General features: G+C 65.0%; 58 protein-coding genes and 1 tRNA gene (2 of these 59 running past the window's edge). 19 read left to right on the top strand and 40 right to left on the bottom strand.

Translation table 11 applies throughout. The features are described from left to right. The 3 genes from QMK34_RS13330 to QMK34_RS13320 all read left to right on the top strand — a co-directional run. Positions 1–1326: the 3' portion of a glycosyl hydrolase family 18 protein gene (locus tag QMK34_RS13330; RefSeq protein ID WP_326414188.1), read on the top strand. It extends 930 nt beyond the left edge of the window; only the last 1326 of its 2256 coding nucleotides appear in the window; the start codon falls outside the window, past its left edge; the stop codon is at positions 1324–1326. A 214-nt stretch (positions 1327–1540) separates the two neighbouring features. Beyond that, positions 1541–2719 carry an alginate lyase family protein gene (locus QMK34_RS13325; protein ID WP_326414187.1) on the top strand — a complete coding sequence of 393 codons (1179 nt, stop codon included), beginning with the start codon at positions 1541–1543 and terminating at the stop codon, positions 2717–2719. A 173-nt stretch (positions 2720–2892) separates the two neighbouring features. After that, a tRNA-Pro gene (locus QMK34_RS13320) sits at positions 2893–2966 on the top strand. Between the two features lie 122 nt (positions 2967–3088). On the opposite strand, the gene QMK34_RS13315 is transcribed toward QMK34_RS13320, so the two are convergent. The 12 genes from QMK34_RS13315 to QMK34_RS13260 form a co-directional block, all read right to left on the bottom strand. Next, a complete protein-coding gene (locus tag QMK34_RS13315; RefSeq protein WP_326414186.1) occupies positions 3089–4504 on the bottom strand; it encodes a tyrosine-type recombinase/integrase in 1416 nt (471 codons plus the stop codon). An 11-nt stretch (positions 4505–4515) separates the two neighbouring features. Beyond that, positions 4516–5487, bottom strand: a complete 972-nt coding sequence (locus tag QMK34_RS13310; protein WP_326414185.1) for a hypothetical protein — start codon at positions 5485–5487, stop codon at positions 4516–4518. After that, positions 5487–5723: a hypothetical protein gene (locus QMK34_RS13305; RefSeq protein ID WP_326414184.1), complete on the bottom strand. Its 237-nt coding sequence runs from the start codon at positions 5721–5723 to the stop codon at positions 5487–5489. Before QMK34_RS13305 ends, QMK34_RS13310 begins: the two co-directional genes overlap by 1 nt. A gap of 73 nt (positions 5724–5796) precedes the next feature. After that, positions 5797–7392, bottom strand: coding sequence for a DNA cytosine methyltransferase (locus QMK34_RS13300; RefSeq protein WP_326414183.1), 1596 nt, complete (start codon positions 7390–7392; stop codon positions 5797–5799). Between the two features lie 68 nt (positions 7393–7460). Beyond that, on the bottom strand, positions 7461–7583 hold the full coding sequence (locus tag QMK34_RS13295) for a hypothetical protein (protein ID WP_326414182.1): 123 nt from the start codon (positions 7581–7583) through the stop codon (positions 7461–7463). After that, positions 7576–8070, bottom strand: coding sequence for a hypothetical protein (locus tag QMK34_RS13290; protein ID WP_326414181.1), 495 nt, complete (start codon positions 8068–8070; stop codon positions 7576–7578). The genes QMK34_RS13295 and QMK34_RS13290 overlap by 8 nt, the downstream gene beginning before the upstream one ends. 2 nt (positions 8071–8072) lie before the next feature. Next, positions 8073–8366, bottom strand: a complete 294-nt coding sequence (locus QMK34_RS13285) for a hypothetical protein (protein WP_326414180.1) — start codon at positions 8364–8366, stop codon at positions 8073–8075. A 36-nt stretch (positions 8367–8402) separates the two neighbouring features. Then, the gene (locus QMK34_RS13280; RefSeq protein ID WP_326414178.1) at positions 8403–8945 is read right to left on the bottom strand and encodes a hypothetical protein; all 543 of its coding nucleotides are present in this window, start codon (positions 8943–8945) and stop codon (positions 8403–8405) included. Between the two features lie 19 nt (positions 8946–8964). Further along, positions 8965–9273, bottom strand: coding sequence for a hypothetical protein (locus QMK34_RS13275; RefSeq protein WP_326414177.1), 309 nt, complete (start codon positions 9271–9273; stop codon positions 8965–8967). A 17-nt stretch (positions 9274–9290) separates the two neighbouring features. Further along, complete coding sequence (locus tag QMK34_RS13270) at positions 9291–9434, bottom strand: hypothetical protein (RefSeq protein WP_326414175.1); 144 nt, start codon at positions 9432–9434, stop codon at positions 9291–9293. Beyond that, a complete protein-coding gene (locus QMK34_RS13265; RefSeq protein ID WP_326414173.1) occupies positions 9431–9823 on the bottom strand; it encodes an SLOG family protein in 393 nt (130 codons plus the stop codon). Before QMK34_RS13265 ends, QMK34_RS13270 begins: the two co-directional genes overlap by 4 nt. A 2-nt stretch (positions 9824–9825) precedes the next feature. Further along, positions 9826–10041 (bottom strand): hypothetical protein, encoded by a 216-nt coding sequence (locus tag QMK34_RS13260; protein ID WP_326414171.1) that lies wholly within the window; start codon positions 10039–10041, stop codon positions 9826–9828. 403 nt (positions 10042–10444) lie between these two features. On the opposite strand from QMK34_RS13260, the gene QMK34_RS13255 reads away from it, so the two are divergent. Continuing rightward, positions 10445–10804, top strand: a complete 360-nt coding sequence (locus tag QMK34_RS13255; RefSeq protein WP_326414170.1) for a hypothetical protein — start codon at positions 10445–10447, stop codon at positions 10802–10804. Positions 10805–10809: 5 nt separating this feature from the next. Here the strand turns inward: QMK34_RS13255 and mobF are convergent, their stop codons facing one another. The 9 genes from mobF to QMK34_RS13210 form a co-directional block, all read right to left on the bottom strand. Continuing rightward, entirely contained in the window at positions 10810–15123 is a 4314-nt protein-coding gene (gene mobF, locus QMK34_RS13250) for a MobF family relaxase (protein WP_326414168.1), read from the bottom strand. Between the two features lie 6 nt (positions 15124–15129). Further along, positions 15130–15306, bottom strand: a complete 177-nt coding sequence (locus tag QMK34_RS13245; protein ID WP_326414167.1) for a relaxase domain-containing protein — start codon at positions 15304–15306, stop codon at positions 15130–15132. A gap of 232 nt (positions 15307–15538) precedes the next feature. After that, positions 15539–16468 (bottom strand): DUF2637 domain-containing protein, encoded by a 930-nt coding sequence (locus QMK34_RS13240; protein WP_326414166.1) that lies wholly within the window; start codon positions 16466–16468, stop codon positions 15539–15541. Next, positions 16446–18608, bottom strand: coding sequence for a hypothetical protein (locus QMK34_RS13235; protein ID WP_326414165.1), 2163 nt, complete (start codon positions 18606–18608; stop codon positions 16446–16448). Before QMK34_RS13235 ends, QMK34_RS13240 begins: the two co-directional genes overlap by 23 nt. Continuing rightward, a complete protein-coding gene (locus QMK34_RS13230; RefSeq protein ID WP_326414164.1) occupies positions 18605–19264 on the bottom strand; it encodes a hypothetical protein in 660 nt (219 codons plus the stop codon). Before QMK34_RS13230 ends, QMK34_RS13235 begins: the two co-directional genes overlap by 4 nt. Then, on the bottom strand, positions 19261–19470 hold the full coding sequence (locus QMK34_RS13225) for a hypothetical protein (RefSeq protein WP_326414163.1): 210 nt from the start codon (positions 19468–19470) through the stop codon (positions 19261–19263). The genes QMK34_RS13230 and QMK34_RS13225 overlap by 4 nt, the downstream gene beginning before the upstream one ends. Further along, on the bottom strand, positions 19467–19832 hold the full coding sequence (locus QMK34_RS13220; protein ID WP_326414162.1) for an SsgA family sporulation/cell division regulator: 366 nt from the start codon (positions 19830–19832) through the stop codon (positions 19467–19469). The genes QMK34_RS13225 and QMK34_RS13220 overlap by 4 nt, the downstream gene beginning before the upstream one ends. Then, entirely contained in the window at positions 19829–21937 is a 2109-nt protein-coding gene (locus tag QMK34_RS13215; protein ID WP_326414161.1) for a type IV secretory system conjugative DNA transfer family protein, read from the bottom strand. Before QMK34_RS13215 ends, QMK34_RS13220 begins: the two co-directional genes overlap by 4 nt. Next, on the bottom strand, positions 21937–22167 hold the full coding sequence (locus QMK34_RS13210; RefSeq protein WP_326414160.1) for a helix-turn-helix transcriptional regulator: 231 nt from the start codon (positions 22165–22167) through the stop codon (positions 21937–21939). The genes QMK34_RS13215 and QMK34_RS13210 overlap by 1 nt, the downstream gene beginning before the upstream one ends. Positions 22168–22359: 192 nt before the next feature. Between QMK34_RS13210 and QMK34_RS13205 the strand changes: the two genes are divergently transcribed. From QMK34_RS13205 to QMK34_RS13195, 3 genes are all read left to right on the top strand, one after another. Then, positions 22360–22716 (top strand): GntR family transcriptional regulator, encoded by a 357-nt coding sequence (locus QMK34_RS13205; protein WP_326414159.1) that lies wholly within the window; start codon positions 22360–22362, stop codon positions 22714–22716. 208 nt (positions 22717–22924) lie between these two features. Further along, complete coding sequence (locus tag QMK34_RS13200; protein WP_326414158.1) at positions 22925–24145, top strand: helix-turn-helix domain-containing protein; 1221 nt, start codon at positions 22925–22927, stop codon at positions 24143–24145. A 5-nt stretch (positions 24146–24150) separates the two neighbouring features. Then, positions 24151–24630 carry an NUDIX hydrolase gene (locus QMK34_RS13195; RefSeq protein WP_326414157.1) on the top strand — a complete coding sequence of 160 codons (480 nt, stop codon included), beginning with the start codon at positions 24151–24153 and terminating at the stop codon, positions 24628–24630. Positions 24631–24832: 202 nt separating this feature from the next. On the opposite strand, the gene QMK34_RS13190 is transcribed toward QMK34_RS13195, so the two are convergent. The 9 genes from QMK34_RS13190 to QMK34_RS13150 form a co-directional block, all read right to left on the bottom strand. Then, complete coding sequence (locus QMK34_RS13190) at positions 24833–26665, bottom strand: recombinase family protein (protein ID WP_326414156.1); 1833 nt, start codon at positions 26663–26665, stop codon at positions 24833–24835. Between the two features lie 19 nt (positions 26666–26684). Continuing rightward, positions 26685–27341 carry an ImmA/IrrE family metallo-endopeptidase gene (locus tag QMK34_RS13185; protein ID WP_326414155.1) on the bottom strand — a complete coding sequence of 219 codons (657 nt, stop codon included), beginning with the start codon at positions 27339–27341 and terminating at the stop codon, positions 26685–26687. A gap of 16 nt (positions 27342–27357) precedes the next feature. Beyond that, entirely contained in the window at positions 27358–27726 is a 369-nt protein-coding gene (locus QMK34_RS13180) for a helix-turn-helix domain-containing protein (RefSeq protein ID WP_326414153.1), read from the bottom strand. Positions 27727–27826: 100 nt separating this feature from the next. After that, on the bottom strand, positions 27827–28591 hold the full coding sequence (locus tag QMK34_RS13175) for a replication-relaxation family protein (protein WP_326414152.1): 765 nt from the start codon (positions 28589–28591) through the stop codon (positions 27827–27829). 181 nt (positions 28592–28772) lie between these two features. Next, positions 28773–31082: a type IV secretory system conjugative DNA transfer family protein gene (locus QMK34_RS13170; protein WP_326414151.1), complete on the bottom strand. Its 2310-nt coding sequence runs from the start codon at positions 31080–31082 to the stop codon at positions 28773–28775. Between the two features lie 521 nt (positions 31083–31603). Then, the gene (locus QMK34_RS13165; protein WP_326414150.1) at positions 31604–31798 is read right to left on the bottom strand and encodes a hypothetical protein; all 195 of its coding nucleotides are present in this window, start codon (positions 31796–31798) and stop codon (positions 31604–31606) included. 211 nt (positions 31799–32009) lie between these two features. Continuing rightward, positions 32010–32282 (bottom strand): hypothetical protein, encoded by a 273-nt coding sequence (locus tag QMK34_RS13160; protein WP_326414149.1) that lies wholly within the window; start codon positions 32280–32282, stop codon positions 32010–32012. After that, positions 32279–32569, bottom strand: a complete 291-nt coding sequence (locus QMK34_RS13155) for a hypothetical protein (RefSeq protein WP_326414148.1) — start codon at positions 32567–32569, stop codon at positions 32279–32281. The genes QMK34_RS13160 and QMK34_RS13155 overlap by 4 nt, the downstream gene beginning before the upstream one ends. Positions 32570–32730: 161 nt before the next feature. Continuing rightward, positions 32731–33153 carry a hypothetical protein gene (locus tag QMK34_RS13150; protein ID WP_326414145.1) on the bottom strand — a complete coding sequence of 141 codons (423 nt, stop codon included), beginning with the start codon at positions 33151–33153 and terminating at the stop codon, positions 32731–32733. An 83-nt stretch (positions 33154–33236) separates the two neighbouring features. Here QMK34_RS13150 and QMK34_RS13145 point away from each other — a divergent pair, with 83 nt between their 5' ends. Then, entirely contained in the window at positions 33237–36545 is a 3309-nt protein-coding gene (locus QMK34_RS13145) for a hypothetical protein (RefSeq protein ID WP_326414144.1), read from the top strand. 48 nt (positions 36546–36593) lie between these two features. On the opposite strand, the gene QMK34_RS13140 is transcribed toward QMK34_RS13145, so the two are convergent. The 4 genes from QMK34_RS13140 to QMK34_RS13125 all read right to left on the bottom strand — a co-directional run bounded on the left by QMK34_RS13140 (position 36594) and on the right by QMK34_RS13125 (position 38081). After that, the gene (locus QMK34_RS13140; RefSeq protein WP_326414143.1) at positions 36594–36965 is read right to left on the bottom strand and encodes a hypothetical protein; all 372 of its coding nucleotides are present in this window, start codon (positions 36963–36965) and stop codon (positions 36594–36596) included. Positions 36966–36970: 5 nt separating this feature from the next. Further along, the gene (locus QMK34_RS13135) at positions 36971–37201 is read right to left on the bottom strand and encodes a hypothetical protein (RefSeq protein WP_326414142.1); all 231 of its coding nucleotides are present in this window, start codon (positions 37199–37201) and stop codon (positions 36971–36973) included. Next, entirely contained in the window at positions 37182–37400 is a 219-nt protein-coding gene (locus QMK34_RS13130; RefSeq protein WP_326414140.1) for a hypothetical protein, read from the bottom strand. Before QMK34_RS13130 ends, QMK34_RS13135 begins: the two co-directional genes overlap by 20 nt. Positions 37401–37640: 240 nt before the next feature. Next, the gene (locus QMK34_RS13125; RefSeq protein ID WP_326414139.1) at positions 37641–38081 is read right to left on the bottom strand and encodes a transcriptional regulator; all 441 of its coding nucleotides are present in this window, start codon (positions 38079–38081) and stop codon (positions 37641–37643) included. A gap of 242 nt (positions 38082–38323) precedes the next feature. Between QMK34_RS13125 and QMK34_RS13120 the strand changes: the two genes are divergently transcribed. The 3 genes from QMK34_RS13120 (at position 38324) to QMK34_RS13110 (ending at position 40662) form a co-directional block, all read left to right on the top strand. Continuing rightward, a complete protein-coding gene (locus QMK34_RS13120) occupies positions 38324–39655 on the top strand; it encodes a helix-turn-helix domain-containing protein (RefSeq protein WP_326414200.1) in 1332 nt (443 codons plus the stop codon). Positions 39656–39725: 70 nt separating this feature from the next. Then, positions 39726–39992: a hypothetical protein gene (locus QMK34_RS13115; protein ID WP_326414138.1), complete on the top strand. Its 267-nt coding sequence runs from the start codon at positions 39726–39728 to the stop codon at positions 39990–39992. Positions 39993–40086: 94 nt separating this feature from the next. Continuing rightward, positions 40087–40662 carry a hypothetical protein gene (locus QMK34_RS13110; protein ID WP_326414137.1) on the top strand — a complete coding sequence of 192 codons (576 nt, stop codon included), beginning with the start codon at positions 40087–40089 and terminating at the stop codon, positions 40660–40662. A 3-nt stretch (positions 40663–40665) separates the two neighbouring features. Here the strand turns inward: QMK34_RS13110 and QMK34_RS13105 are convergent, their stop codons facing one another. Continuing rightward, a complete protein-coding gene (locus tag QMK34_RS13105; protein ID WP_326414136.1) occupies positions 40666–40800 on the bottom strand; it encodes a helix-turn-helix domain-containing protein in 135 nt (44 codons plus the stop codon). Positions 40801–41023: 223 nt separating this feature from the next. On the opposite strand from QMK34_RS13105, the gene QMK34_RS13100 reads away from it, so the two are divergent. Next, positions 41024–41509, top strand: a complete 486-nt coding sequence (locus tag QMK34_RS13100) for a hypothetical protein (RefSeq protein WP_326414135.1) — start codon at positions 41024–41026, stop codon at positions 41507–41509. 479 nt (positions 41510–41988) lie between these two features. Here the strand turns inward: QMK34_RS13100 and QMK34_RS13095 are convergent, their stop codons facing one another. The 3 genes from QMK34_RS13095 to QMK34_RS13085 all read right to left on the bottom strand — a co-directional run bounded on the left by QMK34_RS13095 (position 41989) and on the right by QMK34_RS13085 (position 44082). Next, positions 41989–42756: a DinB family protein gene (locus QMK34_RS13095; protein ID WP_326414134.1), complete on the bottom strand. Its 768-nt coding sequence runs from the start codon at positions 42754–42756 to the stop codon at positions 41989–41991. A 265-nt stretch (positions 42757–43021) separates the two neighbouring features. Then, positions 43022–43411, bottom strand: coding sequence for a hypothetical protein (locus tag QMK34_RS13090; protein ID WP_326414133.1), 390 nt, complete (start codon positions 43409–43411; stop codon positions 43022–43024). A 44-nt stretch (positions 43412–43455) separates the two neighbouring features. Further along, positions 43456–44082: a winged helix-turn-helix transcriptional regulator gene (locus tag QMK34_RS13085; protein WP_326414132.1), complete on the bottom strand. Its 627-nt coding sequence runs from the start codon at positions 44080–44082 to the stop codon at positions 43456–43458. Positions 44083–44160: 78 nt separating this feature from the next. On the opposite strand from QMK34_RS13085, the gene QMK34_RS13080 reads away from it, so the two are divergent. From QMK34_RS13080 to QMK34_RS13070, 3 genes are all read left to right on the top strand, one after another. Then, on the top strand, positions 44161–45108 hold the full coding sequence (locus QMK34_RS13080) for an alpha/beta fold hydrolase (RefSeq protein WP_326414131.1): 948 nt from the start codon (positions 44161–44163) through the stop codon (positions 45106–45108). 571 nt (positions 45109–45679) lie between these two features. Beyond that, complete coding sequence (locus QMK34_RS13075; protein WP_326414130.1) at positions 45680–46357, top strand: HEAT repeat domain-containing protein; 678 nt, start codon at positions 45680–45682, stop codon at positions 46355–46357. Next, positions 46351–47394 (top strand): HEAT repeat domain-containing protein, encoded by a 1044-nt coding sequence (locus QMK34_RS13070; protein ID WP_326414129.1) that lies wholly within the window; start codon positions 46351–46353, stop codon positions 47392–47394. The genes QMK34_RS13075 and QMK34_RS13070 overlap by 7 nt, the downstream gene beginning before the upstream one ends. A gap of 164 nt (positions 47395–47558) precedes the next feature. Here the strand turns inward: QMK34_RS13070 and QMK34_RS13065 are convergent, their stop codons facing one another. After that, on the bottom strand, positions 47559–48383 hold the full coding sequence (locus QMK34_RS13065) for a ZIP family metal transporter (RefSeq protein ID WP_326414128.1): 825 nt from the start codon (positions 48381–48383) through the stop codon (positions 47559–47561). Between the two features lie 452 nt (positions 48384–48835). Here QMK34_RS13065 and QMK34_RS13060 point away from each other — a divergent pair, with 452 nt between their 5' ends. Further along, the gene (locus QMK34_RS13060; RefSeq protein ID WP_326414127.1) at positions 48836–49723 is read left to right on the top strand and encodes an alkaline phosphatase family protein; all 888 of its coding nucleotides are present in this window, start codon (positions 48836–48838) and stop codon (positions 49721–49723) included. A gap of 101 nt (positions 49724–49824) precedes the next feature. On the opposite strand, the gene QMK34_RS13055 is transcribed toward QMK34_RS13060, so the two are convergent. Further along, entirely contained in the window at positions 49825–50445 is a 621-nt protein-coding gene (locus tag QMK34_RS13055) for a DUF3558 family protein (protein WP_326414126.1), read from the bottom strand. Positions 50446–51042: 597 nt separating this feature from the next. Between QMK34_RS13055 and QMK34_RS13050 the strand changes: the two genes are divergently transcribed. The 3 genes in view from QMK34_RS13050 to QMK34_RS13040 are tightly spaced (at most 3 nt apart) and all read left to right on the top strand, a layout consistent with a single transcriptional unit that may run on beyond the window. After that, complete coding sequence (locus tag QMK34_RS13050; RefSeq protein ID WP_326414125.1) at positions 51043–51990, top strand: ABC transporter ATP-binding protein; 948 nt, start codon at positions 51043–51045, stop codon at positions 51988–51990. Further along, positions 51987–53333 (top strand): ABC transporter permease, encoded by a 1347-nt coding sequence (locus QMK34_RS13045; protein ID WP_326414124.1) that lies wholly within the window; start codon positions 51987–51989, stop codon positions 53331–53333. The genes QMK34_RS13050 and QMK34_RS13045 overlap by 4 nt, the downstream gene beginning before the upstream one ends. Positions 53334–53336: 3 nt before the next feature. Further along, on the top strand, positions 53337–55829 hold the 5' portion of the coding sequence (locus QMK34_RS13040) for an alkaline phosphatase family protein (protein WP_326414123.1). 255 nt of this gene lie beyond the right edge of the window; 2493 of the gene's 2748 nt are visible here — the first part of the coding sequence; it begins with the start codon at positions 53337–53339; its stop codon lies beyond the right edge, outside the window.

Raw genomic sequence — 55829 nt, 5'->3', positions numbered from 1 at the left:
GCCGCACTGACCGCCAAGACTGCCGACATCGTGAGCGGCTACGCGAAGGTCGGGTACTTCGTCCAGTGGGGAATCTACGGACGCCAGTACTTCCCCAAGAACCTGGAAACCACTGGCGCGGCGGGGAAGCTGACACATCTGCTCTACGCCTTCGAGAACATCGATCCGGTCAACCTGACCTGCCTGTCCGGGGTCACGAAGGGCACCACGGCCAACCCGCAGGACCCGAGTCAGGGCGACGGCGCCGGTGACGCCGAGGCCGACTACTCGCGACCCTTCGCCGCGGCCCAGTCCGTCGACGGCGTCGCCGACACCGGCTGGGAATCGCTGCGAGGGAACTTCAACCAGCTCAAGAAACTCAAGCAGCGCAACCCGAATCTCAAGGTGCTCGTGTCGCTGGGCGGCTGGACGTACTCGAAGTACTTCTCCGACGTCGCGGCCACCGACGCGTCACGCAAGAAGTTCGTCTCGTCGTGCGTGGACACCTGGATCAAGGGCAACCTCGCGGCCTACGGCGGCGCGGGCGGACCCGGGACGGCGGCCGGGCTGTTCGACGGCGTCGACCTCGACTGGGAGTGGCCCGCCAGCGCCGACGGCCACCCCGGCAACCACTGGAAGGCCGCCGACAAGCAGAACCTGACCGCCCTGCTGGCCGAGTTCCGCGGCCAGCTCGACGCGTACGGGGCCACCACGGGCAAGCGCTACCAGATCCACGCGTTCACCCCGGCCGACCCGGCCAAGGTCGGCGGCGGCTGGGAAATGGACAAGGTGTTCAACTACCTCGACGTCGCCAACGTGCAGGGCTACGACTTCCACGGGTCGGGCAGCGACAACTCGTGGGAGCCGAACCGCACCGGGCATCAGGGCAACCTGTACCCCGACGCGGACGATCCGAGCACCTACCGCTTCAACGTCGAGGACACGATCAAGGCGTACACCGACGCCGGGGTCAATCCCCGGAAGCTGACGCTCGGGCTGGCCTTCTACGGCCGGGGCTGGCAAGCCGTGGCCGACGGCGGCAAGCACGGCGAATGGCAGTCCGCGAACGGCGCGGCGCCGGGACAGTTCGCCGAGGAAGCCGGCACCCGCGGCTACTCGAACCTGCTGGCAAGCGTCGCGAACTGCACCGTGTACCACGACGAACCGGCCGTGGCGACGTCCTGCTACACCGGCAACGGCGGCCAGTGGTGGACGTTCGACGACGCCTGGTCCATCGCGAAGAAGACCGCGTGGCTCAAGAGCAAGGGGCTGCTCGGCGCGATGGCGTGGGAGATGTCCGGTGACACCGGGGCACTGATGACCGCGGTGGACAACGGCCTGAAGTAGGCCGCGCCGCTTAAGCGCGAGTGAGCGGAATGGTTCAGCGGGCTGAATGAGAAAGGTCTCTCATTCAGCCCGCTGAATTCATGGGTGCCAATTATTTTCGACTCGAAGAAAGGTGCTCGCGACATCTTGACGGACATGGTCTGGACCATGAAACTGAGGGAATCGCGCGATGGTGACCCAGATCACCTCCCCACCGCCGTTCCCGAGGAGAATCATGCCCGGAACAACACTGAGGAAGAAACTGCTGGCGCTGGCGGTGCTGGTACCACTGGCACTCGGCACGTTCGCCGCCCCGGCCCCGGCCGCGCCCGCGGCGTTCACCCACCCTGGCGTACTGGTCAGCCGTCCGCAGCTCGACTTCGTCCGCACGAAGGTCGACGCCGGCGCGCAGCCCTGGAAGGGCGCGTACGACAAAATGATGGCGAGCTCCTACGCCTCGCTTTCGCGCACACCGAAGCCGCGCGCAGTGGTGGAATGCGGCTCGTACTCGAATCCGAACTACGGCTGTACCGATGAACGAGAAGACGCCATCGCCGCGTACACCCTTTCCCTCGCGTGGTACATAACCGGCGACGCGAAATACGCCAGCAAGGCCATCGCGATCATGGACGCCTGGTCGGCCGTGATCAAGGACCACACGAACAGCAACGCGCCCCTGCAGACCGGCTGGTCCGGCTCGACCTGGCCGCGCGCCGCGGAGATCATCCGCTACACCTTCACCGGCTGGCCGAACGCGACCCGGTTCGCGACGATGCTGCGCACGGTGTACCTGCCGAAGGTGATCAACGGCAGCAACAGCAACGGCAACTGGGAACTGAGCATGATGGAAGCCGCCATCGGCATCTCGGTGTTCCTCGAGGACAGGACGAGCTACGACAAAGCGGTGACGAAGTTCCGCGCCCGCGTCCCGGCGTACATCTACCTGGCCAGCGACGGCGCGCAGCCGAAGACCACGCCCGGCAGCGGGCTCGACACCCGCGCCAAGATCGTGAGCTACTGGCAGGGCCAGTCGACCTTCGTGGACGGCCTCACCCAGGAGACCTGCCGCGACTTCGTGCACACCGGCTACGGCATCGCCGCGATCGCCGACTTCGCCGAGACCACCCGCATCCAGGGCCAGGACCTCTACGGCGAGATCGGCGACCGGCTCCGCCAGGCACTCGGCTTCCAGGCGAAGTACGAACTGGGTACGCCCGTACCGTCCTGGCTGTGCGGCGGCAGCCTCAACCTGGGCCTCGGCCCGGTCACCGAGGTCGGGTACAACGCCATGCACACCCGCCTCGGCAACACGATGGCGAACACCGAGACCCTGACCCTGCGCAACCGCCCCACCGGCAGCAACAACCTGTTCGTCGCCTGGCAGACCCTCACCCACGCGGACAACCCCGCCTGACACCCAGGCCGCCGGGTGGCCGGACGGGAAGCCCCCGCCCGGCCACCCACCGTCACCCCCACCGCCGTGTCTTCCGGCGTTTCCGCAGCTCAACAGCACAGGGTGACCTGCCTGCGCGGAGTCACGAGCGACACGCTAAGCTTCTTTCATCGCACTCCACGGGGTGCGGGGTCCGGGATGTGGCGCAGCTTGGTAGCGCACTTGACTGGGGGTCAAGGGGTCGCAGGTTCGAATCCTGTCATCCCGACCGGACACAAGAAGGGCCTGTGAGCTGAACTTTGCCAGCTCACAGGCCCTTTTTCGTAAAGTTCAAAACTTCGTCGACTTGATCTTGAAAGCCGCTCCTGTGGGACGTTCTCGTCCCACAGGCTACCCAGCAGCTCGGTCTCGCAACACCTGAATCGCACTCCACGCGGTGCCGCGCGAGACTTCTGCCAGCTCCATCAACGCAGGCACGTTCGGCAGCTGGCCAGTTCGCCGCAGGTGGCTTTCGGCGATAGCCCGCGCTCGGGCACCCGGACGTACTCCGTCGAAGTCGGACGCAGTGGCGACCGGCTCGGAGGTAACAAGCCTGAGCTTAGGGATTGGGTGGGCCGGGGGCTGCTGTGCCTGGATGAACTGCGAAAGCAGTTCGCCCGCATCGGCAACGCTCTGCTTACTCGGGTGGAGGTAGCGCTGGGTCGTGGTGAGCGATCCGTGCCCAGCGATTTTCTGCAAGTGGTGAACGGGAACACCGGAGTCCGCAAACCAGGTCAGCGCAGTATGGCGCAGATCGTGGCGGCGAAGGTGCTCGAACCCAAGTCTCTCAACGACTGTGTCCCACGACGTCGCATCTCGGAACACGGCAGTGCTGACTCGACCGCCGCGTGGCCCGCAAAATAACCTCGCATCCTCGGTACCGTCGCTCAGGGCAATTCGACGCTCAACCAGCTCGCGAATCTCGGAAATCAGCGGCACGTCACGAGCACGTTTGCCTTTGGTCGCCTTGTCCAGCAATCCGCCGGGCGACGGGGTGGTCTGCCGCCGCACCTTCCAAATCCACTGCGTCCGGTCAATGTCCTTGACTCGGCAACCGGAGATCTCGCCAATGCGGGCGCCAGTTGCTCCCGCGAACATTACGACGTCACCCCAGCCGCGGTACCGCCCATGCGATTCCTCGACCAAGGCAGATGCGAGGCGCATGAGCACGGCCCAACTTGGCAAGGCAAGCGCGCGGGGATCATCGAGTTCGTCCTCGGCTCGGTGGTACTGCCTCTGCCAGCCGCTCAGCCTCGCAGGGTTCCGTTCGACCAACTCATCACGAAATGCCTGTTCCATGACGCGCACAAGTACGGCAATGCTGTTTTTGATTACCGAAATGCTGAGACCGTCTGAGATCCATCCATGAACGGCTCGGTCTACAGCACCGTAAGTGATCGTCCCAACGGGAAGGTGTCCAAGCGTGGGAACAACGCGCTTACGCCACCCGGCAAGGTACGGGTCGCTGGTCTTCGGTTCGAGCCCGCGCAGCGCCAGCTTCATGTTCAGGTTGCCATACGTAGCCAGGTCCATATTGACGACGTCCGGGTCTACACCGCCACCCGCTGCGCGCTTCATGTCCTTAACCCACTCCCAAGCAGCTTCGCTTGAGATGTGCGATCGGGAAATCGAGTCACGTCGCTTCTTCACCGGGTCCTGCCAATAGACGCGAGCCCGAAACGGCTGACGACGCCCAGTAGCCTCCTCGACAGAGGTTCCCAGCCGGACACCAATCGGCGGTGTCCTTGTTTTCTTTGTGCTGGTCACTTTTGGTTCTCCTAATCCGTTTCTACACGCGCCAATTGGGGCTGGTTCCCGTCGGTGGCGGCGATGCGGCGCAGTAGCAGCGCGAGCCGGTCGGCGGTGCCCGGGGCAAGGCAGCGGACCAAGCGGCGGGTCTGCTGGTCGATCTCGCCGCGCCATTGCGTCGCCGCTACCTCGGCGTGCACGGCCCTGGATTGGGAGCGGGTGGTGGTGATCCGCTCGTTGTCCCGGTCGGGTGTGCGCGGCGTGATCCACGGGTCCGCTGACATCCAGTTGGGGTGGTCACCGGTCGGGTCGAGCTTGCGCAGCTCGGTCAGTTCGTCGGCCGACCACACCACCAGCCGCTTCCCGCCGATCGCCTCCCGCAACCGCGCGACACCCTCGGCCTTGTCGACCGCTCCGTCGGGAACCCACTTCGCGCGCGGCCCGGCCAACCGGATCACCACGTCCAGCAGCACCGTGCCGTCCAGTCCTGCGACCTGAGCCCGCACCGCGGTCACTGGGCGACGGCTGCCGCGTTCGGTACGAGGCGGCTCGTGCAGCGCCAGCTGCATCACCACAGCCGGCGGGCCGGTGAAAAGCGCAGCGACATCAGCGGTAACCAGTGCCCGGCACCAGCCGATGCGGGACTGCTCGCAGCGGAGCAGCTCGATATGCCGGCACGCCGGGCACAGCCGCGCCGGAACCGGGTTTTCGCCCACGGTTGTCAGCGGTGCCTGGCAGTGAGCGCCACAGTCTTGGCAGGCGCGGCTCTTCATCCGGCGTCGCTGCGCGGCGTCAAGCTGCGTCGCGGTGGACGACGTCGGCGTGCACGCGTGCACGTCGAACAGCGCGAACACGTCCTTGCGGCCGCGCCAGTTGGTTCCCTCCACGAACGCGTCCGGCACGCGGCCTTCGCAGGTTCGGGGGAAATCCAGCTCGGCCAGCGCGGTCTTGGTCAGCAGCTGGGCCGGTACCTGCCACCAGCCCGTGTACGTGACAGTCATCAACGGATCTCCTTACGGCGGGAGTCCTGCACGCCACGTGCCCGGTCGGTGCGCTCGGCATTGGCGTGAACAACGGTGGTGGCTGGCGGAACCGCGACGGTCAGGTACACCCGGCCAAGGACACTATCGCCGCGGTTGACATAGAACCGGCTGCTTTCCTGGACTTCGAGCACAGTCGTGAGCCGCTCGACAACGGCCGCGGTCTCGGTCTCGGTGCCTTCAACGCGAATCCTCATCAGGTGAACCTCGCTTTCTGGTGGTAACCGGGTCGGGGTGTCGAGCACCCCGTTCTGACGTGGCCCGGCACCGTCACGTCGCCGGGTTGAGCGGTTCGCCGGTGATGGTTTCGGCGAGTGCGGAGATGAGGACTTCGGCGGTGGGTGGGGTGACGGCGTTGCCGTAGCCGCGGACCTGGTCGCGTTTGGAGCCCTTGACCCGGTAGTCGGCCCGGAAGCCCATCCCGGCGGCGATCTCGTGGGTGGCGAGCATCCGGAACGTGCAGGCATCGACGGCCAGCGCGCTGCCGATGAGGGCGTAGCGGTCGCGGGTGGTGAGGGTGCCCACGGGCGCGGTGACCGGGCTGGCGGTTCCGTTGGAGTAGTAGGCCAGCAGCATCGCGGCCGCGTCCGGGCTTGGGCTCACGAGCCCGTGGTGGTTTCCCTGCGCGGACACGGTCGGCAGCGGCCCGGCGACCGGGTAGGCGGTGGTCTTCGACCCGCCGCCACGCAGGAGGGAGATGAACGGCGGGATCACGATCGCGGTCTCGCGGCGGCAGGTCTGGGTCCGTAACGGCTGTTCGACGGTCGTGGCGGTGTCCACCCCGGCTCGCTTGGCCACCGGTACTACGAGCGGCGGCATGACGAAGCCGTCGGATTCGGTGGTGGTGCGGGTGGGCAGGGGTTCATCGATGGTGGTTGCGCACCTGCGCCGAGTGCCACCGCACGGGGTCAGCAGCGGGCGGGCGTGCTTGAGCAACCCGGCTTCGATGCGGGCGATGGTGGCGTCGGCGAGCGGGTCCGGGCGGCCCTTGCCATCGACCCGTTCCCCGATCCGCTGACCGGGCGGCAGCGCCCAGTCGATGACGGTGGACGCGGGGAGCACCTCGGGTTCGAGCACCGTGTGTCGGCAGGACACGTTCGGGCAGCGGTAGACGTACTGGCCGTTGCGGGCGCCGTAGACGCCCATGTCGACCCCGGGGCGTTTGAACGTCTGGACCGCGTTGACGACCTGGTCGCAGCCGGGGCAGTGCGCGCGGGGGCGCAACCACTTGTCCCAGTCGGGGTCACGGCCGATCTCGGCGAGCCAGAACGGCATGTAGAACCGGTTGCGTGACTGCGCGACCCGCCCGGTGATTGAGGCGGTGACGTGCATGGAGTTCAGTGCGACCAGGCGGGTGCGGTAGCCCTCGGCCTCGATCTCGCGGCGCCACCGGCCGAACTCGTCCCACTTGCGGACCTGCACCACGTTCTCGACCACCCCGGCCAGTACCGGCCGGCCTTTGCGGCGCATCGCCTGCAAGTACCGCGGCACCTCCTCCATCAACGCCCGAGCCCGCGCGACGGCCGGATCGGTGGCGACCGGGCCACGCGTGAAGTCGAACAGCACTCCCTGTGTCGAGCGGTCGAAGTCCCGTTTCACGCCACGGGCGTCGGTCCAGGGCGGGCACGACGGGGAGGACCAGAACAGGTCCGCGCGGGGGAATCCGGCGATGTCGGCCTTGGCGATGTCACCGCAGTAGTGGTCGGCGTCAGGGAAGTTGAGGCCGTGCACGTCCACGGCCAGGGGGTTGTGGTTCGCGGCCAGCATCAGCTCGACACCGGGGACCGCTGCGGCGCCCTGGGAGCTTCCACCGAATCCGGCGAACTCGTCGTAGAGGGTGAGGGTCATCGGGTTGCCTTCCGTCATTCGCGAGCTCGTTCAGTGGTCGGCGGGAGCGGGCCAGGTATCAGCTGGCCCGCCCCCGTTTTCGGTGGTCAGTGACCGCACTTGCAGCACACCCACTTGCCGTTGACGTAGTGCTTGTAGCAACCCTCAATGCAGACGCCGAGCTCCCGGGAGCACAGCGTTCGCGGGGTGGCGACGAACTGTTCACGCATCGTGGTTCACCTCCTCCCCGTCCTCGGTGAGGTGGACCTGTCCGGCCAGTACCGCGTCCAGGTCGGCCGCGCCGAGCGCGCGCACCGTGGCCAGCCGGTCGCGTGGATCGACATAGGGGTTGGCAGGGTCGAGGGTGTCGAGCACCCGACGCGGTGAATCGCCGTACCGCTCGCCGTAGCGGGTGATCACGTCTTTGAGGTGGTGGTAGGCCGCGCTGTCACCGAGCTGGGCGGCGGCGCGGGGGAAGACTTCGGCGAGCGCGAGGGCGAACGGCTCGAACCGCTCGCCGGCCAGTCCGCTCCCGGTCAGGAGCTGGCTCACTGCCTGCCCGATCGCCTCGCCGAGCATGAGGCCGATACCGCCGAGGGTGTCGATCAGCTCCGCGACCCGGGCTGTCTCGGCCGGCGGGACCTGAGTCCCCGTGACGGGCGGCGGGCGTAGCCAGCATTCCCGGCAGTAGTCGACCTCGTGGGCGACACACAGCATGATCAGGGCCTCCTGTCCGGGCGGACGCTCCAGCGGCCCCGGCCCTGCCGGGAGATGTCCACCCCGCCGTCGAGCGCCGTGTGCAATGCGGCGACCTGCTCTGCCAGGGCCGTGATGGCCTCGGCCGCCGCGAGGGAGGCGTGGGCAGTGGCGCGGGCAACCTGGTCGACGGTGGGCTGCTCGTAGTTGACGTTGCCCCACGGGTCGCGCTTGGTCCGCCAGCTCAGCAGTCCGGCGGCGGTGTCGAAGTGCGAACGGCGTGGCGGGGGACTGGACGACGGTTCAGTGTGGGCCATGGGTCGGTGTCCTTTCCGGACGGTGGTCGGGGTACTTCAGGGCTCGATGTGTTCGGTGGCAGGCGGTTCCGGCAACTGGGGTCCGGGCTGCTTGTCCCCGGCCCGCGGCACGTCGGTCGTGTCGTCGTCGAGCCCGACACCCGCGATCAGGTCCGACAGGGCGTGCTCGCGGATGTCGCTGAGCCGGTGCTCGACCTCCCGCAGTGCTTCAAGCAGTTCCTTCGCCTCGACCGGGCGCAGCTGTCCGCAGCGCCGGAAGTCGAAGGTGTCCTCGGTGGCAGTCAGCACGCTCGTGGCGAACTTGACCGCGTCGGTGCGGGTCAGCCGCACCGGGTGCTCGCCCTTCCGGGTCGGCTTGTAGTTGGTGTCGATCTCGACCAGCTGGCGGGTCTCGCCGACGTCGGCGAAGTCCCAGTCCTTGTCGGCGACCTCGCCGGTGAACGTGGCGTCGTAACCCTCGACGGCCTCGACGGTGACGCTGTTCGGCCACTGCTCCAGGTCATCGGGGTTGGCGGTGTAGCCCTCAAAGCTCTCGGAGAACGGCTTGGGTACGGGGAAGGTGTAGGGCTGGTCAGTCATGACGCGGACTCCTTGGTGGTCAGGGGTGTTCGAGGTTGTGGATGCCGACGGGCACGTTCGGGTAGGCCGGGCAGGATCCGGCCGCGTGGGTTCCGTCGGGGCTGACGCGCATTCCGAGGAAGTCCACCCAGGCGTCGAAACTCGCCTTCGGGTTGTCGTCGAACGGCTGGTCGGGCTCGCCGTGCAGGCTCCAGCCCGCCAAGTTGACCGTCCACCGCAGCGGCGGGACGTCGGCCTTCTCGGCGGCGGTGAGCATGTCGAGCAGCGCGCGGGCGACGGTGAGCTGCTTCTCGCGCCCGTACCAGTCGATGCTGAGCTCCGTAGTCACGTCGTGGGTCCTTTCGGTCAGCGGTGGCGCTTGCTGGCGGGTTTGGGGGTGGTGCGGTAGTCGCGCTGGTGGACGGGGTCGTTGGTGATCGCGTCGTGCAACGCCCACGGCTTCTCGGCCGGCGCTGACGTCGGACGACCGGTCGGCTTGCTCTCGGTCATCGTGCGAAGTCCTCCATCGTCAGTGGGTAGGCGTAGGTCGCGACGGTGATCCCGGCGCGCTGGGCCGCTGCGGCGCAGTGGGTCGCACCACGGGAGCCGGAGTGGATGAACGCGAGACACAGGTCAGCTCCGGCGTTGACCATGTGCTCGTTGCGGCGGAACCCAGCCGCACGGCCGTAGCGGTCCCACTCCGCCGGCCACCGCTCGACAGTGCCGCCCCACCTGGTCCAGCACTGTTCGGCGAGCCGGTCCGCTCCGCGCGGACATGCGCCGGACACCAGGATCGCGCCCGGGAACCGCTGCCAGGCCTCGACGAGCACGTCCCGGACCGTGGTGGTGTCGGTCCAGGTACGGGACCCGGTGACCAGGATCCGTGGTGTGCCGGTCACGGCTAGTTGCCGTTCGTGGCAGGGCTGGGGAACAGGGCGTCCTGGCCGTCGACGTCGCCCCAGCTGGCGAGCTTCGTCTCGGCCCCGGCGGTCCCGGCGGGACGCCGTCCACGGGCCCGGGCCGCGGCCGCCTGCTGCTCCACATGGGCAAGCTGTTCCGGGGTCATGCCGAGCTTCTTCGCGACCTTTTCCTGGCTGTCCTGCTTTCGTGCTGCCATGTCCACTCCCGTTCGGTCAGTGATCCGACTGCGTGGTTAGGGGCTTGTTCTTCGTGGCCCGATATGCGGGCGACGGGCTTGCCCGTCACCGCTCTTAGGCGCCGTGCGCGGCCCGAGAGGCTCGCTGTCAAGGGATCAGGCTGAAAAGTTTTGGACGCGCGCTTTTTGCGGCCACAAGTTTTCAGACCCCTTGACAGTGAGCAGGGCCGTGCTAAGCCGGGCCGCGAAGCGGTCCAACAGAGCGCCGGCCGAAGGACGGCTCCATTTCCCGCCCGCAGAGGGCGGTGCCCTTTTTCTGTTAGGCCCGTTCGGGCCTCGGTTTTTGTCGTAGGTGCGTGTCACCATCAGAGGTATGGAGCTGACCGGCGCAGACCTCGACAGAATTCCGCCACGCAATTTGCGTGTGCCTCTGGTCGACTTCGCCCGACTGTGGATCGCCGCGGAGCAGCGGTATGAGCAGGACAAGACCTGGGCGAACTTCGGTGTGGTTGACGCCTGCCGCTGGCTGGCGTGTGCCACGGTCCGGCCGCCGGGTGGCCGTCCCTGCTACCTGGCCTACGCGCCGGTGACCGAGCGCACCGGCCTGGCCCACGAAGAAGTGATCGAGGCGGAGACGCTCGCCGCTGAGGTGCTGCTGCACCGTCGCCCCGTTCCCACGTGGGTAGCCAACCGGCCCGGTTGGCTGCCCGCGGTGGTCAAGACCCTGATGTGGGCGTGGCGCGGCACCAAGCCCGCCAACGTCCACGCCCACGCTCAGGGCTGACCTGCTCATCGCGAATACACCTCGGCCGACTCGTCGACCGCGGTCTGCTCGGCCACGTCCTCTACGTGGCGCCGGGACAGCTCCGCGACCTGCGCCTCTTCGGCTGCGCGACTGGCTTCGGCGGCCCGGCGCTGCTCGATCTCCCGCAGCGCACGCTGCGCCTGGACGATCTCATCGGCCGTCTCGTCGGCCGACGGCACCCGCACCGTGTCCCGCTGCGCCTGCACCGGTTCCTGCGCGGCGACGTCGCGGACGTCGTCGACACCGGTCTCCGCCGCATCGGCGTGCGGTTCAGGTTCGACCTGCGCGACGTCGGCGTCGCGCTGCTCGACCACCTCGACCAGATCCGCCTCGTCGGTGACCTCCCGGTGGACGTCTTCGGCCACCTGGTGCTCAGCGTCGACGTCGAGCCACTCGGCCGCGGTCACCGTCACGTCCTCGTGCTCGTCGCCCGAGCGACGTCCCGACAACTCCAGCGCCGCGCGTTCGGCCGCCGCGCGAGTCTCGGCGGTATGGGCGTACCACCCCGCGCGCGCCTCGTCCGCCCCGGCGAGCTCGCCCGCGCGCTGGTCGAGCACGTCGGCCAGCGCTGCGGCTTCGGCCGCTTCCTGAAGTAGCCGCTCCCGCTCGTCATCGTCGGTGGCGGCGTCGGCTTCGGCGCGGCGCATCTCCGATTCCTGCCGCCGCGCGGCGACCGCCTGGTGGGTACCGGCCAGCTCGTTCGCGACGTAGGCCGGTCCCCACGCCGCTTCCCGCTCCCCCGCGCGAACCCGGACGAGCAACTGGCCGTCGCTCATCTCCAGTTCGTCGCGGCCGGACTCCGGCCGCCCGAGTGCACGCCAGGCCGAACGCCACGACGCGTACGCCTCGACCTGCCCCGCCTTCGGTGCCGCGCCGAGTGCGGCCTCCAGGTCCTCGTGCCCGGTGAGTTCGCGGTGGGCGGCGACGATCCCGGCCTGTTTGATCCACCCCTTGCGCAGTTCCGGGTCAGTGGGCAGCTCGCCGAACGCCTCGACTGTCCACTGTTGCGGGTGTGCGGCGAGGTGCTCGCCGAGTTCGTGGCGTCGCTGGTCGGCGGTGTCGGCCAGGGACTTCAGGTAGGTCCGCCACTGCGGGTCCTCGACCCGCGGAAGCCAGTCGGAGTAGCTGTCGCCGACCGGGTCCAGCGTCGTGTTCTCGGTGATGCGGTGGTGCAGCACGTTCGTCAGCTGCCGCGACCCGGACAACGTTCGGGCCGTGACCGCGTCGGTGAGGACCTGGTGCGGGTCGTGCCCGGCCAGCTCCGCGCGGCGCAGCAGCCGCGTCAAGGTCGGGCCGCCGTCCTCGGCGGCGATGCGTGCCCGGTCGGCCTCGGTCAGGTGCCCGTCGACCACGAGCAGGTCCAGCCAGCGTGCGGTCCGGCCCGCGGTCGCCAGCTCCGTCGCGTCGGCGAGCAACTCGGCCGGTGTGCGGATCGCGTCGGTCTCCTGCGCCGACTCTGTTGCCTCGGCCAGCGCCGAGCGCTGCGGAGTTGCAGTCTCGAACACCCCGGCGAGCATCGCTCCCGGTGACCGGCGGGCAGTGTCGATCACCTCGCCGGTGGGGCTGTCGGTCTGCACCACCAGCCCGGCATGATGCCGCTCGTCGGTACCTTCCGCCGAGTCGATCCGTTCGTAGGCAGTCACTGTGGTCACGTGCGCGGTGTTGCCGTGCCGACCCCGAGTCATCCCGACGTAGAGGGCTTTGAGATTCGTCATCGCTGACACCACCGTGTGGCACCGATCCACCGTCACACCCTGCGCACTATTGACCGTGGACGCGTACCCCAGCGCGACATGCTCGGAGACGTAGCTGCCGGGCAGCGTCATCCGGTCGCCGAGCTGCTCGACTCCCCCGTCACGGCCCGCAACCGGGGCCACGACCAGCCCGCCGTCCTCGCGGGTATCGAGCACGCGGTAGTACTCGCGGTTGATCGGGCCACGTCGGTTGCCCTCGAACCCAGCGAGGTTCCAGGCAATACGCCGCGCCTGGATCAAGTCCCCGACACCCGCGTAGGTGCCCTGCAACCCCAGCGGCACACCGTCCTCGGCGACCTTGCCCAGCCGCACCAGCTCAGCGCGCAACTTCGCCGACACGTCGGCGGCTTGCTCGTTGGTGTCGACGATCAGCAGCGCGTGCTGCCCGGCGAGAGTGTCGCCCAGCCACGCCGCCGCCGCCGAGCGTTCCGCTTGCTCTCGAGTTCCGCCGTCGAGCAGGCGCCCGTTCTTGTGGTAATCGTTCAGCACCGTCTCATCGGCCTCGCGCAACCGCAGCGACGCCGCCCGTTCCCACTCGGCGGAGAAGCGGCGTGCCTCGGTCAGCTCGTACGCCGCGCCGGCGTCGGCCATCAGCTCCATGCCGCCTCCGGCGCCGACGGCGGCGAGCTGCCGGTGATCGCCGGTCAGCAGGAGTTTCGCTCCGGCTGCGGTGACGTGGTGATGCACCTTCGCGAGGTCAGCGGTGTTGGCCATCGCCGATTCGTCGACCACCACCAGATCCCCCGCCCGCAACCGCCACGGCTGATCCTCGGCGGACTGGCCACCGTCGGCCAGCCGCTGCTGCGTCCCGAGCCACTGCGCGATGTTGCGCGCCGACAGCCCTTCCCCTGCGAGAACTTCGGTGGCGATCTGGCTCGCGGCCAGACCGACAACGCGCCGCTGGGCACCGTCCCACAAGACGGGGTCCTCCCATGCCTTCGCGAGTGCGCCGACCACAAAGGACTTACCGGTCCCGGCAGGCCCGACCAGTGATTCGACGCTCGCGCCGGAGCACAGCACGCCGCGGGCAGCGGCGGCCTGGTCCGCGCCGAGTTCGATCCCGGACTCTGCCAGCGCAGCCACGAACCCGTCGACGGCAGTCGACGTCAGCGTCGGCGCGCCTCCGCGCGCGGTCGACGCCACAAGCGTCCGTTCCGTGTGGATGTGCTCCGGCGTCGCATACAGCCGACGACCCGGCCCTTGGTAGGCCGATTCGCCGTTCGCGAGCTTCAGGTCGTCGGGCAACTGGTCCGTGCCTGGACGTTCGGCGTCCAGCGGCGTCGCCAGCTTCAACCCTTCCTGCGTCAGACCGTCGAGCAGTCGCGCGAGCTCCGGTCCGGACAGCGGGCCAAGGTGATCAGGCAGTGCGTCGCTGATCGCGCGGGTCAAGTCCGGTGCGGTCCATCCGGCCTTTGTGGACTGCACATCCGCCAAGGCGGTCGCCAGCACGTCCGCTGGTGACCACGCCACCGGTTCGACCTGATCGCGCGGCAGGTCGAGCACGCCGCGGGCGACCTGCGCGAGCCCGCCGGCGACTTCGGCGCGCAGCTGGGTGTCCCAGCGCTCCAGGCGTTCCTCGACGGTCTCCCCGTCGTGTGACTTCGCCTTGCGCGTCGCGAGCGTCGCTTGGCGCTGCAACCGGTCCAGCTCCAGCGAGTTCGGTTCACGACCGAACTTCGTCTCGAACGCCTCCACCAGAGTCTTGGTGTGCTGGGTGATCGCGCGGCGTCGGGAGCTGAACAGGTCCATCACCGGCTGCTCGATGCCGACGACCTCGCGGGCTTTGCCGTCCGGGCGGGCGGCGAGCCGCACACCCAGTGCGCGGGCGAGGTGTTCCTCGGTGGTGCGCTCCCCCACGGCGGCAGCGGCGCCGCGGTGGGCGTACAGGGACCGGCCATCCAGGGTGCGCCATTCCCCGTCGGTGCCCTCAACGCGGTTGAGGATCGCGTTGTGGATGTGCAGCTGCGGGTCGTGGTTGCGCGAGTCGTGCTGGAAGAACGACGCCGCGACCAAACCGTGGGCGTCCATGAACCGGCCCGCGGCGCCGCCGTGGTGTCCGACACGGGAGTACCCGGCATGCTCGGCGAGGTAGTCCAATGACGCCCGGTTGCCTGCCCAGATGGCGTCCTCGACCGCGTCGCGGTGCGTCCGCCACGACGTCGCCGCCGTACGCGCCTCGTCCCACTGCCGAGTCAGCTCGGCGACCTCGCCCGGATCGGTCGTGGTCGCCAACGCGGCGGCGAGCCGTTCAGCCGTCCGTTCAGCGGTGACCTGCTGGGCTTCGAACGCGGTGTGCAGCACCGTCACCGACTTTTGAACGCTGAACGTCGCGTCCAAAAAGGCGACGTTCTTCCGTGCGGCCTTGCCCGCGTTCAATCGCAACTCGGTGCGCCGTTCAGGGCTCGCGTTCGGCTCCGCGTCCAGCGCGGTGGCGTACAACTCGTCCTCCGTCGGATAGTTCCGCCCGGTGTGGCCCAAAGTGGACGCCTCCGCCCGACGGGCTGGATCGTTGAACGCGTCGTCGCGCGGGTCGAGGAACGACACGAAGATCTACGACATCGTGTCGTCCTCGACCAGACCCGTCAGGCCGAGTTTCTCCGCGCCCGCCCCGTACCAGCGGCCCGGAGGCTCTCCTTCGGCGACGGCGTCGGTGTAGTAGTTCTCCCGGCCCTTCGCGACCTCGTCCGTGAGGTACTTGACCGAGTAGCCGTTGGCGATCGTCAGCACGGCGCACCCCTTTCAAGATCGACTTCACGGGCTTTGAAGATCAACAACGCGGGTCGTGTCCCGGGCGCCGGCCACGGCGCTCCGGCCCGACAGATCGTGATGCATAGGTGTGCTCCGTCTTGGGTCCTTCTCTTTGTCGTTGTCTCTGGCCTTGATGTCTTCGTAAATGGGTGTCTTGTGGTGCTGATGGGTGAGTTGGAGGTGATGTGTTCTGAGGTGAGATTGATGGTGGTCATGACTGGGTCCTGGGGATGGTGTTCTCGGTGATGACGTGAAGTGGTGCGGGCTGTTCCCGCAGTTCTTTGAGCGCGGTTCCGGCTGTTCCACGGGAGACGTCGGCGAGGTACATGAGGGTGTCGACGGTTGGGAGGTCGCCCTGGTGGGCGGCGTGGCGGCGCGCGGCAGCGCGCGCCCGATCCTTCAACGGTGACGACGCAACCGGTGTACGGCGCGGCGACTCAGGTGACGCGGGCTCGACGCTGGCGGGCTCGGACGCCTCGGCGGACTGGACGGTTGCGGGCGCGTCGCCGCTCGCGTCGGACGCCGAGGGCTGCTGTACAGCACTGGACGGCTGTACGGACTCGCCCGACAGGCCGGGCTGAACACTCTGGCGTTGAACGGCTCCCGGCTGAACGGCGGACGCCTGCGCGACGGACGGTCCGACCACGCGAGTGGACGACACCTCGACTCCGGAGGCGACCGGCACGGCATCCGATGGCACGTCCGAGCCGTGTTCAGCGGCGAGCATGAACAGCAAGTGCGCCACGATCGCCGCCGCGATCGCGGGCCACGCCCCAACCCCGAAGCGCAGCAACGAGTCCGGCGGCGCTGCCGGAGCGGCCACGCCCGTGGCGGCGGCGGCGACGCCACCGGCGAGGTAGGTCGCCTGCGCGATTCCCGACAGCCCAGCCGCGAGGATCACCACCGTCCACGCGTAACGCCGCCCGCCCTCGGCCAGCTGCGCCGTCGCCACATAGGCGACAATCGCCAGCCCGTCAGTAATCAGCGGGTAAATCCAGGCGATGCCCGCCGGGACACCGCTGCCGAGCGCGACCTCGAACAAGCCGTGCGCGGTCGCCGCCGCCGCGCCGAGCGCGACCAGCACGCCCGGCAACCACAACGCGAACACCATCCACCGCTCACGACCCTGCATGCCGCTCATACCTGCTCCCGCTCGTGCCCGGATCCAGTCGTGTCGGCCTGGACGTTGTCGTCGCGCTGCCAGCGGGCCAGCCGCTCGGCCCGGTCAGCTCATCCACTACCTCGGCGCGCACGTGCGCCAGGTCGTCAACGGTGGTCGCGGCGTCGTCCGTCGCGGGCACCGATGGGAGATTGCGGGCGATCCAGCTGCCCGGTTCCGGCCCTTGTTCCGGGATGGCCGGGCCGTCGGCTCCGTTGGCATCGAGCTGGGCCCGGTCGTTGAGCAGGTCCAGCTCGTGCTCGGCGTGCCACGCGCGGGCGTCGGCGTCCATGCTCTCGTCCACCAGGCGCGAGAACTGCTCCGGTGTCACACCGACACGGGCCAGGTCCTCGGGTGAGATCGATCCGTCCGGCAACGTCGCAACGGCCGCACGGGCAGCGGCGAGGTCGTCGAACTCCGATGCGACAGTCCCGTCGGCGGGACCGGTGAACGCGGCGGTGAACCGGTCCGCCTGCTCGGTGCTGATCCGCGGGGTCGCCCGGTCTGCGGCGTCGACCACCGCGCTGCTGCGGGCGGCTTCGTCGCCGATCCCGCTGCCCTGCAAGCGGCGAAACGACTCGACCGCAGCGTGGGCCACTGGGATGTCAGCCAGGTCAGTTACCACCGCTTGCCGCGCGGCGGTGTCGGCGTCGACACCGTCAGCGCGTAGCAGCTCGAACCGCTCGACCGCGTCGGAGGCCACACCGTAGTTGTGCAACGCCACGTCGGCAGGCATCAACTGGGCCGGGTCGATCACCGTCACGTCCGGCTCGTCGACCGGCACCACGCCGTCGGCCCGGTCGGCGAGCAGCGCGGTCGCGGCCGGGTACTCCAGCCGCCAGAACGAGGTCAACCGTCCGTCGAGCTGCTGGGCACACATGCCGCAGCCGAGTGTGTCGTCGGTGCAGGTTCGCAGGTGCCGATTCAGCTCGTCGCCGCGGGCAACGATCTCACGGGCCTGCTCACCGCTCATCCCGGCGGCCAGGTCGGCCTGGGCGCGGACCGCGTCCGCGCGTTCGGCTGCGACGTCGATGACGTCAGGCAGCGCATCGGGTGTCGCGCCGAACTGGCGGGCGATCCAGCTGCCCGGTTCCGCTGCACGTTCCGGAATGTCGGTGCGCCACGGGGTTCGCCAGTCGGCGTCGTTCACGTCGTACTCTCCGATGTGCCCATCGTCGTCGGCGTCGCGTTCGGCGCGCTCGGCCCGCTCCCGTGCGATCCGCCGGTCGAACGCGACCTGCGTCCACACCTCCTGATCAGCCGCGTCGCTCACCGCCTGCTCGTGCGCGACGAGCGGGTCCAACCCTGAGGCGGTCATCACGACGTAGCGGGAAATCGCATCGGCGGCGACCTGCGAGTCCCCTGCCGCCTCGACCTGCGCGACGGCCGCGTCGATGCCCCCGGCGAGCAACCGCTGATAGCGCTCGACAGCGGTCACGCCCCGGGCGCGGTAGTAGCCGTGATCCGGACTCGCCGCTGGGAACCCCTCATAGTCGAGCTCACCGGCGAACGGCGGTGTGAAGATGCCCGCGGTGACCGGCTGCGCGGCACCGTCGGTGACGGCGTGACGGTCGTCGCGCTGCCACGGCTGCGCCACCGGCGGACGCCATCCATCCGCACCGCGGCCCGGCACCGCGACACGGGTCGGCGGGTCCACGTCGTCCGCGGTGACCGGGACCATCCCGAGCTGCGCGGCCACCGCGGCGACGCTCGACTCGCTGATCACGGAGTTGATCGCGTCGGCGACCGCGAGGTCCTGCTCGTGCCCGTGGGCAATGACCTGCTCGTAACGGCGCACCGCGCTCGCCGCGACGGGCGAGTCGCCGACCGTGTACGACGCGGCCCGCTCGGCGCTCATACCGCCGCCGCGCAGCTGCACATACATCGAGAGGGCACCGTCGGCAACCGCCTCGGCGACCGCGTCGGCACGCGCGTCCACGACCGAAACACCCGCGCTGATCAACGACTCGAACAACGACACCGACCTGTCCTCGACCAACGAATCCCGCCGGGCACGGCGGGTGGCCTCGCTCATGTCGAGACCGGTGGTGCGCAACTCCAGGTACTGCCCGATGGCGTCGTCGGCGGCCTGGCCGCGGTACTGGCCCGCTGTCGTGCTCATCGCCGACCACCGCCCGTGCGGCGGGGCGCGGCCGCGGCGACGGCGAGCTGCTCAACGGTGGGTTCCGGCGCGGTCTCGCCGCGCTGGGTGGCCCACCAGGTCGCCAGCGGTGCCATCGCGTCTGCCAGCGGCACGATCGGGCTACCGGTGTGGCGGGCGCCGCCGGGCTGGTGGTTCTCCAGCGAGCACGCCGACGTCGCGGACTTGATGCGCTTGACCACGCCGGGGCGGTACCGGTCGTGCCAGTCCCCCGCCCGCGCCACGGTGGCGTCCTCGTCGCGGTACGCGCCGAGCCACGCGTACATCAGCCACAGCAGTTCCTCCACGACGTCCGCGTGCCACAGCCAGCACTCCGGCAACGCCGCGACAGCGTCGGCGTAGCGCAGGAACACCTCCCGTAGCCAGCCGGTCAGCTCGATCAGCACCGCCTGCACCCGGTCGAGGTCGGCGGGCAGGTCCAGCCACGAGGGCGCACCGCCCGTGATCGGGGTGGCGGCGGTCGTCTCCGCCAGCTTGCGCACCGTGGTCGCCAGGTCGTCGACCTGGCCGGGCAGCTTCTTCATCGGCTCCACCGCGTTGCGCAGTCCCTCGACCTCGCGGGCGAGGCCGTTGACGGCGGCGGCGGTGGCGTAGCTCGGTTCCTTGGGGCTGGTCATGAGGTCACCTCCACAAGATCGAAACGGGTACGAAGCTCCGTCCAGTTGGCGTGGTGACGGCCATCAGCGGTGTGGTAGCTGCCCCGCGGTCCGGGGATCCACTGCCGCATCAAGTCGTCCCGCACCACCGGGGTATCCGCCGGGTCCTCGGCGGTAGCCAGGCCGGCCACCAGCCACACCCTCGGCTTGCCCTGCGTCGTGCTCATCGGGAGCTCACCCCCGGGAACTGCACGAGGCCCGACCAGTCCAGAGACTCCGATTCCCGCCCGGCGGGCACCACCAGATACGTCGCGCGCACCAGCTGCTCGACGTCGTCACGGCGCAGGATCGCCGACCCGGTGCCGTCCGGAGTGGACAGACCGAGCACCACCAGGTCACCGCGCGCGGTGACCCGCACGTCCCCAGCCCCGGCCTGCCCCGTCCGCAGGCCCTCGCCGAACAGCTCCCGGCCCAGCACCCACGACACGTCACCGAACGCCAAGACCATCTCGTAAGGGGCAGTCCGCTTGTAGGAGGCCAGCACCTCGACCCGGTGCTGCCCGACCAGTGCGCTCAGACGCATCCTCATCGCGTCCACCGCCCGTCGGTCTCGCCGGCGTCGGTGTCGCCGTCGGTACGCGGGCCACCGTGCCGGTGCTGCTCGATCCACTCGTCCAGCTCGGTGTCCAGGCGCACCGCCTGCGCCGTCACCATCCCGCCCGGCTGCGCCACCCCCGCGTCGTCGGTGGCGTCAGTGCGCGACGCGAGCGCGGCAGCGCGGGCGGCACGGTCGGCTTTACGGGTCGCGTACCAGTCCTCCAGTCGGGCGATCCACGGTCCGACCCGGTCGGCCATGTCGTCGGTGAACGCACCGAAGCGGGCCGCGAGCTCGTCGCGCCGGCTGTCCCACCGCTGCGACGCCTCCGCCCACTGCAGCCGAAACTCGGCGAGCCGCTCGCGGCGCTCCAGGGCTTTCACGTCGCCCCGCTTCCACGCCATCTGGAGTTTCCCGATCGCGGCGGGCATCCCCCGTCGGATGATCACCGCGTGCAACTCCGGCAACTGCGCGATCTGCCCCGGCGAGAGCACCGGCACCCGCTGCGGCGTCCGGCCGGTCACCCGACCGTCGGCATCTTGGGACTCGACCAGCTCGTGCCGGTCCGACGTGAGCAGCGAATACGCCTGCAAGTCGTCACCGTCACGCGCTCCGGCGAGGATCAGCACCGTCGCCGAGTTCGTCATGATCGCGCCACACCCCGTGTCGCCCCACCGCTTACGCAGCTGCGCACGCGACTGCGCACCAATGTGGATGGTCACGTTCCGACCGCCCATGTCCGCAGTCCACGCGTCCAACGGCACCGGACACACCAGCGCGGCCTCGTCGAGGACCAACGTCAACGCCGGGTCCAACCGGCCACCCAGCGACTCCGACGCGATCCGCCGAGCTTCCCGCGCCAGGTGCGCGGTCAACGCCGCCACCAGCGGAGCGGTGTGGCCTTCGTCGGCGCCGAGCAGGTACACCGTGGCCCGCGAGTCGAGCAGCTCCGCCACGTCGAACGCGCCACCGGTCGCCGCGGCACGCGCGGTCGGGTCGGTCAGCCAGCCCAGCGCGGGCATGATCGTCGTCGTGATCGACGACCGGGTCCGGTCGTTGGTAGTCAGGAACTGCTGTGCGGTCTGCTCGAACGCCGGTTCGCGTGACTTGCGCAGCAGCCGCAGCACCTCATCAGCCGTGCCCTCGGGGTCGGCCACCCAAGACTGCACATCCCCCATCTCCAACCCGCCCAGCGCGGCGGCGTGCATCAACGCCGCCAGGGCACGTCGTGCCTGGGAGATCCAGTGCTCACGGTCGGAATCCCCACCGTCGGCCGGGAGCAGATCCGTGGCGCGGTAGGTCGCGGTCACCGCGTTCTCGCACCCGGTCAGCGGATCGAACGTGATCGTCGACGGCAGATTCCCCAGCCCCGACGGGTTGAACACGTACGTCGGGCCCTGCTGCTCGCGCAGCTTCGCCGTCAAGTCGATCAGGTCCGTGCGCGTGCTGGTGGCGATCACCGCGCCCGGCGCGTCAAGAATCCGGCACGCCAACTCCCCCGTCTTACCCGAACGCGGGCCACCAAACCGCAAGGTGATGTCCTCAACGGGCGACCAGATCCGCTGGCGTCCGACCCGCGCGATCGGCGTCGCATAGGTCAAGACCGGCACCCGGCGCCGCGTCCACCACATCGCCTTACGCAAGCCCGGCTTGAGCACCTTCGCCTTACGGCGCATCGCCGACTTCGACGCCACCCGGAAGATCTGCCACCGCGACGCCACACCACCGTTACGCCGCGACCGGTTCGACCACCGACCGATCAACCCCCGCGAACCACCACGACCCCGCAAACCCAGGAACGCCGCAACGGCCAGAACCGGGCCACCGAGCAACAGGCCCCACGGCCACACGTCGTAGCCCGGCGTCTCGACCGGGACCCAGCCCACGAACCACGCCGACAGGCCCACCAGACCAAGCGCGACCGTCACGATCCGGGCCGCGTTGCCCTTCATCAGCTCCGCCAGGCCAAGCACGCCGGCCGCGACACCCGCGACCACGAACCACGGCCAGACCACCGCGACCTTCACGTGCCAGCCCGACAAGGCCACACCAACACCGATCAACACCGTCGCCACCAGGGCAGACCCGAACGTCCTCATCAGGCCGCACCCCCAGCCGACACGGCACCGCGAGTAGCGGCGGCGGCTTCGCACGCCTTGAGGTACTCCGCCAAGGCCGCGCCTGGGATGCGGACCGCGCCCTTGCCGGTGCCAACTCGGATAGCGCGAAGCGCGCCGGACTCAACCGCGCGATAGATCGTCGCCAGCGAGACGTCAAACGCCTCCGCGACCGTTCGAACCCGGTACAGCCGGGTAGTCTCTACCTGCATCGTTGCTCCCAAAGTCTCGATGTGCGCCCCGGCCGGTGTTCCAGCACCGGTCGGGGCTTTTTCCTGTCCGCGAGTCACAGCGGAAGAATCCGCAAGACCTGCGACACGAACTAGCTTAGCTGTCTTAGACAGTTCAGACAAGGGTGAGACGTCGAAGCTGTCTTTGTGGAAGTGGCTCGTAAGCTGTGGCGCATGAACGGAACCGACCTCGACGACCCCCGCCCGTCGTACCTCCGCGTTGCCGACGCACTCCGAAAAGCAATCCAGGGTGGCGACCTCGCGGCGGGCGACCAGCTGCCGACGCACCGCGCGCTGGCCGACCAGTACGACGTCGCGGTCGAGACTGCGAAACGGGCGCTTGGCCTGCTGCGGAACGACGGGCTGATCGTCACCCGGCCGGGAAAAGGTTCGTTTGTTCGACGCGGGCCGAACGACGTGGACGACTCGGAGGCCGAACAGGACCTGACTGGCCGCGTCAACGAGTTGACGCGAGAAGTCGAGGACCTGAAAGGACGCCTCGCGGCCGTAGAGGCACGGTTGCCCGACTGAGGACAGGCTATCGCTCAGACTCGCGTTTCTGCTGCTGTCACACAACTTGCTGGGGGTTGACGGAGAAGCCGTGTCGGCCCTACTGCCGCTGGGTAACTGATGTCGCTGCTGTGTCATGGCAGAAGCATCAGCCCGGTTCGCGACCCCGCCCGGGAAGAATTTTCCCGGTACTCTCCGGAGGGGCGATCAGGGTGGAACCATGCGAGGAATGACCGAGAACCTGACCATTGGCGAACGCGTTGCGTGGTATCGCCGTCGGCGAGGCATGTCTCAGGAGGCGCTGGCCGGCCTCGTCGGCCGTACCGGCGAGTGGCTGCGCAAGGCGGAGAACAACCGCGCCGAGCTTGATCGGCTGTCGGTAATCCGACGGCTCGCCGATGCTCTCGACGTGGCCCTGGGCGACCTCATCGGCGAGCCGACGCTCCTCGACTGGACGCCGGACAGCGGTACCGCCACTGTTCCCGCACTCCGCGCAGCCCTGATGGACTACCGGCAGCTGACGCCGATTCTGAGTGCACCCGCCTCGGACGCCGAACCGCCGCCGCTCGACGAACTCGCACGCGAGCTTCGCTCCGTGTTCGACGCCTACCAGGGCTCGCGTTTCGGGTTCGCGACAGGCCGCGCTCCCCTGCTGCTGGCCGATGCCTTACTCGCTGCACGCCAGTACGAGGGTGACCTCCGTCTGCGAGCGCACGAACTCCTGGCGCTGAGCTACCAAGCCGCGGCATCGGTGCTGACGAAGCTGGGCGAATCGGACCTCGCCTGGATGGCGGCCGAGCGAGGCCTCGCGGCCGCGCAACAAACCGGGAATCCCGCAATCACCGGGTCCCTGTTCCGCTCAGTCTCGTTTGCTCTGCTCTCGACCGGCCGCCACGAGCCCGCTATGCAGCTCACTGAAGCAGGAGCGGCGTACCTGGAGCCACACCTCCACGAAGATGGCGGCGACCTGCTGTCAGCCTACGGAACGCTCTTTCTCGCTGGCTCGATGGCGGCATCACGCTCCGAAGATCGCGCGAAGACGCGCAGCTACCTCGCCGAGGCCGACGACGCGGCCCGACGACTGGGAGTAGACGGCAACCGCCTCTGGACAGCGTTCGGACCGACCAACGTAGCGATCCACCGCGTGAACACGGCCATGGAACTGGGCGACGTACAGATCGCCCTTGACCTCGGCCCGAACCTCGACACCAGCGCGCTGCCGCTCGAACGCCAGGTCCGCCACATGCTCGACGTAGCGCGGGCATACAACGTGTCCGGCCAGCTGGAAGCCGCAGTCACCACCGTGCTCGACGCCGAACGGAAGGCACCCGACCAGGTTCGCCACCATTACCTGAGCAGGCAGCTTGTCCTCAATTGGGTTCGGAACGCGCACGGCAAGCCCCCGTTCGAGCTCGATCAACTCGCTCGCCGTATGCACGTCGTAGGGTAGACCGCGTGACTGATCCGACTGAGAAGTTCGCAACGCCCCGGATTGCAGCCGGGGCGTTGTTCGTTGACGGTGACCGCGTCCTGCTCGTCCGCAAGACCTACGGCAACCGGTGGGACATCCCCGGCGGCTACGTCGACCGCGGCGAGTCTCCCGCCGCCGCATGCCAGCGCGAGATCCGCGAAGAGCTGGGCCTTGAACGCATAGCGCGGAGGCTCCTGGTACACGACTGGGCGCCGAGTGAGCAGGAAGGCGACAAGATCCTCTATGTCTTCGACTGCGGCACTTTGGGCACGGATGAGCAGCGAATCGCACTCGATGGGAATGAGTTAGACCACTGGCAGTGGGTGCCGACCACGGAATTGAGCGACTACCTCATCCCCCGGCTAGAGCGGCGTCTCACCCGCGCCTTCGAGGCACGCAGGGCCGGTGCAACCGAGTATCTGGAGCACGGCGAGCCAGCGTTACAGCCGGAATCATCGGTCTGAGTGCAGCCAAGCTGAGCACTTCCCGGAGAGACCACGATCCCAACGGGTCGGACGTGTACATGAACGACCAGTGATCCGCGTTGTGGGACGCCCCCGTCCCACAACGTCAGCGAAACCAGCTAAACCCAGAGACGGCAGAGAGCTGAGCCGCACACTGGTTTTGCTCTTCTCGCAGGTCAGAGCACCGAAACAGTCCTGGGGGTCAAGGGGTCGCAGGTTCGAATCCTGTCATCCCGACCAGGACTGGCTTACTTGAACCATGACCCGCAAGGGCCAGGGCAAGCAGGTCGATCAGGTCGTCACGGCTAGTAGCGTCGGTTTCCTCCACCAGGGAACCGGCGCTATTTGCTGTCTGGAGGCTGTCGAGCAAGGCCAGAGGGTCGGAAGCCCCCGCGTCGGTCTCGCTGCCGTCTGTGAGCGTCTCAGCGGCTCCGTGCCGGTGGTAGGTGCGCGGCGACTGGCTCTCACCTCCGCGTTGCTCGGCCTGGTGGTCCCGATAGATGCGGTACGCCTCACCCAGCATGTCGAACGGCTCCTGTAGCACCTGCTCGGTGACCTTGTGACCGTCGACATACAACCGGGTGAAGAAGGCACGGTTAAGGATGCTCCGGACGGCCTCGTGACCGTGTTGGTACATGCCGTGCGGGTCGTCGAGCAGGTCAAGGGCGGTCAAGAACACCTGGCGGCCGGTCTCAAGCTGCGTAGCGGCTGCCTCCAGTTGCCGCCTGATCTTCTTCTGTTCGTCCCGAATAGCCGTAATCCTGCTGCGTAGCTTGTCCTTTGGCCAATCTTCTTCGGCGGCCAGGTCGAGAAAGTAGTTCTCTTTGCGATCAAGCTTCTCAAGCTGTCGGGTGAATTGCCCACGCATGTCGTCACTCAGCTCAAAGTGATTGGCAACGGCCGCCTCCACTCCAGCGCGTACGTTCGCCCGCAAGTCCTCCGGCAAAATGACAGCGTGCGTGTAATGTTGCTCAACCGCCTTTTCCATGACATCGACCGGTATATAGGGCTGGTCGCACATTTTTTGTTGCCGCCCTCGGCATGTGAAGTAGAAATATTCCCCACCATTGCCTCGGCCGGGCATGATTATGTAGCGGTACTGGCAACGACCGCACCACACGAGCCCCTTCAGGTAATGCGGGTGCTTTCGCTCACGGGTGCCACTGCCCGAGTGCGCGTCAAGCGTTCGTTGCACCCGGTCGAACAGTTCGCTTGTAATTAGCGGGTCGTGCCGTCCTTGATATTCAATACCTTTGTAGATAACTTTTCCGATATAATATCGGTCGCGCAACATTCGCCCTAGGGTATCGCGCCCAACCGGTTTATTGCGACCAGTTGCTGTCAGCCCAAGGTCGCCCATTGTTTCATGCAGGCTATCGAGTGTGTACTTTCCCGTACCGAACAGCTCAAACGCTCTCTGCACTAGTGGCGCGCGTTCAGCGTCAACGCCTATGGTGTTAACTTTGTGACCGTTGAAGTCAATCCGCGCGTTCGTGTAACCAAGTCTGGCCAGTCCGACCGAGCCGCCATTTTTAACCTTGTTCGCCATCTTGACGGAAATGTCTTGGCCACTGAGTCGAACCTGTACTTCATTCATGATGTCGGTAACGGCTTCCATGGCATCCGCCATGATACCTTCGCCGAAATCTTCTTTCGCGCTCACGAGCTTGACGCCAATGTTCAGCAGTGCGCGCTTGGTGATGGCCGCATCGGTGTAGTTACGGAAGGCGCGGGAGCGCATGTAAATGAACACATATTTAATCTCAGGGTGCGCATTTAGGTAAGCAAGCAGTTCCCGGAACACCGGGCGCTTTTCGATGCTGATGGCCGAATTGCCCGGCTCCAAAAACTCTTTCTGAAGCATTACGTGCATCGACTTCGCTTTGTTTTGGCAGTATTCGCGTTGGGTGCCGATCGAGTTGCCGTCGGGGTCAACGTCAGCGGCCGTATCCATTTGTCGTTTAGACGACACGCGCAAGTACGCAATACCGAGCTCTACGGCCTGACTAGTATCGACAATTGTTTGCGTATTCATCGGTCGATCTCCTTTCGTGTTATGCAGCCAGGCAAGGGACATCAAGAGGGGACATAGGAAGGCTGCCCACCTGTCGGAAATAGATGCGCGGCGCTGGTTTCGGCGTGCCAATCAGGCCGAGTTTTTCCAATCGAGTCGCCATAGCTTCGGTTGAAACATTAAACAGGCTTGCGGCAAGACTGAGGTTTTGCGTCGTAAACCAGATGCGCTTGACGAGTGCGGTTGGCATCAAAACGTGCGCTGCAAACTCGTTGGCCAGCCATTCGATCATGTCATCGTGCAATTTTTGGTTGCCCCGGCCAAGTTTGCTGTGTAGCAATTCGGCTTTATCGAAATCGAGAGCGTGTTTCATTTCGTGCAAAAGTGAGAATCTTTGGCGTACCAGTGGCTCATTCTCGTTGACAAATATCTGAAGTTTGCCGTCTACCGCATCGGTAGTCAAGCCGCTTTCGCCGTTCAGTTTGTAACTAGGCACGAAACTAACGGGCATAAGTCGCTGTTTAACGAGGCCAATCAGGTTAATTTCAGGCTCGATAGCAGCAGCCCACTGGCGATACCGGGATGCTTGCAGGCGCGCCACCTGGAGCGACTCGCCGTAGGTGAGTGGCCGCTTTGGCGCTATGGCTCGAAGTTGATTAACAAGCGCTGTCATTTCCGCCTTGGTTGGTGTTGTCATAGTTTACTCCCTTCGGTTATTGTTCCTCTTGTTGATGCGCTCGCAGGTTTTCAATAATAGACGCCGCTTCGGCGGCTTCGGTTTCACTCATGCCGTACGCCCGCCGGAAGTAGACCTTCGGCTCTGGCATCGTCGATTTGACGCCGATAAAGGCCAATAGGTCACTTGGGTCAAGTTCCAATGCTGCCGCAATATTTTGCACTAACTCCGGCGATGGTCGCGCTACTGCCCCGGCTTCAATTCGAGAAAGTACCGAGTGATGTGCGCCCACTAGTGGCGCTAACTGGCGAACAGATAAGCCCGCCGCTTCACGGCCTCGGCGGATAGCCGCCGCGAGCGTGTTCGGTGCGGTATGCCGACTGGCAGGCATGTCTTTGTCATTCATCGTTTTTTAGTCCTCCGTCTATATCTCTATTATTCCATACCCGTCGCAAGCGTGCAACACGGCAATGTCGTAGAATAGTCTACAAAAGCTTTCCACGCGTTCACTCTCTGAGAATCCGCGTCAGGTAGGCCACTGTTTCATCTGCTACCGCGACGTGTACCAGCGTATTTACCGGTGGTGAACATTGGTTAAGCATTGCTAACACTGCCGTGTGTCGTTGTTCGTCCGGGACGACGAATAGCACTCTCGGCATGATGCCGTTTGCTCCGAGCTGTCCGCGCTGAAAGAAATCCACGTACGTCTCTACCTTCCGTTTAAGCGTTGGTATATGCTCAGTGTCGAGATCTATTTCTGCAAACCAATCATCGGTAACGTCACCCGCTGATAACGACAGAAAGGCATCCGGTTTCAGCCACCCACCCAGACCGTCTACTACCCAGGCCGCAGGCTCCGCCCGGTAGTCAGCAAGCGCGAATTGGCCATCACGAGCCGCCTCGACCAGGCCAACGAACAACTCCGAAACGCCGAGCACGTGCCGAATGAACCGCTCACCCGGCAAGCCTGGCCGCCGAGATTGGCCGCGCGACTGGCGGTCATTCCGAAGCTTCAGCAGCGCTTGCCCGACCGAATCGAGCGCATACGCCGCGCCAGATGAACCGCGTTCAGTTCCACCGATCCGCCGCCCGAGGGAGGTCAATACGCGCCAGTCAACAAGCCGCTTGAGCACCCGCCACCGGACAACAGAACGAGAACGTCCGGTGAGATCAGGGAAGGCGACGCGCTCGATCTGGCTACCGGTGAGTAGGCGAACGCGATCAACGGCGATAATGATCTGCCAGTCACGCTCAGTCAACCGTTCGGCCACCCACTCCACGTGGTGCTGTCGCACCCGCTGTGGCCTCCGGTCCCCGCTCACAACGAACTCCTCGGGGAGTACAGGAGCTTCCCTGTCGTTATTGGCGCGTTCTGGCCGCTGACCAGCGAGGACACCATGTCGAGGTCTGCAATGACCCCAACACCGATCCCAACGCCGAGACCAATACGGCTCATGTCGTACCTCGTCGCGGATGCCGGCCGACCGAGCTGCTGTCCGAGTTCACTGCAATACGCGCTCGAAGTCCTGCCTCCACATCGGCACGAGTTCGCCCGTAGCGGGTGCGACTGGAAGTAGCTAGCTCATTGGGGTCACCGGTCGACACATCGAGGGGTAACGTCATGCCGGTCACAGGAGCGAGCGTGCTGCCGTTCACGCACAGGCGGGCGGCGATCTCATAGGCGCCGAGCCCTTGCAAGTCATCGGCGGTCAGTGGTGCGAAGCGCTTGGCGAGCACAGCCGCGTCGGCGTATTCGCACTGGAAGGCCACCGACGTACGCACGGTGCCGAGTACAGCCTGTTGGATGGCCTCGGGAAGCTGGTGGAGGTACTGGTGGGCGAGTACCAGTCCAAGCCCCAAGCCGCGCGCTTGTGCCAGCATGTCGGCCAAATCGGTACCAACGCCCAGCCGGACAACATCTTGAAACTCATCAAGGTAGGCGAACATAGCTGGTCGGCGGTCGGCGGGCAAGCGGATACGGCCGAGCGTGGTTTGCCAGAGTGCGGCCACCAGCAAAGAGCCCAGTAGGTTGGCGGTCTCGCCGCCGAGCGTGCCTTTCGATAGCGGTACGAGCAATATGCCTTTACGGCAAAAGCGGTAATCCAGCCGGACGCCCTGGCTTTGGCCGAGCATGAGTCGCACCGGGGTTCGCATGGTAAAGGCGCGCAATTTGTTGAGTACGCTGCCGATAGCGTTCATGCGCGCATCTTCGCTCATAGCGTCGAACTGCTGCCAATACTGCCGTAAGTGGGAGGGCAGGGAGGCTTGCGTACTGACATAGCGGCGTAGATTTGGGTTTGTCAGCAATTCCGGCACCTCGATTAGAGTAAACGCTGTCCCGTCCGGCGCTTTGGTGTGCGTGAGTGTCAACAGTGCCGCGCGCAGAATATCGTCCGTTCGAGGTCCCCAAAACTCACGGTAGATGGAGTGGAAAATGCCGAGGACGTGATCGGCGACCAGTTCGCGGGCATAGTCACCCTCTCCGGCAACATCAAGCGGGTTAAAACCGACAATCTTGTCGTTTGTGGCGGCCGGATTCAGGACGACGACATCATCCCGCCGATGTTCGGGAATCCGCGCTAAGATGGCATCGACCAAATCATTTTTAGGGTCGAGCACGACGACGCTTCGGCCATCCGCGATGTCAGCTAAAGCTAGCCGTGCCATAAGCGTGGACTTACCAGCTCCGGTTGGCGACATTAGATGCATATGGCGCAAACGGTCAGTGGTTGTAAGTGCTAACGGGTGGTTGGTCATGCCGGGGTAATTGCTCATCCCGACGAGGGCACCGCGGCTTGGCATATTCATGGGCGGCGGCAGTTGCCGGGCAACGCCAAGTGACAGGCCAGGCAAACGATGTTCCCCGATAGGCAAGGCTAATAATCCGGCGCCCTCTTTGGATGAGATAAGCAGGGGCCAACGAGTGACGGGATATGCCCGCTGGCTAAGTCGGTCGGCAACGACAGCGGAAGGCAACATACGACGACGAAGTCGTACGCCAACATTATTTAGACCGTGGTAGTTATTCCATATCCGACCAAACAGCGCGTGCGCCTGCGCCGCATTCGGGGCGGAAATCCCAACTCTGGCAACCGCCATGAGCTGCGGGTCGCGTCGTTTGGCTCGCGCCGCCTGAACGGCTTCGGCGTCCTGCGGCACGGTGTTTTCCCAGTTCCAGGCTCCGGAGTTGTTATTTTTAACACTCGGCGTCGATACGGGAGCAGTCGTACCCGCGCTGGTGAGGATATATTGTAATCGCACTTCGGTATCGTTGCCCACAATGGGTTGCAGCGACGCCAGAAGTGCCGTGCTCGTTTGTTCCGCTCGTTCAGTAGCGAGAGGCCGGTCATAGCTGGTCATCGTCAGCTCCGCCGCAAGTTGCCAACGGGGCCGGGCCTGCATGTATGCCGGAGCCTCCGTAATTCTGGCTCCAGGCATCGCACCCCGGAGGCCAGCTAACAGTTTTGAAACATCGTGACTGGCGACTAATACAAAATAGCTAATGCCACGCGTCGTACTGACAACTTCCAGGCACACTGGTGGCAGGGGTAGCAGGGAGAAACGCATAGGGTGTGTCATCGCTTGGATGCCGCTAAGCCACGTCGCTACATCAGCAACGTTCAGACTGGCTGGCAGATGCAGCTCGTAAGCCACCAGCGACGATCGCCATCTCGCCATATCTGACCACCGCGCTAGCGTAATAACTGCCAAGCTAGCGAAACCAAACCCTAAAACAACGACGGCGATAATTGCGACACTCATGGCGTGACCTCTGTACCGTTCGTGTTATCGGGCGGCGATTTCTCGCCTCGTTGTTCGGTACCCTGTTGCTGCCGCTCTTCTTCGCGCAATTGTTCACCTAAGGCAACGATCGCCTGAATAAGGAGGTCGGGGTCGACCTCCTTACGTTGTTTTCCTGTAACTCGTATGTACCATGCTCCCATCACTTGTGCCCTCGTTTACGTTGCTGAAGTAGGGGGCGCGTGTCGCTCGCGTGCGACACTGCCCTACCTATTGTTATATGTCGCATGTATGCGACAGTCAAAGTCTTATTAACAACGCACATAAAAAACAGCGGTAGGACTGCGCAATGCAGTCCTACCGCCGCCAGCGTCCGAATATCAATCCGGCGAGGCCGAGTAACCAGATGGTTACCACCAGCAGGGGAATAAGCGGGACTAAGAGGGCTTGAATGTAGGGGGCAAACAGGGCTGCGGCCAATACGACCGTCAGCCCTGCCACTAACTTTTTTCGTGGACTCACACCGGACGGCATAACGGCCGTCACCGCCACTCGTCGGGTTCTTCATGGCGAGTGTCATTGCGAAACAGGTCGAGGTTCTGTAGTTCAGTTCGGAGCCGTTCTGTGGCGGCGGCCTTCTGCGCCTGCTCCATGTCGTACAACAGTCGAAACAGAGCACTGGCCGCATCCGTCAGCGCGGTGATCGTCTTGACGCTCATTCGTACCGGCTCAGTCATACTGACCACCCCGGACGGAAGTCAGGAGCCACGCCGCAACGCGAACAGCGGCCGGGCTGGTGAGTGGCCTCGGCGTACGCCTGACGGAGTTGCCCAAGCTCACGCCAGAGCTGCCGCCAAGTGGTCAACAGTTCCAGCGTGAGGACGTCAACGCTCGACAGACCGGTCGAGCCCAGCTCAACGCTGACCGCCGTACCCTGTACTTGGTCACTCATTTCAACCACCGCTTCCACCACCGGGAGCGTGGTTCCTCGGCCTGCTGGTCGGCCCGCTCACGATCGGCCAGGTCAGCCACCCACGCGGCCAACTCCACGCCTCGCTCGTGCAGATAGAGGCGCGCCGACTCGATGGCCCGGAGCTTGAGGGCGACACGCTGCGCCTGGCGACGGAGCGCCCAACGGAAGACCGTAGTTCCGGTGACAAAGCCACCAGCGAACGCCAAGCCGCCGACCAGCACAGACAGGGGAAACGAGAAGTTGTTCATCCGATGTCCTGCCCGAACGCCTGGAGGGAACGCGTCATCTCGAACAGGGCGTTGTTGGCGAGGGCTGCCAAGCCTTCGGCGGCATCCGGGCAAACGTGCTCAAGATCGCTCTGCAAGCGCTTGACCTGCACGTATTGGAACATGCCGAACTGGGTAGCGCTGGCGATGGCGTACAGTCGGGCTTGCTCTTCCTGAGTGGCCAGCGCAACGCCCCGCACCCGCTGTTGTGCCCGGCGTTCAGCACGGTTCGCGGGTAGACCGCCCGCGTATCGCTGTATCTCGTTCACGTTGATCTTGATCCCTTCGCTCAGGAAGCTGTTGCTTCCTTGGGATCAAGCCTGGCTGCTGCGAAACCGCCTGAACTGATGCTGTTCTGATAGCGTTCGGATGCTCAGATGGTGGGCGCTAAAATCTCAGCTCGTGCCACGGCCACAGGGCCGCTGAGTCTTCAGCGGTTGGTGCTGTAGTCGGCGCTGTAGTCGAACGTCAGGTCGCCGCGGCCTGGGTGCGCCCGCCGATACGCAATGACCTCGTACTCTTGGCGGTCGGCATAGTGCGACGACGGCGCATTTGGTTGATGTATCGCCACAACTCGGCGCGGGTAGGCGTCCTTAAACGCATAGTCCTTTGTGCCCTGGTAGTCAAAATTGATGGCGCCACACATCGCTGCGTCCGCAATATCCAAGGCTACGCGCAAGTAGGTTTCGTAGTTACCGCCGGTTAGCTCAATGCCGTTACCTTCCTCCAGCCAGCCAGTTAGGTACTCTTGCAAATAGCTATCGGTGCCTTCATCGTATCCTGACAGTTCGAGACGACAAACGAATCCGGCAAAATTATCGCGCGCAAACGCTATTGGGTTTTTTTCTTCCAAAACACCTCCTCGGTACTACTACCTATTTGCAATAGTAAACCACAACGCCGGGTAAAAGTAAACGCGGAGGATGGTAGAGTCAGGTGCGCCGCAAGGAGGATATTATGCCAAAAATTCGTAAGATGCCTGACGACCCTGAGGTGGCAGACCTCAGCCGCCTTAGCGACGTGCCTGATCGCAATTTTCGATCGGCATTAAAGGAGTGTGTGGCGCTCCAGCAATTACTGCCAAAAATGGTACTACTGGATGACGCGAACGTGAATCGCATAGTGGCAATTCTCTGGCTTGCCATGGAAGAGGTCGTGCGACGTGCCTATAATGTTTTCACAGAAGTCAAGCAAGACAAAGCAGCTACCGATATACTTGCCACGGCAGCGTTGATTGGAATGGTGACTTGCAAGCCAAGTGCCTATAACGCTGCGCCCGTCGGCAACAAAGGTCATCGCAGTCATGCCAGGCAAGCGCGATTAGAGATTGCTGGCGCCTGGCACTACTTACCCATTTCAGGTCGAAATTTTCGCAACCACGAAGAGCAGTGTCTCAAGGGATTCCGTGATGCATTGCAAGTAGTGTTTGCCGACGAAAAAGTCATGCGCTTCATAGTCGCGCAAGTTGACGAAGGTTTCTCCCCCAGTCAGCGCCAGCCAAAGACTATTCTTAAAATCCCTGACGACGACCCCGCACAAACAGTAGTCGGCGACTACGTCAAGCGCCCGACATATGAGACTTGGTTTCGAGAGCGGCACAACGCGGGCCAAACGTTCTTCATTCTCCATGGCGAAGCTGGTGTCGGCAAGTTATGGCTTGCCAAGCGGCTTTGCTTGATGCTCGGTTGTGAACCTGCGGAGGTGGTGATTCGTGCTACTAATCAGGAACCCCTTGAACAAGACATGGCACGGTTCCTCGCGAGTCAAGGTGTAGACCCAAACTCCATCAACACGGTGAATGTGCGAGCACAGTTTGTCGACGTAGTAACACGGGTACAGCAGCATCCATCGATCGTTGTCCTGGATGACGTACAAGACTACGCCGACATTGCGTTTCTTCCCCGCAACACGCAAACCATTATTGTAATCACCTCCACGTTCTTACCGCCTCCCAATCTTCGAGCGCACGCGCAGAAGGTAGTGGATTTAGAGCATATGCAAGCGATTGAATTAGTACGAATGAAGTGCCCGACCTCCACGTTACAAGAAATAACGAGTCTTGTTGACGAACTGGAACATCGTGCGCTCATTATCGAGCAGGCTTGCAGCTTCGTAAATGAAACTGGAATTTCGATTACACAATTCATATCCCGAGTCCGGAGCGACCCGACAAGTGCTCTCGATGAAGCAGTTGACCCGACCGACCGGCATGCAAATAAGCTCGTACGTACATGCGGCATGGTCATTGCTGAACTCTCATCATCGGCCGATACACTTGCCATTCTTGACACGTTTTTATTCATAGGATCTTTCAAAGTTCCCGATGAGCATCTTGCGATGGCGTGGTCCGATAATGCTCTGTTTGCGGGGCAGCCGCCTCCTGTTCCACGTACTGGCGAAGATGGCACACCCATCTTCGCCGAATGCGTACCTGTTGAAAGCTTGGAAATACTCAAGGATGTTCTAAATCCCGTCTTAAAACCGAACTTAATACTCCACGCTACTAACGATTCCAGATTGGTTGTCGTAAGTGCGTTACGTCGCTTGGCTAGCCTGAGTGTCATCCGTCGAGACGATGCCGCCGTAACGATGCATTCATTGACTTTTCGCTTGTTCCGCAAGCTTCGCGAAAGTCAAAAGCGCATAGTGCAAAAGCGCGTTCTACTGGTTACGAATAAGCTGCTGGAAAACGAACGGTGGGTTGGGGGTGAAGCTCTTCGCCATGAGGCGGCGGTGTGGGTGGCGAGGTGTGACGAGTGTTTGGCTAGCATTGATTTTACAGCCAGAGAAGCGACCAGTGCCGACATTCCCGTTTTCAGTCTCGGGCTGTACTTGTATGCCGCGCTCCACCGGGCGTACAACCAAATCGGTATGAACGGCAGGTACGATCGGGTCTTCAATGTGTCAAGCCCACTGTATACGGCAGCAACTAAGAGTTTGCAAGCGGGACACGGCGAACTATTGCAAAACTATCTGTGGTTAACGTTGGAAAGAGATATAAAGACGGTGCTGTCGAACTCTCCGGCCAGCATGGTACGTGATTCAGTCCTGGAGATTGGCGTCGCCAGGGCGGACGGTAAGCCTCGTCAAGCGGCTGCCATGAAATCGATATATCTTCGTCATGACACCGAGTGGGATCCAATCCATCAGGTTCAGAGTATCGACACATTGGTAGCTGAGTCTCAAGCCGCCAAGCTATTCATAGCTGGAAAGGCGAGCCCGTCACACTTCGATGTGCGTGCTGGGGCCAGCAAAGCGACGTATGCAGGCACGGCATTATTCCAGCAGGCGCATTGGAATGATTCCATCGCTGCCTTTGAGTATGCGACTGTCTGTTATGAAAAAGTTGTAGGCGACATGGAAAGCGTCCTGGGATTCATGGACGCCTCATGGCGGTTAGCGCGTACGCATCTGCGGCGAGGCGATTTACAGCAAGCTCAGAGCTGGATAGATCGCGCACGTAACTTTGCTTACGAGCGTTGCGACAAGATATGGGTGACGGGTACACGACGGTTTCACTTTTTTGATCAAGTTGTTCATATGCGTCTGCGTCAGCAGGAGCTTGAATGCGACCTGGCAGAAGTTTTCCTTGCTTTCGATCAAGCTGAGGACATAGAGCAAGATAGACTCGATAAGCTCGCCGTTACTGCGGTTGAAAACTTCAACGTTGCATATTCTCTCGGGCTAGGAAGACTTGTGCCGGAACTGGCATCATGCGCATTGCGAACTTCAATAGTCTCGCCAGATGTCCACAAGTACATCGAGTTGCATAAGATACATGACTACCTAGCTCCGCTCAGCGACGAGCTACAACACAACTTTCTCCACTATCGATACAGCGGATTTTTGCAGCTTGCAAGAGAATTCATTCCCTATGCGGACGATGATTCCTTGAAGGAATTTGCTGACATTCTCGTTAACCAAGGGCAAAGCCCCGAAAGAATTGCAAGTTCGATCAACGCTATAAAGAACCAACCCGCGCAAGACTGGCCTGCTTTCGAGGCAGGCACGTTGCGGCATGCTAAGAGATTTGAGGTCGACTACCGCATGCCATTCTGGCATGCACACGCCTTGGCGACCTTGCTTGTAGGTGGCATTCTTGAGGGAAAAGGTGACTCGTGGCTGAACAACATCAGCGAGCAGTTTAATGCAGCAGCTATATCGATTAACCGCCCTGACTGGATTGACGCAATTGAAAAATTCAAGCGCGGTGAAGGCTTGTTCTTCTGGTTGAACAGCTACTGATTTTCTTGCGGTCTGCACGACCACTGCGGCAACGTCCCTTTGTGTTCGTCACGTCAACCGGTGCAACCCGTCGAGGATGCGTTGCATAAGCTCTTGCTCTGGCCGCACGGCAACGGGCCTTCGAGGCCACGGTGTCGGTCGTTGGCGAACATATGGCCGCTTGCGGTTTGGCAACGATGGCACGACAGGCAGTACCTCAGTCGGTAAGTCGTCTAGTGCGACCGCTGGCAATACTTCGGTGTCAGCGGCGGTCAGCTGGACGTGGGTTTCTTCCTCGGCCAGCCGCGCGGAGATTGCCCGCACGGACACACCTTCGTCGTCCCAGCGTTGCAGGCGGGCAACTTGCCGCTTGCCGACAAAGAAGCGAACGAGTCCAGCCAGCAGCAGGGCGCCACCAGCTAGCACCAAGAAGGCCGCCACCGGGTTCACCGCTCAGGTGGTGGTTCACGGAGGGCATGGCGACCGGTAGCGCCGGGCGACACACCAAGCTTGTCGGCATAGAGATGGACGGGTTCCGCCAGATCGCTCAGCAGTCCGGCGAACTCGTGTAGCTCGTCCGCTGACAAGGTGCCAGCCTTGAGCTTTTCGGAGACGTCGATCATGTGGAAGAGGACGACGTCTAGCGCTTCCACCAGGCTAAGCGGTGTGTTCGTCATCGGAGGTTCCCTCCCCGCCGGCCGAATCGTCATCCTCAGCGTGCTGGTGCAATAAATCGCCAAGTTCCGTCAGCAGTCCGGCGAACTCGTGTTGCTTGGCAATCGGCAGGGTGCCGGTAAGCAGGGCGTTCGCCACCGCCCCGACATGCTTGTTGACCGCTTGCAAGGCGTTGACCAGCTCAATCGTTTGGCGCTTCATGCGGCGCTCACCCGCGCTTGCAGCCGTAACCCAACACGAAACCGTCGACACGGCCATGCTCGGCCGCAGCACTCGCACGACTGGCCGGTTTCTTCGGGGGTATGCGTCACGAGATAGATATATGCGACGGATGCCCACAAGTTCACGGTGGACGTGGCATGACGGCCGGAAGGTGGCGTGGGTTTTGTCGTCGGTCGGATGCTCATTAGGGCGTCTCCACCAGCTCGACCGTGGGAGTGTTCACATTGCACCAACCTGGCAAAACCAGTTCGGTTTTGCTTCCCGAAGTGCCGCCGTGTGGCGCTCGATCTCACCAGGCAGTTCCGCCAACATGTGGAGGTAGGCAGTCCGTTCGGTTTCGCCGTAGCTTGTGAGCAGTGCCCAACTGGTGGACTCGCGGGCAAGGCGGGTGGTGGTTACGTAGCCCCGCGAACGGAGCAAGTAGAAATGCCGCTTCAGGCGGTCTTGCGAAATGCCCGCCAGTTCGCACAAGGCCGTAAACCGTCGCCACTCACTGGTATCCAGCAGGCAGGTAATCCGTAGCCGTACAAGGTCAGACAGCACTTCATGGGGCGCACTGCGGAGGGTGCCAGCTCGTCCATCGCCAGGGGTAATCAGTCGGCATGGTTCCAAACCCGCCACCTGCGGTTTTGCATCTTCCGCTGCCCGTTTTTCCACCATGCATCCCTCGTTCGTCTGGCTGGATGGCACCCGAGACGGCTGAGGTCGTTTCCTAGCGTCAAGTCGGGGTTGACACTGCCCGTATGTCTGTTCTGGCAGGCCAGCCGCCCCGGGAGCCTGTAACTACCTTGGGGTGTGGCTGGTGGTGTGCGTCAGTCCCTGCACATGGCTGTCACAGCGTCTACCACCTGCGGCTATGCTGGCGGTGACGGCACGGGCATACACCTGGAGGCGTGAACGATATGGCGCATGAGCCAGACGAGCTGGTAGCCCGCCGGGGGCTGCTCGGCCAGCAGTTGGCGGCCTACCGGTCGGCCGCTGGACTGACCCAAGGCCAGCTTGCTCAGGCTGTCAACCTCGACCGCACCACAATTAGCCACATCGAAAAAGGCCGTACCCGCGCCGACAAGCGGTTTTGGCGCATTGCCGACGAGCGTTGCAAAGCTAGCGGCGACTTGCTGGCCGGATTTGCGGCGCTGGAAGTCGCCAAGCAGAACTATGACTTGCAGAACCGTGAAACAGAACTGTCTGAAGCGCGGGCAAAGGCCGAACGCCTGGCCGAAGTTATTTCCCCAAGCCTCATCGTGCCGACGTTGCCCGAAGTCGCCACACCGTGGGAAACAACTGATGTTATACGTCGGCTCTACCGCAGTGACGTTGGCAGTGAAACGCTAGAGCAACTGCATATGGTGACTGAAGATCTCTGCTGTGAGTACGCCTGGCGTGACGGTGATGAGCTAAAAGCCGATGCGAACCACTGGTTACAATACATTTCTGGTTTGCTGACTGGCTCTTGTACACTAAAAGAGCACCGCGAACTACTGGTTATTTCTGGTTGGCTGGTGCTCTTAATCGGTTGTATCGAGTACGATCTTGGCCGCAAACGCCAGGCCGGTTTGAGTCGCGCGGCCGCGTTCCGTATCGGACAGGAAACAGGTCACGGTGAGATCATGGCCTGGTCGTTTGAAATGAGCGCCTGGTTTGCGCTGACGCAAGGCGACCTGGCCGCCGTTGCCGATTTCTCTGAGGCTGGCAGTAAGGCCGCGCCGAATACGTCAGTGGTTGTCCAGCTTGCTGCTCAGTCGGCTAAAGCGGCTGCCCGCATGGGGCAGCCTGAGGCCGTGCGCCGTATCCTCGATAACGGCTATCGTCTGCTTGGCCAGCATGAACACCCCAGTCGGCCAGAAAACCACTTCATTATTGACCCTCAGAAGTGGGATTTCTACGCCATGGACTGTTACCGCATTGTCGGTGAAGATGCCCGCGCGGCTGAACATGCCCACGAAGTACTGAGAATCTCGCGGCGGCCAGACGGCACGGATAAAAGCCCGATGCGAGCAACGGAAGCCCGCTTGACGCTGGCAATGACAGCGATGCGCCAAGGCGACCTCGACTCCGCCGCCGATTGGACACGGCAAGCGTTGAGCGCCTCGCGGAAGTCGGCCGACCAGCTCGTGATGGTTGCGGCCGAAGTGCAGCAGGAAACCAAGCGGTTGTTTCCCAAAGACCCGGCTACCCACGCGATTACCGAGCCTATCGCTCAGGCGCTGGCAGAACTGCGCTGGACTAATTGATGAGTTATTCGCATGGCGCAAGATCTCGGCATGGTAAAATAGAAAGATAAAATCTAAGCGGAGTATTGTTATGCAACACGAAGAACCTGTAACAACGAAAATCACCGTAAGTTCGGACTTTCCGACCGCTTCATCGTCGTCGCTCCATGGCGCTAACCTCGATGCGGTTGCCTTCAATATGGATTTCGTTGCTCACCGCGACCCACAACTCGCTACCGATTTGCTACACGTTTGGCGTAAAGCTAAACAAATAGAAGACGGTGACACAGTGTCGGCCGACAAGGGTTACCTCATTGCCGAAGCTGAAGCCGAACTAAAGCGCCTGCTTGAGCGGTAGCTTTGCGACCTCTCGGATTTCCCAGAACTTCGGTACGCTGGCTTGCAGTCTCAGCGTCACCCGTCGAACTCACGCTCCATGTTATTATCGAGCAATGAGCATTGTCGTAGCCGTTCACAACGGTCAAGAAATCATCGTTGCATCCGATAGCTTGTCAACTTCCGACAAAACCGGAACCAAGACGGCTGATGACTCGATTCAAAAGGTGCGCCAAGTCAACTCTCGGCTTGTCTTTGCGGTAACCGGTCATTTTGTGAGTGACAAGTTGTCGTTTTTTGACCATTTCATTTCGGTAGTTGCCAGCGAAACCGAGCTTGACGCCGCCCTGAATAGGTTATTTGACATGACCGTGCAAACCATGCGTGTACACGCGACCGAAGGGTTTCGCATGAGCCTAATTGGTTTCAACGGAGATACACCTGGTTTCCGATGCGTTGATGTCGCAAAAGGAAAGGACTTTCAGGCACTCAGTGAAACCCGACGGAATTATTGGGTCAGCGGCGAGCACGACCCCGCAGAACATTGTCTACGCGTGCTTGAACAGGGAGCTGTCACTAGCACGTCATCCGTGACCGAGATCGAGACGACACTTCGCAACCTAGTAACCGACTGCATCACGCGTTACCCGCAGACGCTTGGCTTGCCGGTTAACGTCGTGGTGCTGCCGTAGGGGTCATGCCGCGCCCTTACTGCCACTTTTGCGCCACTCGCGTAGCACCTTCGCCACACTGCTCCGGCCGATGCCGTAACGCTTGGCAAGCTCCAGGCGGGTGGTGCCTGCCTCGAACGCCGTAATCAGCTCTCGCACCTGCTCATCGGTCAGCCTGTTCTTGAGTTGTCGTCGGCTACCGTGCTCCCTCGGCACGGTCGTGACGCTTCGGCTGGGTGCGTCGCTCGCACTCACCGCGTCGCTGAGCTGCCGCCCGGCTTCTTGCAGGTCATGTAGGAGGTCGCCACGGTTCAAGTAGGCACGGAGCAGGTCGACCGGACACGGGTTTCCGCAGCTCACAGCTGCGGGAACCCGTTTTTTATTGGACCGGAATCGTGGTGGCGCACAGCTCGGTCTGCTGGTCGCCGGTGCGGGCACGTTCGGAATCTTTCTGTTCCTGACCTACTTCCAAACCCAGGTGCTGCACTTCAGCCCTGTCCAGACGGGCCTGGGTTTCCTGCCGATGGTGGCTGCTATCGCGATCATGGCCGGAGTGGCGAGCACGCTGCTGCTGCCACGTGTAGGACCCAAACCTCAGATCACTGTGGGAATGTTGCTCGCCGCGGACGGCCTGTTCTTCCTCTCCCGGCTGTCTCTGTACAGCACCTACACCGGTTCGCGGCCACCGCCGCCAGCCACTCACTGTCCGGCACCACGCCTAACCCGTCCGCCGCCGCGAACGCGGCACTCCACGGTTACACCGCAGCATTCAGCACTGATCTTCACGATCGGTGCCCTCGCATGCGGTGCCCTCCTGCGCAAAGGCCCTGTCACACTCACCGAAAATGCAGGCCCGATTGCCCTCTGAAAGAGCAAGCGACCATCAGAGTCGCGGCCGCGCCGCGCAGGTGCACGGCTGATGTCGTTGACTGAGGTTTCCACGGGAACCGGGGGGCGATCACGGCGCTCGTAGTCGGCTCGTACCCACACGTGCAACGCTTTCGCGCGGAGCCTGTGCTCAACGCCGCAGGACGCCGAGGACGCATCCCGGGAAGCGATCATCGTCCTGTTCCGGCAGATCGCCGCCCGGCTGGTCATCTCCCGAGGCAAGACGCCGAGGATGTCAGCGATCTTCGCAACAGTGTGCTCGCCCTCGTCGTAGAGCCGCTGGGCAACGGCGACCTGGTCCGGGGGTGAGTTTGGGTCGGCGGCCGCCGTTGCAGCCCGTTGCGATTGGCGACTGGGGGGAGGAAACGGCCACGATATGACGGCCTCGAATCCGCCGCCCAGCACGGACGCAAGGCGGCTGCTCCCGCGTCGCCACGTGGCCGGGAAACCGCTCGGTGACTACTGCGGTCCAGGCATACCTGCCTCAAGCACCGCGAGGTCGCGCACCGCGTAACGGTGGTGCTCGGCTTCTTCCTTCAGCACTACCTTGACGCAGCGGCGCACGACGTACTCCTGGTCGGGATACGGCTCTGCCGGCTTACGACCGCACACCCGGTCGAGCTCGGCCGTGGTGAGCCCGTCGACGACACGCCGCATCGCGGCCATGCGGGCGAGCCGCGGCGCGAGCACCTCGTCGAGCGTCGGGGTGGCGTCGAGGGTGAGGCCGAGCTTCGCCGCCGCGTCGGGCGACATCCCCCCGGCGGGGAAGCCCAACGGGTGGTAAGGCGCTTCCTCCTCGAGCACGGCGTTGCCGAGCCAGGCATCGCAGGCGAACAGCAGATGCCGTTGTGTCTCGACCAACGACCACTCGCCGTCGACCTGCTCGTGCAGTGTGGCCGCGGGCAACAGCCTCGCCCGGTCGAGCGTCGCGCCCCACAAGGTCTCGATGGCGTCCCAAGCAGCCCGGTAGTCCCCGGGAGAAGCCGCATTCCGCGCCAACGCCCGCGCCGGGTGCCGGCGGTCGAGCTCGGCCTCGACGTAAGCGGTCACGTCGACGTCGTTGACGACGAGGCGCTCGAAGTCGCCACCGAGGTAGACGTCGCTGCCGTAGCAGTCGACGATCTTCAGACCGTTCACCTCGCAATCGCGGATCTCGAGGCCAGCGAGGTCGCACAGGTGGATACGAGCACCGCGGAATTGGTCGCTCTGGGCGTATTCGGAAACCATCGAAGCAGTCTCGCTCACCCGTCCCGCCCGCGCCACGTTCGGCCGTCCACTCGATGCGCGGCGCATCGACGACGACGTCCTGGGCCACATCTCCTCGGTGCACAGCGAGAACTGGGGCACATGCAGGCCGTCTACTACGAGGTGTTCAAGTGGCATCCAGTCTCGGCACGCGAATTGCAGGGGGTGTGGGACCGGTGAGTGGCAGGCCTGATCGGTTTCAGGATCGCCGGATAAATCCTATCCGGCACGCCGTTCCCTCGGCCCATCACGGCTGGACCAAGTCGTTTTCCCACAAGGCAAACACACCAGCCGGGTTCACGGCACCGGCGGCCACCAGTGGCTCCCGCTTGATGATATTGCCTTGGATAAACCGGCAATGCGGAGGTCGCAGGCCCTGATCTGTGCGCTTGGCCAACGCGCCGTGGATGTAGTCGATCTGCCGCCGCTGGCTCACCTGGAACGCAATGCAGTAGGTGCGCTCGAGCCCGGTGAGTGTCGCGTTGGTGTCGCCGTCGTGGAGGACACCTCGTGTTATCCGGTGCGGATCCAGGCTCGCGAAAATAGTCCGGTGAGCCTCGCGGCCGTAGGACGGGGAGCCCAAGGCGTCGATGTCGAAGAGGATCCCGATCTCGTATTTTCTGCCGAACAGCCCCATTCGCCCAACTTAGGTCATCTGCGCGGGAGGGGTCCCGAAACGCATCAGGCGGCGAAGACGGTGCGGACGACGGACTCGTCACCGTCGATCTCGACCAGGCCGAGGGCTCGGGCGTCGCCGAGAGTGAGGGCGCCTGCGGCAAGGCCGAGGATGTAGGCAGGGTCGGCGCGGACAGTGGCGTCGAGGCCGCGGCCGTCATGCGGGCCGACCTCGAAGCCGGAGCGCGTCGCGCGGAGCTCGAAGAGCTGGCCGCCGATCTCGAGGCCGACCGTCGCCGAGGCGCGGATCTTGACCCTGGCATCGAGCAGGGCGGGGACGGCGAGGGCGAGCCATTCCGGGCGGAAGGAGTCGCCGTCGGGGCCGCGGACCATCAACGGGGTGGACCAGCGGATCAGGCTCTCGATCGGCTGGCGCAGCTCGGCACCCCACGGCGTGAGGACGTATTCGACCACGCTGCCCGAGCCGGCCAGCCGCCGCTCGACCACGCCTGAGGCCTCAAGGTCGCGGAGCCGGTCGGCGAGCAGGTTGGTCGCGATGCCGGGGAGGCCATCGATCAGGTCACGGTAACGGGCGGGAGCGACCAGGAGCTGGCGGACGATGAGCAGATTCCACCGGTCGCCGACGACCTCAAGGGATCGGGCGAGTCCGCAGTACTGACCGTAACTACGCATCATATCCTTCTACTTGACCTTCTCAAGTGTGCGTGACAAGCTCAAGTCTACCGGAAGACCGAGCCGAGGGGGCCCGCCATGGCCGATTCCACCGAGAGCGCGCGGCCCGCCTGGGTCGACGACGACCTGTTCCCGTTCGAAAGCCGCTTCGTTGACATCGACGGGCACACCGTGCATTACGTCGACGAAGGGTCAGGTCCCACACTGCTGCTCCTGCACGGCAACCCGACCTGGTCGTTCCTCTGGCGCGACGTGATCCGCGCGCTGCGCGACGACTTCCGGTGCGTCGCCCTCGACTACCCGGGATTCGGGCTGTCGACACCGAAGCCCGGCTACCGCTACCTGCCCGAGGAGCACGCAGACGTGGTCACCGGGTTTGTCGACGCTCTCGGCCTCAAGGGCGTCACGCTGGTCGGGCAGGACTGGGGCGGCATGATCGGCCTGGCCGCCGTGCAGCGTCGGCCAGGCGTCTTCGATCGGCTGGTGCTCGCCAACACCTGGGCCTGGCCGGTCAATGGCGTTTTCCACTTCGAGTACTTCTCTCGTATCTTTGGCGGCCCCCCGGGCCGCTTCCTGGCCCGGCGGCTGAACTTCGTCGTCAACGTGTTCGTCCCCTTGGGCCACCGGCGTCGGAAGCCGACGGCAACCGAGATGACCCACTACCGCCGGGCTCTGGACAGCTCCGAGCGGCGCCAGGCCTCCGCTGTATTCCCCCGCCGGGTCCTCGCCAGCCGTGCCTTCTTCGCCGAGATCGAGGCCGGCCTCGCGGCCATTGCCCACCTGCCGACACTGATCGTGTGGGGTGACGCGGACATCGCCTTCCGTCCCCAGGAGCGCGAACGCCTGGAAGCGACCTTCCCCGACCACAAGACCGTGATCGTCGAGGGCGCCGGCACCTACGTGGAGTCCGACGCACCCGAGGAGTTCATCGCCGCGATCCGCAACTGGGCAGCGATGCGGCTCGGAGACGCGAGTCGTGCGAGTGAGACAGACCCTCTCGACCACTCTCACCCGCCCGGGTCGTGACGGCAGCGCGCAGCAAGACGCGCCGCAGGCTCGAACAAGTCGAGGCCTTACGTTCAGAGCGAGCCCGATTCCATGGCCGCCGCGGACGAACACGTCGGCGGCGGCCAGCTTGTTCGTGCCCTCATCGGTTACGCCGTCCGCGAGCACGCCAGAGGTGTCGCGAACGCAATGCCGTTGACCAGCCGACCCATGGGAGCGCCGAGGCAGCAGTGCACGCCGTGGCCGAACCCGAGGTGCGGTTGTCGGCGCCCCGGGCGGAATTGCGAGCAACAGCAGGTAGCAAAACGCGACCAGTTCGTCCTGGGTGAGCGCCCGACCGTCCGCTTCAGCACGGATCAGCGCATCGATCAGGTCGTCCCCCGGTGTCCGCGGCCGACGTTCGATGGTCGCCGCCACATAGTCGCGCCTCCACGCCAGCAGACGGGCGGCGCCGGTGTCGTCCGCCAGCCGTCCACGCGACATGTAGGTCTCCGACCAGCGACGGCGACACGGGGGTTTTCCGCCGGGTCGCCGCACCGGCTTGACCTTGACACTGTGACAAGGTGTTCGCTCAAGGCAGGAGGTGGTCCCGATGAACTCGACACAAAGGACCTCGCAGGACACAGGCCTGCTCGAAGCTTTGGGTGCCGAAAGCTCGTCGACGCGGCTCCAAGCCGCGCTGGCGGTCGGCACCGACCCCGACCCCGGCTTCGTCGAGCCGCTCATGGCACGGTGCGCGATCGAGCCGGACTTCTACGTGCGAGACATGCTCACCTGGGCGCTGACCCGTCACTCGCCGGAGATCACCGTTCCCCGGCTCCGTGCGGAGCTCGACTCGACGTGCGCCCAGGGTCGAAGCCAGGCGTTGCACACACTGTCCAAGGTGCAGGACCCGAGTGTGTGGCCCGCGATCACGCGGTCGTTGCTGCACGACGCCGACGACGAGGTCGCGCGAAGCGCGTGGCGTGCCGCCGTCGTCCTCGTGCCAGAGGGCGAAGTGAATGAGCTGGCCGCGAACCTGGTGACCCAGCTCGGTCGCGGTGACCGGAACGTGCACCTGAGTCTCAGCCGAGCGCTTGTCGCGCTCGGAGACGCGATCGAGCCGGCCCTGCGGACAGCACTGGCGAGTAACGACCCGACGGTGCGTGCGCATGCCCGCGCCACGCAGCGTCTCCTAGGCGACCCGGACGCAGGTTTCGACCCATCGATCGGCGAGGCGAAACGGAGCGTCGCGCTCGGGCCGGAACGAGTCCAGGGAGCAGCGTGCTGATCGGCGAGGTGGCACACCGCTCGGGGGTGAGTACCCGGATGCTCAGGCACTACGACTCCCTCGGGCTGGTGCGACCGACAGGCCGCACAGTGGGTGGCTACCGCGAGTATTCGGCCGAGGACATTCGCCGGATCTTTCACGTGGAAGGTCTGCGGTCCCTGGGCTTGTCGCTGCGACAGATCGGACGCGCTCTGGAAGAGCCCGCCTTCGCACCGTCCACAATGGTCGGCGACCTCATCCGGCGGACCGAGGACCGACTGAAGCGGGAGCACGAGCTACTCGAGCGACTCCGTACGATCGATGCCTCGGCGCCTTTCGGCTGGCAGGACGTCCTGCGCGTCGTTGAGCTCCTGCACGAGCTCAACTCGCCCAGTGCCGCGCGCCGGCAGCAAGCCGTCCTGGTGCAGGCCGAGGACGTGCCGGTTCCCGTCGAGCTGCTGGCCAAGGCGGTTTTCGCCGAATCCGATCCGAACGTCGCCGGCGCCCTGCGGTGGGCCCTCGCGCGGGCGGGCGGTGACGGTGTGGCGAGCGTGGCGTCGGGGGTGTATTCGGAGAACGTCGACATCCGGCGGCGCGCGGTTTTGGCGATCGCCGAAATGTCCGGTGACGAGGCGACCGCGGTGCTCACGGACGCACTCGGGGACTCGGACACGACAGTGCGCAGGCATGCTGCTTTAACCCTGGGCAAACGTGGCGAGACCGCAGCCGTGCCGACACTCCTCGACATGGTCGTCGTGGGCACAAACGACGTCGAAGCGGCCGAGGTTCTGGGAACGCTGTCAAGGGACCCCGGGTGCGCGGACCGGATCATGAGTGCACTGGTCGACGAACTCGCCGCGGACACCGCGGACTCCGCGATGCGGATCCGCCTGACCCAAGCACTCGTCGAGATGCCGGGGACCACCGCGCAGGGCGTCCTGCGGCAACTGGCCCACGACGGTGATCGGGCTGTCGCCCTCATCGCCTCGGCCCTCGTGGGAGTGCTCGAAGAGCGAGAGTCCGGGGCATTTCGTGGCATTGACGGAACGGAGCGTTAATCGAGCTCGACCGTGCTTCTTGACCGCGGCCAGTCGCGGCAAGTCACATGTCAATAAATACGTGTCAACACACCGGCGTCAGCCATCTTTGGCGGACGGGTCGAGCGTCCTCTGGCCGAGCTCGTGGGTGTCCACATGAGACGTTTGTGCGGACGCGGGCTTGGTCAGGCTCCGGCGGCGGTGATGACTGCGTCGGTGGCGAAGCCGAGGACGAGTCCGAGGAACACGCCCCACGTCGTGACGGTCTTGAGGTTCGCTTTGCGGGCGACGGCGAGCAGTTCGATGACGACGTAGAGGATCGACCCGGCGGCGAGACCGAGGAACGCGATCAAGACGGTCTCGCTGACGAAGGCCTGTCCGGCGAGCGTGCCCACGAACGTGGGGCCACCGCCGATCAGGCCGAGCAGGGCGAGGTAGCCCCAGGACGGGCGGGTTCCGGTCAGGGGCGCCACGATGCCGAAGCCCTCGGTGGCGTTGTGCAGCCCGAATCCGATGACCAGCAGGACGGCGAGACTGAGTTCGCCGGCGGCGGCCGAGTTGCCGATCACCAGTCCTTCGGCGAAATTGTGCAGGCCGATCCCGATCGCGATCGTCATGGCCAGGCGGGAGGCCGAGTTCCGCGTCGTCGTCGCGCTCAGCTCACCGACCGACGCGGCGCCCGGCCCGTATGCGCGCTGGGCGTCCGCCCGGCGGCGAGCGGTCGCTTGGTCGAAGTAGGCCAGGCCGAGCAGACCCGCCCCGACCGTGACCAGGAGAACGGCGCCATTGCCGAACACTCCGCCGAGTTCGCCCTTGCTCAACCCGGCGTCGATCGGTGCCCAGGCATGGGCGAGCACGTCCCAGAGCAGGAAGACCAGGATGCCCGTGGCCGTGCCGTTGAGGAACGTTTTCAGCCGTGGCATCTCGGCGCGCAGCCTGCCGAGCGGGAGCCCGAGGTAGATGGTGAACCCCGAGACGGCGCCGAGGACGGCGATTTGAGTGGGCGACATGGGCTGGCTCCTGGAGTCTCGCGTAACGCTGCGCGGCGACCGTAACTCAGGAAAGCCTCACCTCATAGAGGTGAGGCGTACCTATTGTCCGGAGGTGGCGAGTTTCATGCCGACGGAGTATCCCTGGCGGTCCATTGTGGACTCACAGGCAAGCGTAGAGCCAATTATTGGTTAGAGAATGGCTAAATCTCAACGAGCGTGACGGCGGCCATGCACGCGTCGCCGACTCGCAGACGATGAGCGGCCGCGGCGCGATCGAGGGAACGTTTGACCGGTTGTGCCGGTTGTATGTAAGTGCAACTTTCGGCCCTGTTTCGCTCTCTATCGCGCATCTACAGTCGACTCACCCGAACCCGCGCCGCTGGGAGCTCTGTCCCGTGATAGGGCCACGTTCCCGCTCACCCGTGGCTGGTCCGGCTGAAAAGTCCTGCCTCTGCAAGGAGAGTGTCACCATGTCACGCGCTCATCGTGGTTTCAGTCTGCTCGCCGCCGGTCTCACGATCGCCGCGAGCGGCCCGGTCGCCTTCGCCCCCCTCGCCCACGCCTCGACCGGCATACCGAGGCCCGACCACGTCCTGGTCGTGGTGCTCGAGAACGAGCAGCGCGCGCAGATCATCGGCAACCCGGACGCCCCCTACATCAACTCGCTCGCCGACACCGGCGCGAACTTCACCGAGTCCTACGCGATCACCCATCCGAGCCAGCCCAACTACCTCGCGCTGTACTCCGGTGACACCCAGGGCGTCACCAGTGACGCGTGCCCGAACACCTTCGACACCGACAACCTCGGCCAGCAGCTGATCGCAGCCAACCTGTCCTTCACCGGCTACTCCGAGGACCTGCCGTCGGACGATCCCACCTCGTGCGGCTCTGGCGGCTACGCCCGCAAACACAATCCCTGGGTCAACTTCACCAACGTGCCCGCCGAGGACAACCAGCCCTTCAGCAACTTCCCGAGCGACTACAGCACGCTGCCCACCGTGTTCTGGGTGATTCCCAACCTGTGCAACGACATGCACGACTGCTCGGTGTCCACAGGAGACTCCTGGCTGAAGAACAACCTCGACGGCTACGTGCAGTGGGCCAACGAGCACAACAGTGTTCTGATCACCACGTTCGACGAGGACGACTCCAACGGCACCAACCAGATCACCACCCTCTTCAACGGACAGCCGGTGACACCGGGGTCCTACGACCGGACGATCGACCACTACAGCGTGCTGCGCACCGTCGAGGACATGTACGGGCTGCCGTACGCGGGCAACGCCGCGCAGGCCACGTCGATCACCAACGTGTGGGGCTCCGGCACTGCGTCCGAACAGCGTCGGACCAGAAGGTGAGCTCCGACAAGCGATCGGACGGCCACCACGATCTGGAGCCCTTGCGAACTCGCGGCGAGCGATGGTCGCGGGCGGAACGCGTGCCGAATTCCGGTGGGCCGTCACCCTCCGGCGGGGACTCGGTCGAACATCAGCTTGATCATCTTCATACCCAGGTCACAGCGGTTCACCGTAGGCGGAGCGAAACCGGTCAGGGTGAGGGTCAGCCCTTGACCGTAAGGTTCGCTGTCCCGGTTCCAGGGCGCGGTGAACACCACGACCTTGCACTCGGCAGGACTTGCTTCCTGGACAATTCCCGTATTGCCTTCCAGTTCGAAAGGCCTGTTCTTCGACGTGCCGAGAACGATGACCGTGTTCTGCTCGACGGGGACGGACACCGCCGCCGGTCCGGTTCCGCCGGTGCCGAAGGTGTAGTTGCAGCGGGTCTCGTTGAACCGGCTTGACCTGGCAGGCTGGCCGGTGATCTCCTGGATGTCCGCGGTGCTGAGCAGGCCGCAAAGGTCGACACCGTCGACCTTCTTCTTCACGGTGATCTTCGGATTCCCGACGGTGCCTGACTCCGCGGCGGCCGAGGACGACAGCGGCGAGACGGAGGCACTCGGTACGCCCGAACCGGTCTCGGCAGGCGCGGCGTTGGGGGTGCCACTCACGCCTGAATTGCAGCCTGCGAGAGCACCCGTCAACAATAGGCACAGCGCAAATCGAAGGGTCTTCGGATTCATGGCTGGAGCTTAACAAAGGCACACGCGATTCCCGAACAAGGTAGTTTTTCTATCTGAAAGGCGTTTCGCCATGCGAGAGTTCAGCACGCGGGGGACGAAGGCCGGTTCGGCGGCGGAGATAGGAACGCCTCAGAAGACCGTGTGCCCTGATGGGAGCCTTCACGGCGTCTAACGCCGTCATGGATGTCTTCAGGGGCACGCATGAAACGGTCATGGCGGTATGAAACGGGCGAATGGGCAGACTTTTCGTCCTTTGTGGAGGGTAGGCGGCTTCGAAGGACAGGTGCTCGAGGCTTCGAGCGGCGGCCGCTGCGACAGTTCTCAGACGCGTTCTCAGGCACGCACACACCACCCGGCGGAGACTTCCGCCGAGACCCGGGCGCCACCGGGGAACTGGTCGGCGTCGGCTCCCGAAGCGACCAGAAACGTGAGTGGACGGTTAACCCGGCGCAAGAACCGATTAATCCGGACATTTCACCGGCGAGGTGGACATCGGCTGGTCCCCGTTCCACGAACGTTCACCTGACTCGGCAACCCGGTGTCACTTGCAGTCCCTAAGTTTCCGGCACAGGCGACAGAACGAAGGTACCGACACCCATGGACGAACCGTTGGCAGTGCGGGCTCGCGGGATCACGAAGTATTTCGGCGACGTGATCGCGCTCGACTGCGTGGACCTGGCGGTGGCGCCGGGACAGATCCACGGGCTGGTGGGGCCGAACGGCGCGGGGAAGACGACGTTGCTCGGCCTGCTGCTGGGTCTGGCCGCCGCCGACGAAGGCAGCCTCGAGATCCTGGGCACGCCGGTCGGGCGGGCGCTGGCCGCTCCCGGCGGGGTCACGGGCTTCGTGGACGGCCCCGGCCTCTACCCCTCTCTCACCGCCAGGCAGAACCTCGCCGCGCTGGCCGCGCTACGCGGCCCCGGCGCGCAGACGGCGGGGATCGGCGAGGTGCTCGACCAGGTCGGGCTCACCGAGGTCGCCGACGACCGGGTCCGGGGCTTCTCCCTCGGTATGCGGCAACGGCTCGGGCTCGCCGCGGCCCTGCTCACCAAGCCCCGGCTCCTGGTGCTCGACGAGCCGTCCAACGGCCTCGACCCGGCGGGCAAGAAGCAGGTGCACGGTGTCCTCAACCGGCTCGCCGCGGACGGCGCCACCGTGGTGCTGTCCAGCCACCGGATGGACGATCTCGAGGCGCTCTGCTCAGAGGTCACCATCCTCGCGGCCGGGCGCGTCGTCTTCTCCGGCCCGCTGGGCAAGCTGTCGGCCGAGAACCGTGAGCTCGACTACCGGCTGCGCACCTCCGACCCGGGGGCCGCCCGCCGACTGGCCCTCGAAACGCCCAGTGTCGGTGTTGTCGAGAGCACTGATGCGGGGCCCTGGCGGGACGCCGAGGTGGTGGTGGTGCGGGCACCGGTGCCCGCCCTCGACGAACTGGTGGCGCGGCTCGTGCGCGCGGACGTCGCGGTGCGCGAGCTCGCCCCCGTGGTGTCGCCGCTCGAGGCCGCTTTCCTCGCCCTTACCGAGCAGCGGGAGACCGGCCGATGACCGCGACTGTCACCGAGACAACCGGGCCCGTCCCGGTGGCACGTGCCTACCGCTTCGAACTGGTCAAGCTGCTCGCCCAATGGCGGATCCGCCTGCTGCTCCTCGCCTGCTGGCTCGCTCCGGCGCTCTTCGTCGCGGTGGTGAGCCAGCAGAGTTCGCTCCCCGTCGACACCCTCTTCGGCCGCTGGATGAACGTCACGGGGTGGGCCGGGCCGCTGGTGATGCTCGGTTTCGCGGGCACCTACGCGCTCCCGTTGCTGACCTCGGTGGTCGCCGGTGACGTGTTCGCGTCCGAGGACCGGCTCGGCACCTGGCGGCATCTGCTGGTGGCGGTTCGGTCGTACCGCCGGATCTTCGTGGCGAAGGCGCTGGCCAGCCTGACCGTCATCCTGGCGCTCGTGGTCGGGCTGGCCGTTTCCAGCGCGGCCGGCGGGGTACTCGCGGTGGGCGACCGGCCGCTGGTCGGTCTCGACGGTCACCTGCTGGCCCCGGCGGACGCCGCCGGGCAGGTCCTGCTCGCGTGGACCTGCGTGCTCGCCCCGACACTGGCCCTCGCCGCGATCGGGCTGCTCGGGTCCGTCGCGTTGGGACGGTCGCCGATGGGCCTGCTGCTGCCCGCCGTCATCGCCCTCACGATGCAGCTGGCCCAGATGCTGCCGCTGCCCGTCGCCGTCCGCCTCGCCCTGCCCAGCTACGCCTTCATCGCGTGGAACGGCCTGTTCACCAGCCCTGCGCAGCTCGGCCCGCTGCTGATCGGCATCGGAGTCAGCCTGGTCTGGGCCGTCACCGCGACCACGCTGGCCTACCGGCTGTTCCTGCGGCGCGACTTCACCAGCTCCACCTACGACGGCTCCGGGCGCCGCGCGATCACCGCCGGAGCCCTGCCGCTGCTCGGGCTCGCCGGGCTCACGGTCGCGATCCTCGCCGCGGCGACCCCGGCGCTGGGGTCCGGGATCGACCAGGACAAGGTGCAACGCTCGGTCGCCACGGCGTTCGCCCACCTCTACCGCCTGCAGACCGGGCAGCTCCACCGCCCCGACGTCACCGAGGCGCAGCTGGGCGTCACGGCGGAGTGCACCAAGGGTGGCGGCCTGAACGCCGCCGAGGGACCGGGCAACGACTGGCGCTGTGTCGTCTACTGGCGCCTTCCAGGCATCGAGGCCACCGGTTCGGCCATCTATCAGCTCGACGTCACCGCTGACGGTCGGTTCGTCGCCGACGGCGACGGACCGAAGGAAGTGAACGGCTACTTCCAGGTGCGGACCCCGACCGGGGACGAACCCAACCCCCTCTGGCAGTTCGACGGGAACGTCGAGCTGCTCCCCACCCACCCGAAGGGATAGACCATGCAGGTAACACGCCGCAGACGGCGTACCGGGAAGGACCGTTCCGGCCAGCGCGGCGGTCACCGGACTCGACTCGCGACGGCGGGCGTCACCACGCTCGTCCTCATCGCGTCCGGCGCCGGCGCCGGTTCCGCCTCGACGCGCCAGTTCGGCACCGACCAGGTCGGCCAGCTCACCGACCAGGGCCAGGTCATCTCCAGCGACCAGTACCTCGCCCCGATCGGTGATCGCCTCGTCGTGAACAACGGCAAGATCATGGCGTCGACGGTCAGCCCGGACGGCGGCCACCTCGCGGCGCTGACCGCCGACGGCGGGATCGCGCTCACCATCGTCGACCTCAAGAGCTGGCAGGTGCAGCAGCTCGTCGGAAACTCCGCGACGGCGAACCTGCGCATCCCCAGTAACGACGTGGGCCAGGAGGGGCCGTCGTACTCCCCCGACGGCAAGACGCTGTGGATGGCCCAGACCGACGGCTACCGCCGGTTCACGGTGAACCCCGACGGCACCGTCGCCAACCCGACGTTCGTCACGATCCCGGCGGACGGGCCCAAGCACGCGCTGGTGGCCCAGGCGGTGTTCTCGCCCGACGGCTCGACCGTGTATTCCGCTGTCAACGGGCAGAACCGCGTCGTCGCCATCACCGCGGCGACCGGAGCCGTCCAGCAGAGCTGGACCGTGGGCAACGCCCCGCGTGACCTGGTCCGGATCGGCGGCAAGATCTACGTCAGCAATGAGGGCGGCCGCCCGGCCACCCCGGGTGACACCACGCTGAACTCCTACAACACGCAGGTGCCCGCCGACCCCGTCACCGGCGCCACCACCACCGGCACGGTCAGCGTCATCGACGTGGCGAACCCGGCGGCCGCGGTCGAGAGCATCGACGTCGGCCTGCACCCGACCGCCCTGTACGCCAAGCACGGGACGCTGTTCGTCGCCAACACCGCCAGCAACGACGTCTCCGTCATCGACACCGCCAGGAACAAGGTCGTCCAGACCATCGCCACCCAGCCGTGGCCGGAGGCCACCGTCGGGTACGAGCCCGACGGGATCACCCTCACCGACGACGGTCACCTGCTGGTGACGCTCGGCCGCGCCAACGCGCTCGCCGTCTACCGCTACACCTCCCCGAAGGAGCCGGCCAGCTACGTCGGCCTGCTGCCGACGGACTACTTCCCGACAGCGGTCACCACGGCCGGGAACGACGTGCTGATCTCCAACACCCGCGGTATCGACGCCCGCCGCCCCACGACCGCGGCCGGGCACGGCACCCACGACACGACGTCGAGCCTGCAGAAGTTCCGGCTGCCCGACGACCACGCCATCCGCGGCTACACCGCCAAGGTCTTCCGGCAGAACGGCTGGACCCCCGGCTCGGTCCAGGCGGCCAACGGCGAGCGCAACCGGCGGCCGGTACCGGTCCCGCAGCGGCTCGGCGATCCCTCGACGATCAAGCACGTCTTCATGATCGTCAAGGAGAACCGGACCTACGACCAGCTCTTCGGTGACCTCCCGCAGGGCGACGGCGCCCCGGCGCTGGCGCAGTTCGGGGAGAACGTGACCCCGAACCAGCACGCGATGACCCGGCAGTTCGGGCTCTACGACAACACCTACGACATCGGCACGAACTCCGCCGAGGGGCACAACTGGCTGATGCAGGCCGACGACCCGGAGTACACCGAGTCCTCGGCCGGTGAGTACCTGCGCAGCTACGACACCGAGGACGACGCCCTCGGCCACCAGCGCTCCGGGTTCCTTTGGACCGGCGCCGCGGCCGCGGGGAACACGGTGCGGGACTTCGGCGAGTTCCACCAGTTCCTGACCAAGCCGTCGGGCGCGACCTGGCAGAACCTTTACTGCGACAGCAAGAACATGGCCGCGACCGGGCAGCACACCGCATACCCCCTGGTCTCGTCCTCGCCGATCCCGTCGCTCAACGACATTTCGGTGCCCGCCTTCCCGAAGTTCGACACCGCGGTCCCGGACCTCTACCGGTACGAGATCTGGAAGCAGAACTTCGAAAAGAACGGCCCGGCCGGCCTGAACATGTTCTGGCTGTCCAGCGACCACACCGGCGGCCCGCCGAGCGCGGCCGCCCAGGTGGCCGACAACGACCTCGCGGTCGGCAAGATGGTCGACACCATCTCGCACAGCCAGTACTGGAAGGACTCCGCGATCTTCGTCGTCGAGGACGACTCCCAGGCGGGCCTCGACCACGTCGACGGCCACCGCGCGCCGATCCAGATCATCAGTCCCTGGGCCCAGCACGGCGCCGTCGACAACCACTACTACTCGCAGATCACGATGATCCGCACCATCGAGCAGATCCTCGGAATCCAGCCGATGAACCAGAAGGACAGCGCGGCGACCCCGATGAGCACCGCGTTCACCAAGAAGCCCGACTACACCCCGTTCACCGCCGTGCCGAACCGCACATCCCTGACCGCGGGCCTGCCGACGCCGCCGTCCTGTGGCGCCGACACCGTCGCGCCGCAG

The sequence above is a fragment of the Amycolatopsis sp. H20-H5 genome (assembly GCF_035828755.1).
Lineage (GTDB): Bacteria > Actinomycetota > Actinomycetes > Mycobacteriales > Pseudonocardiaceae > Amycolatopsis.
Note: the sequence above shows the minus strand (reverse complement) of the source record. Positions and strands in the feature narration are given on the sequence as shown.

What these genes read in the sequence shown, in the direction of transcription:
- QMK34_RS13325 (WP_326414187.1), top strand. Translation starts at nt 1,541, where the DNA reads ATGCCCGGAACAACACTGAGGAAGAAACTGCTGGCGCTGGCGGTGCTG.
- QMK34_RS13310 (WP_326414185.1), bottom strand. Translation starts at nt 5,487, where the DNA reads ATGACTGTCACGTACACGGGCTGGTGGCAGGTACCGGCCCAGCTGCTG.
- QMK34_RS13305 (WP_326414184.1), bottom strand. Translation starts at nt 5,723, where the DNA reads ATGAGGATTCGCGTTGAAGGCACCGAGACCGAGACCGCGGCCGTTGTC.
- QMK34_RS13300 (WP_326414183.1), bottom strand. Translation starts at nt 7,392, where the DNA reads ATGACGGAAGGCAACCCGATGACCCTCACCCTCTACGACGAGTTCGCC.
- QMK34_RS13295 (WP_326414182.1), bottom strand. Translation starts at nt 7,583, where the DNA reads ATGCGTGAACAGTTCGTCGCCACCCCGCGAACGCTGTGCTCCCGGGAG.
- QMK34_RS13290 (WP_326414181.1), bottom strand. Translation starts at nt 8,070, where the DNA reads ATGCTGTGTGTCGCCCACGAGGTCGACTACTGCCGGGAATGCTGGCTA.
- QMK34_RS13285 (WP_326414180.1), bottom strand. Translation starts at nt 8,366, where the DNA reads ATGGCCCACACTGAACCGTCGTCCAGTCCCCCGCCACGCCGTTCGCAC.
- QMK34_RS13280 (WP_326414178.1), bottom strand. Translation starts at nt 8,945, where the DNA reads ATGACTGACCAGCCCTACACCTTCCCCGTACCCAAGCCGTTCTCCGAG.
- QMK34_RS13270 (WP_326414175.1), bottom strand. Translation starts at nt 9,434, where the DNA reads ATGACCGAGAGCAAGCCGACCGGTCGTCCGACGTCAGCGCCGGCCGAG.
- QMK34_RS13260 (WP_326414171.1), bottom strand. Translation starts at nt 10,041, where the DNA reads ATGGCAGCACGAAAGCAGGACAGCCAGGAAAAGGTCGCGAAGAAGCTC.
- QMK34_RS13240 (WP_326414166.1), bottom strand. Translation starts at nt 16,468, where the DNA reads ATGAGCGGCATGCAGGGTCGTGAGCGGTGGATGGTGTTCGCGTTGTGG.
- QMK34_RS13235 (WP_326414165.1), bottom strand. Translation starts at nt 18,608, where the DNA reads ATGAGCACGACAGCGGGCCAGTACCGCGGCCAGGCCGCCGACGACGCC.
- QMK34_RS13230 (WP_326414164.1), bottom strand. Translation starts at nt 19,264, where the DNA reads ATGACCAGCCCCAAGGAACCGAGCTACGCCACCGCCGCCGCCGTCAAC.
- QMK34_RS13225 (WP_326414163.1), bottom strand. Translation starts at nt 19,470, where the DNA reads ATGAGCACGACGCAGGGCAAGCCGAGGGTGTGGCTGGTGGCCGGCCTG.
- QMK34_RS13220 (WP_326414162.1), bottom strand. Translation starts at nt 19,832, where the DNA reads ATGAGGATGCGTCTGAGCGCACTGGTCGGGCAGCACCGGGTCGAGGTG.
- QMK34_RS13215 (WP_326414161.1), bottom strand. Translation starts at nt 21,937, where the DNA reads ATGAGGACGTTCGGGTCTGCCCTGGTGGCGACGGTGTTGATCGGTGTT.
- QMK34_RS13210 (WP_326414160.1), bottom strand. Translation starts at nt 22,167, where the DNA reads ATGCAGGTAGAGACTACCCGGCTGTACCGGGTTCGAACGGTCGCGGAG.
- QMK34_RS13205 (WP_326414159.1), top strand. Translation starts at nt 22,360, where the DNA reads ATGAACGGAACCGACCTCGACGACCCCCGCCCGTCGTACCTCCGCGTT.
- QMK34_RS13200 (WP_326414158.1), top strand. Translation starts at nt 22,925, where the DNA reads ATGACCGAGAACCTGACCATTGGCGAACGCGTTGCGTGGTATCGCCGT.
- QMK34_RS13190 (WP_326414156.1), bottom strand. Translation starts at nt 26,665, where the DNA reads ATGAATACGCAAACAATTGTCGATACTAGTCAGGCCGTAGAGCTCGGT.
- QMK34_RS13185 (WP_326414155.1), bottom strand. Translation starts at nt 27,341, where the DNA reads ATGACAACACCAACCAAGGCGGAAATGACAGCGCTTGTTAATCAACTT.
- QMK34_RS13180 (WP_326414153.1), bottom strand. Translation starts at nt 27,726, where the DNA reads ATGAATGACAAAGACATGCCTGCCAGTCGGCATACCGCACCGAACACG.
- QMK34_RS13170 (WP_326414151.1), bottom strand. Translation starts at nt 31,082, where the DNA reads ATGAGTGTCGCAATTATCGCCGTCGTTGTTTTAGGGTTTGGTTTCGCT.
- QMK34_RS13165 (WP_326414150.1), bottom strand. Translation starts at nt 31,798, where the DNA reads ATGACTGAGCCGGTACGAATGAGCGTCAAGACGATCACCGCGCTGACG.
- QMK34_RS13160 (WP_326414149.1), bottom strand. Translation starts at nt 32,282, where the DNA reads ATGAACAACTTCTCGTTTCCCCTGTCTGTGCTGGTCGGCGGCTTGGCG.
- QMK34_RS13135 (WP_326414142.1), bottom strand. Translation starts at nt 37,201, where the DNA reads ATGACGAACACACCGCTTAGCCTGGTGGAAGCGCTAGACGTCGTCCTC.
- QMK34_RS13130 (WP_326414140.1), bottom strand. Translation starts at nt 37,400, where the DNA reads ATGAAGCGCCAAACGATTGAGCTGGTCAACGCCTTGCAAGCGGTCAAC.
- QMK34_RS13125 (WP_326414139.1), bottom strand. Translation starts at nt 38,081, where the DNA reads ATGGTGGAAAAACGGGCAGCGGAAGATGCAAAACCGCAGGTGGCGGGT.
- QMK34_RS13120 (WP_326414200.1), top strand. Translation starts at nt 38,324, where the DNA reads ATGGCGCATGAGCCAGACGAGCTGGTAGCCCGCCGGGGGCTGCTCGGC.
- QMK34_RS13115 (WP_326414138.1), top strand. Translation starts at nt 39,726, where the DNA reads ATGCAACACGAAGAACCTGTAACAACGAAAATCACCGTAAGTTCGGAC.
- QMK34_RS13110 (WP_326414137.1), top strand. Translation starts at nt 40,087, where the DNA reads ATGAGCATTGTCGTAGCCGTTCACAACGGTCAAGAAATCATCGTTGCA.
- QMK34_RS13095 (WP_326414134.1), bottom strand. Translation starts at nt 42,756, where the DNA reads ATGGTTTCCGAATACGCCCAGAGCGACCAATTCCGCGGTGCTCGTATC.
- QMK34_RS13090 (WP_326414133.1), bottom strand. Translation starts at nt 43,411, where the DNA reads ATGGGGCTGTTCGGCAGAAAATACGAGATCGGGATCCTCTTCGACATC.
- QMK34_RS13085 (WP_326414132.1), bottom strand. Translation starts at nt 44,082, where the DNA reads ATGCGTAGTTACGGTCAGTACTGCGGACTCGCCCGATCCCTTGAGGTC.
- QMK34_RS13080 (WP_326414131.1), top strand. Translation starts at nt 44,161, where the DNA reads ATGGCCGATTCCACCGAGAGCGCGCGGCCCGCCTGGGTCGACGACGAC.
- QMK34_RS13075 (WP_326414130.1), top strand. Translation starts at nt 45,680, where the DNA reads ATGAACTCGACACAAAGGACCTCGCAGGACACAGGCCTGCTCGAAGCT.
- QMK34_RS13065 (WP_326414128.1), bottom strand. Translation starts at nt 48,383, where the DNA reads ATGTCGCCCACTCAAATCGCCGTCCTCGGCGCCGTCTCGGGGTTCACC.
- QMK34_RS13060 (WP_326414127.1), top strand. Translation starts at nt 48,836, where the DNA reads ATGTCACGCGCTCATCGTGGTTTCAGTCTGCTCGCCGCCGGTCTCACG.
- QMK34_RS13055 (WP_326414126.1), bottom strand. Translation starts at nt 50,445, where the DNA reads ATGAATCCGAAGACCCTTCGATTTGCGCTGTGCCTATTGTTGACGGGT.
- QMK34_RS13050 (WP_326414125.1), top strand. Translation starts at nt 51,043, where the DNA reads ATGGACGAACCGTTGGCAGTGCGGGCTCGCGGGATCACGAAGTATTTC.
- QMK34_RS13045 (WP_326414124.1), top strand. Translation starts at nt 51,987, where the DNA reads ATGACCGCGACTGTCACCGAGACAACCGGGCCCGTCCCGGTGGCACGT.